This window comes from Caballeronia sp. LZ008, from assembly GCF_031451435.1.
In the GTDB taxonomy this organism is placed as follows: domain Bacteria; phylum Pseudomonadota; class Gammaproteobacteria; order Burkholderiales; family Burkholderiaceae; genus Caballeronia; species Caballeronia zhejiangensis.
In genome coordinates this window covers 114,363-156,528 of record NZ_JARUXK010000005.1, presented here as the reverse complement: position 1 = coordinate 156,528, position 42,166 = coordinate 114,363, and the positions used below count along the sequence as shown (strand labels likewise).

The window sequence follows — 42,166 nt, the reverse complement described above, 5'->3', positions numbered from 1 at the left end:
AAAAACGACCCGGACGCACATGCGACCGGGTCGTCAAATCCCGCCCTAAACGGTACACCGTTCGCTATCTAAGAAAAGACCTTAACTGAACGGCATTACGGCGCGTGGGGGCTTTTTTCAGTTCGACACGGGTCGGCTGATAGTGCACGGCTTGAATCGACCCGAAGCGCTTGCGCTGCAGGAACCACTTCGTTTCGCAGCCACGCTTCAACGCACCGTCGCCCTCGCGCAGCGCGCGAAGTGCGTTTCGCGGCACCTCTCTGTCTGACGCGTGATCGCCGCTTGCGGCTTTTGTGCGGACGAACTTAGCCATCTCCGTTGGGCAGCGTAATGCTTTTCCGCTGCGTAGTTCTCATGGCAGCCTCGGCTCAGTAGGATCCAATCCTGCTCGCTTCGGCTCGCGCGTGCGATGTCCTGTCTGGCGCGCCCCCTTCGTCCAAAATGCGACGCTTACAAAAAGGGGCAAATTAAATATATTACTCGATTATTGCACACCCGGAACTTTTTCCCGATTCAGCGGTCCAAGAGCGGACTTTTCGTTTTTATCAGTCTGATGGAGCAATGCCACAGAAGTCGTGGCATTGCTCCATCAATGCCCTCCCCTGTGCAACGTGCGTCTTTCCCGCGAGAAACGGTGGCGGCGGCAATCCTATTGACGATTTCAACCTTTAGTTTAGAATTGTGAGCAATACGGCCCAACCCTCTGCGCAGTTTGCACGGTTGGGTTTTCTCGTTAACGGGCCACAACAACATCGATGCCTATCCCGTACGCGAAGCCGCACCTGACCTACGCCCAGCAGTTGAAGCTCCTCAGGGAGCGAGGTCTTACGGTCGACGACGAGCAGCATGCTCTCTGGCACCTTGAGAATCTGGGCTACTATCGGTTAAGTGGATATTTCTACCCGTTCCGTGTTCTGCCTTCACGTGATGGTGACGGGGCCACCAACGATCAGCCGAGGCAGCGCCTGTCGGAATTCACCCCCGGATCGACATTTTCGCAGGTTGCGGACCTTTACAAGTTTGATCAATCTCTGCGGCTGCTCGCGATACAGGCGATCGAGCGACTGGAAGTAGCGCTTAGAGCGAAGATCGCCTACCAGATGGCTTCGAAGCATCCCTGCGCCTATCTCGAGCCCACGCTTCTAGACCCAAAGTTTTGTCAGATCCCAAGCTGCTTACCGGGTGAGGAGCCTCGCAAGTCAAATTTCCAGACGTGGGTCGAGCAACATGACAAGCTTATCGCTAGGTCGAAAGAAGACTTCATGAAGCACTATCGGGGCAAGTATGAACTTCCGGTGCCACTCTGGATCTCCATTGAAGTTTGGGATTTCGGTCTGCTCTCGTACTACTATTCTGGGCTTCGGCAAACTGATCGTCAGGCGCTGGCCTCGGAGCTCGGCATTCCACGAAACATCCTGCTTGGAAGCTGGCTGCGTACAATAAGCCACTTACGGAACATTGCCGCTCACCACAGCCGATTATGGAACCGCTCGCTGACTGATAATCCAAAACCTCCCGGTCGCCACGAGGTGGATCCGCTGTGGCATCTTGCAGGGCCTCAAAATGCGCATTCTCGAGATCGCGTATACGGCGCGCTGGCAGTGACCCAATACCTGCTACAAGCGCTGCGCTTCGACGACCATTGGAAAACCTCACTGAAGGCGCTCGTTGACTCGTTTCCGACCTGTCCGGGTGTCGCCACGGTCGAAGCGATGGGATTTCCCCCAAGCTGGCAGTCGCTTGATCTTTGGAAATAGCTCTTCGTTGACCGGAATCCGTCAACGTATAAGTAACCCATCGGGTCCTGCATCATTTAGGATAACCACTCTAACCGACGACCATGTCACCTATGTCAACTCTGCGGCAATATCGGTTATGTCAAGTTAGCATACCGAAGGGATGAGGCCGCCGATCGGTTAGTTTTCTGCAGAATCTCTTGTTGAATTGCAGGGAGAGAAAACCCTCTGCAAGCCTCTCTTCGACGCGCCGAAAGACGGCTACGCGCGGATGAAAGCGAGAATGTCCGCGTTAATCGTGTCGGCATTCGTCGTGTGCATACCGTGTGGATAGCCGGGATAGACCTTGAGCGTACTGTTCTTTAGCAACTTGGCCTGAAGTAGCGCTGCGTTCTTATACGGAACAACCTGATCATCGTCGCCTTGCATCACGAGCGTCGGCACCGTAATCGCCTCCAGATCCTGATGATCGGTCTCGGAGAACTCCTTGATGCCTTCGTAGTGAGCTTTGGCGCTGCCCATCATGCCCTGACGCCACCAGTTCTGAATGATGCCTTGGGAGATCTTCGCATCGGCACGGTTGTAACCGTAGAAAGGCGTATGAGGGAAGCGGCAAGGGATATATCTGGATGCAACCGTTGAGCGTGGACGACCGCCACGTCGTCCCAATGAACCACGGCTCATACGTCGACCACGATGCGTCCCTTCAGGGAGCGTTCCGCGAATCGCTGCGCGGCATCGATCGCCTGATCGAGCGTCACCGTCTGGGTGATGCGAGCCAGCTTATCCCGAGGCAATTCGGTGGCGAGACGAGCCCACGCCCGCTTTCGCACTTCCATCGGGCACATCACCGAGTCGACACCCAGGAGACTGACGCCCCGTAAAATGAAAGGCGCAACGCTGCTGGCAAAGTCCATCCCCTGCGCGAGTCCGCATGCCGCGACCGCGCCGCCGTAGCGGGTCTGAGCGCACGCATTGGCGAGTGTGTGCGATCCGATGCTGTCGATCACGCCGGCCCAACGCTCCTTTTGAAGCGGCTTGCCCTGCACGGAGAGGGTCTCGCGCTCGATCAGCGAGGAGGCGCCGAGTGCGCCGAGGAAATCACCTTCCTGTGCCTTGCCGGTGGAAGCCACCACGGTATAGCCGTTTGCGCTGAGCAGCGCGATGGCAAAGGTGCCCACGCCGCCGGTCGCGCCCGTCACCAGAATGTCGCCGTCTTCCGGCCTTACGCCCTGCCGCTGAAGCGCCATGACGCACAGCATCGCCGTATAACCGGCGGTGCCGATCGACATGCAGTCAGCGGTAGACAGAGGCGGCGGCACGCGCTGCAACCATTGCCCCGGCAGACGGGCCCGTTCGGCGAGACACCCCCAGTGCGTTTCGCCGAGTCCCCAACCGTTGATGAAGACCTGATCGCCCGACTCCCACCGGGGATCTGCGGATTCGAGCACCACGCCGGCCCCGTCGATGCCCGCGACCATTGGCCACTGACGCACAACTGGCGCGCGGTTGGCGATCGCCAGACCATCTTTGTAGTTCAGACTCGAGTGCCTAATGCGAACGAGCACATCGCCCCGCGCGAGGGGGTTGTCGTCGAGCGCTGAATCGTCGAGGGATTCGAGGTTCGCCGAAAAGCCGGTTTGCTCGTACTTGCGCAGACAGATCGCCTTGAAGGTCATTCGGTGTCTCCAGAGTCGACCACGCCGTTCAGGCGACATTGGTAAAGATGGGTTTGCGCTTTTCCAGGAAGGCCTTCACGCCTTCCACCGCATCGGCTTCGCGTTCTAGCACGCGCGCCGTGCGATGTTCGAATGCCTGTGCGCCCGGCACGCCCGAGGTTTCCGCGAGCAGCACCCCTTTCTTGATCGCGCTGACGACTGCCGGCGCATTCGAGGTAATCGCGCGCGCCAGCGACAGTGCCGCTTCGAGCGCCTGGCCGGGTGGAACCACCCGGCTCACGAAGCCGCATCGGAACGCATCAGCAGCGGACAGCGGCGCGCTCGTCAGCATCAGTTCAAGAGCGGCGGAGCGCCCCATCAACAGCGGCAACCGGCCGATCTGGCCACCTTCAGGCAACATGCCGAGTCGCGCGCCGGGCGATCCGAACGTCGCGTTCTCGCTCGCCACCCTCAGATCGCAAGACATCGCAAGGATCAGCGCGGCGGCGTAGCAATGCCCATTGACCGCGGCGATCACCGGTTTCTTCATGCTCATCGGCTTTAGCATGGGGCCTTCGTCCGTGCCGGCTGCATCCGCGCCGGTCGCCAAGTCGTTGAGGTCGTGACCGCTGGAAAAGGCGATGTCGCCGTCCCCGGTCACGATCACCGCGCGAATCGCCGGATCCGCATCGGCTTGCCCGAAGAGGGTCAGCAGGTCGTCGGACATCGAGCCTGCGAATGCGTTGCGCTTTCTTTCGTTGCTGATGGTGAGGATGCGAATCGCATCGTGTGTCGCTGCCTTGATTTCGGGCATGGCTTCTCCGGTTTCGCAGGCGGCGGCTCGCCGCGATGTCTTGAATGGGTTCGATAAAAAAACGAGAAACGGTCAGCGCCAGCACTGCTCCTTGAGGTCGTAGGCACCGATTCGAAGGTCGGCCTTCTCGCTGCGCAGCACTTTCTTCTGCACGCGCTGAGAATCGGTCAACGGCAATGAATCGCGGTACTCAACGTAACGAGGGAGTTTGAACGCCGCGAGCAGCGGCCGGCAAAACTCGACTATGAGCTCGGGCGGAACGGCCTCGGCCGTAAGGCCCGGAGCGAGCTGGATGTATGCTTTCACCTCTTCCTGGTGGTATGGATCGGGAACGGCGATGACCGCTGCGTCCTGAACCTCGGGCATGCTGCGCAAGACGCTTTCCACTTCCCGCGCGGAAATGTTCTCGCCATTGCGGCGGACCATGTCCTTCAGGCGGCCGACAATGTAGAGATAGCCGTCTTCGTCCTGGCGCGCGATGTCACCGGTTCGGAACCAGCCGTCCAGATAACATTCGGCGGTCGCGTCCTCCCGTTTGTAATAACCCTTGAAAAGCCCGCGCCCGCGCACCATCAATTCACCCCGCTCGCCAGCTTTCACTCGCTGGCCGTTTTCGTCGGCGACCTTGAGCTCGCGAAAGGGTGCCGCGATGCCGCAACTGCCCGAGCCGCTTCGCAACTCGAGCGCGTCGGCCGGCATGTACGCCGCGCCGCCAATTTCCGTCATTCCGTAGAACTCCTGTCCCCGTACATCAAAGCGCTGCTCGAAGTCCCGATGATGGGCCGGCGAGAACGCGAAGATCGTGGCGATCTTCAGTATGTTGTCGGCGTCATCGGGCGACGGCGGTTGCTTGTAAACCATGTCGAACAACGCGCAGTAGTCGCATCCGTGCGCCGATACGTCGCGCATGAACCGCTTCGCCCCGGACTTACGCGGCAGGATTGCACAGCCGCCGCTCACCATTGCATTCAAGAGAATCCGTTGCCCCACCATGTAGAAAAGGCTCGAACCGACATAAAAGCGCGACAGCGGCGTGCCGAAGAACTGCGCCGACGTATGCGCGAGGACGAGCCAGTAGTCGTGCGAAAGCATGCACGCCTTGGAAAAGCCCGTGGTACCCGACGTGTATTGCAGATTCATGAGATTGTCGCGGTGACGAGGAATCTCGCGCGGACGGCTTCCCTTTGCCGCGTTCACGAACGTGTCCCACGCCAGCGATCCCTGTGGCGCCTCGCCGTTCACGATCACGACATGCGCCGGATCGACGCGCGCAGCGGCGATTTCGTGCAAACGCGGCAGGAATTCGGCCTCGATCACAAGATACATCGCGTCGGACGTCTCCAGCGCGTAGTCGATCTCGCGCGCCGTGTACGTGGCATTGACGGGCACGATGACCGCCTGTTGACGCGCCAATGCAAGCCATGTCAGCGCGAACTCCTCACAGTTCCAAGTCATCACGGCGACGTGCGCGCCAGGCCCCACACCGAGGCGATCGAGCGCTGCGGCGACGCGGTCGACGCCGTTCAACACGTCCCGCCAGTTTCGCTTCTCGCCGCTGTCGATGAAGTGCCATGCCGGCTTGTCGCCATGCGCGGCAACGGTCTCCAGCAACTGGTCATAGATGGACTCGGGCAGCGTCGTGGATTCGACGCGGCGGCGCAGTGAAGCAGGGTCTTCCTTATCGAACTGAGCGAACATGGATGTCTTTAGCCTTTCAAGAAGGATTAGCCGGCCGGGATTTCGCGCGAGGGCTTGTGCAGCATCCACTCGGACAAGGACACGGCCAGCACTGTGACCACGATCAGCAAGGTGGCGACGGCGGCGACCACCGGGGTCAGGTCGTCGCGCACGTTCGCCCAGATACGCATCGGAAGCGTTTCGTTGCGGCCCATGATGAAGAGCGCGACCACGAGTTCGTCGAAAGAAACAAAGAACGCGAAGATCGCCGAGGTCGAGATTGACGCGCGAAGGGACGGCAACGTGACATGCCAGAACGCCCTGACGGGCCCCGCACCCATCACGCGCGCCGCGAGTGCGAGTGTTTCTCCGCGCTGACGCAAGCTGCTCGCCACGTTGACCACGACGAAGGGCATCGCCAGCATGCCGTGCGCCATGACGATGCCGACGGTCGACCCATACAGGTGAAAGCGGTTGAAGATGAGCATGACGCCGAGCGCGACGATTATGACCGGAACGACTTGCGGGCTGAGGAGCGCGCCGCCGATCAGCCGGTCCCAGCGCGTCGAGCGTCGAAGCGCAAAGGCGGCCATCGTGCCCAGTACAGTCGCGAAGAGCGAGGACCAGAATCCGATGACGACACTGCGTATCGTCGCGGCAATCCACTCGGGACTGGCGAAGAAGCCGGCAAACCATTTCAGCGTGAAACCGGTCGGCGGGAACTTTAGATAACTGGTCTCGCTCACCGACATCGGTATCACGAGGCACACCGGCAGCACGAGAAAGGCCAGCACCAGCGCGACATAGGCCGGCAGCAGCCACGTGCGCGCGGAACTCGGATGGGCGGGCGTCATTTCGTTCCTCCTTCGCTGGATAGCAAGGTAAAACGCCGCAATACGACGCTGAACGCCGCGACGATTAAGAGCCCCGCCGCAACCAAGGTCATGCCGAGGGCCGAGCCCAGTCCCCAGTCGAGCGTCTCGCTGATTTGCTGGGCGATCACGTTGGCGATCATCGCGTCCTTCGGCCCGCCGACGAGCGCCGGCGTGATGAAGAAGCCGAGCGCGAGCACGAAGGTGAGCACGCCGGCTGACACCGCGCCGCTCACGCTCAGCGGCAGAAACACGCGAATGAACGCACGCGCCGGGCTCGCGCCGAGAATGCGCGCCGCGCTGAGCAATGAGCGATTAATGGTGGACATCGAGGAGAACATGGTCAGAATAGCGATCGGCAGCAGCACCTGAATCATCGCCGCGTAAACGGCGCCGCGCGTGTACAAGAGGTGCAGCGGCGTGTCGGACAGGCCCAGTGCCGCGACCACGCTGTTGATTAGCCCCTCTCTTCCGAGCAACACTATCCAGCTGTACGTGCGGATCAGCACGCTTACCCAAAGTGGAATCGTGATGAACAGCAGCAACAGGCGCTGCTGTCGTGGCGGGCGCATGACGAGAAAGTAGGAAACGGGGTAGCCGATTAGCACGCAGGCCACCCCGACGACCAGCGACAGTCGCAGGGTGCTCATCAGGATCGTGCGGAACGCGCCGTCGGCGAGCACCGGCGCGAAATGCGCAAGCGTCCATCCGTCCTCGCCGCGCACGCTCCAGACGGCCACCTCTCCCACCGGCACGAGAAACACCGCGATGAACAGCAACGCGCCCGGCAGCAGTGGCCAGTAGCGCCACGAACCGAGGCGCCGGAGACCCGCCGGCCGCCGCGCGGGTGCCTCGTCGATGACTCTCGTCGAAGTCATGCTCGCGTCCCCCGTGCTCATTTCAGCCGCCATGCTTGCCAACGCGCCAGCACGTCCTTCTGATGGTCCGCCCAGAAATCGGCATCGAATGTGAACTGAACCGATGCGTTGGCAGTTGCCGTCGGCAATCCTTTAGCTTCATCCGCGCTTAGAATTTTGTACATATCGGCGTTGAAGCCGGAATACGGCAGGCTGCGCGCGATCTGCGCAAGGCGCTCAGGATCGTTCCAGCAGAACTTCATGAATTCCATCGCCGCTTTCGGGTTCTGCGCGCCCTTCTGCACCGAGTAATAGCTGACCATCTGCGACCCGCCATTCCACACGATTGACACGGGAACCTTGTCTTTTTGCAACTGCGCGATGCGGCCATTGAAGGCGGTGACATAGTAGGCATCGCCCGTCGCGAGCAACTGCACCGGCTGCTGGCCCGTCGTCCACCAGACTGTGATGGCGGACTTGATCTCGTCGAGCTTGCGAAAGGCGCGGTCGATGCCGCCGGGCGCCTTCAGAACTTCATAGACCTTGTCGGCCGGCACGCCGTCTGCGATGAGTGCGAACTCGAGGTTTTCCATCGGCGAGTCGCGTAGCGAACGGGGTCCCGGAAAGTTCTTTGTGTCCCAGAAATCGCTCCAGCCGTTGAACTTCTTGCCCGCCGCAACCTTGTCCGTCCGATAACCGATCGCCGTGGTGTACGCGATCGCGCCCATCGCATACGTCTTCCGCGCGATCGCCGGCAGCTTGTTGTCGGGATCCACGACCTTCCAGTCGATCGGAAGCAGCCATTTGTTGCGCTCGGCGACGGGCAACGACGCGCCCTCGGTCGGCGAGATGTCCCAGAGAACGTTGCCTGTCGTTTGCTGCACGCGCATCTGCGCGAGCGAGTCGCCCGTAGACGCATTATTGACGGTGACCCCCGTTGCTTTCGTGAACGGGTCGCCGCACGCGGTTTTGAGAAGATTGGCCCACGCCCCGCCATAGGTAGCCAGAACCATCGAATCCGCCTGTGCATACGCCGACGTGAGCGCAAGCGCCGCGATGATGCCGCACGTCGCATTCCTACGAAATGATGCCATCGACAACTCCAATATGTACCTAAAGGGCTGAATCAAAGGTCCGGAACGAGAGCGGACGCGCGGGGGGAAAAGGCGAGCGAAACTGCGTCGCCGCGGTGCAACTGCGTGGCGCTGGGACTGCGAGATTCGCGGAAATGCACTGCCATGCCGCTGCTGTGTCGCGCGCTGAAATCGATGACGTCGCCGAGAAAGATCGCCTCGTCAAGCGTGACGTCGATGCGCACCTCGTCGTCGCCGCACGAACGTCGCGCGAGGTGTTCCGGACGAACGCTCACGAAGTGAGAACCCGCCGTGCTCGACGCACGCGCGTCGGACCACGACACGCCGAGGCCGGGAATCGAGATGTATCCGGGCGCATCGACAGTCGCCGAGAACAGGTTGGTCTGCCCGATGAACTGCGCGACGAATCGGCTGCACGGGCGGTCGTACATCTCAAGCGGTGTGCCCACTTGCGCGATGCAACCGTCGCGCAACACCACGATCCGGTCGGACATGGCGAGCGCCTCGCGCTGATCATGTGTGACGTAGACGACTGTACAGCCCAGTTGATGCTGGATCGACTTGATCTCGAACTGAAGCGCCTCGCGCAACTTCAGATCCAGCGCGCCGAGCGGCTCGTCCATGAGAAGAACTGGCGGTTCGAACACGATGGCGCGCGCAATCGCCACACGCTGCTGCTGTCCGCCCGACAACTCGCGAGGCATTCGAGCGAAGTATGTGTCGAGCCGAACCGCCTGCAACGCGCGCCTCACCTTTCCATCGATGTCTTTCCGGGGCACGCCCCGCATGCGCAGAGGGAACGCAACGTTTTCGGCTACGCTCATATGAGGAAAGAGCGAATAGTTTTGGAACACCATCCCGAGATTACGACGTTCGGGCGCGAGGTCCGCGACCGATTTTCCGGCAATTCGAATATCGCCGGATGAGATCGACATGAAACCCGCGAGCGCGTTGAGCGCGGTGGTTTTGCCGGAGCCGCTACTGCCCAGAATCGTGATGAATTCGCCTGCTTCGACTGACAGCGAGAAATCGTGCAGCGCCGTCACCTCTCCATAGCGCTTGCAAACGTGGTTGAAATCGATGGTAGAGCCGGTTTTCATGTAGCAAATCCTCATTTGCAAGACCGCATGGACACAATCATCATGACGTGCGGCCGAGTACTTTGTGAGGTAAAATGACGCAAAGTTCATTTTTGAACACATCGTCATTTACGGACGGTAAGTAAAAAAATTTTGATCGTCAAGGGCTGGTTTTCCCTTGTCGTCAAGGAGGAGCGATGCCAAGGGAAGAAGTTGTGCTGCAGGCGGACGACTCTGCGCTCAAAGGAATGGTGATCGGTGAAGGCGAGCGCTTCGACGAACTGCTTAACGCGAAAAGCCGGGACCGGGCGCTGCCTAAACGCGATCGAACTCGTTGCGCCGTCATGTCATGTGTCGCGCGGCAACTGCTGGTCGACCCCGGAAGGCATCCTGCGATTGAAACAATCCTCGATGAGACCGGACTGTCGCGAGGAACGTTCTACAACTACTTTGACGACATCGACATGGCGATCGAAGCGGTGCTCGTCGGCTTTTTCAATGCGCTCTGGTCACCTCCGACAACGCGCCGAGGCAAGAACGCGGCGAAGCACAAAGACGCGGTGTATGCGGCCAACCTTTGGTATTGCCAGGCCTATGAAACCAATGCCGGATTGTTCGCGGCGTTTTCGCATGTCTCGGCGTACACGCCGTCGCTGGTTCGCATGCGCGAACAGATGAACGCCGTTTGGGTCGAGCGCGTGACTGAGGCCGTGAGCCGCGACCACGACGTCAAATTTTCTGCGTCGATGCGACGAGACTTTCGGGGCGCATTACGTTTGCTCATCGCGATGTCGATCGAGGCGCTCCGCGAACGGCATGTTCACCAGGACCAGTTGCTTACGTCGTCATTCGAAAATGCGCATGAACTTGCCGCCGGCCTCACCACGGTCTGGACGGACGTCATCGACGCCTACGTGGCGCGCGCAAAATCGAACGGCAATGGATCATGAAGAGTGCGGGCCCGGATGACTCACACCTTGATGACGTGACTCGCAACACCGAAACCTGCACATCCAATGGTAAAGATTGCAACCTCCATACCGTTTGCACTAAATGGGTAACCCATGCGCTCCAAACTTCCATCGCTTCAGGCTCTCTTTGTCTTCGAGGCTGCTGCGCGTCATCTTAGTTTCACAAAGGCAGCCGGTGAGTTGAATGTCACCCCGGTTGCCGTCAGCCGCATGGTTGCTCGGCTCGAAGACTCAATAGGCATCAAACTATTCGAGCGCGGGAAATCAGGGAACACCTTGACCGATCAAGGGATTGTGTTGCTGCGCTCTGTTGGGTCCGGATTCGACCAAATCGCCGGAACGTTGGACCAACTTAGCCGCGAACACGCGCAAGGCAAGACCGTCACCGTGTCGGTCGTGAACGGATTCGCATCGCAATGGCTGCTCCCACGCTATTCCGATTTTCGCAAGCAGTTCCCATCGGTGAGCCTTCGCCTGGAAATCGCCGCGACAACGGGCGTCGGGCCGCTTGAGGCTGCTGACCTTGGCTTGCGTAAACACGGGCGAGGTGCGGAAACAAGCCCGAGGTATTTCTGTCCGGAGGTCATTATTCCAATCTGCAGCGGGCGGTACTTCGACGAATTCGGCTCACTCAGCGAAATGAACCTGCGTCGCGGCCACAGCCTAATCCACCTTGATCCGACCACGTTTACGTGGGCAGATTTTTTTCGTATAACCGGTCTGCCCGAGCCCACTTCAATACAGCCTGTTCATTGTTCAGACGCGGGAATTTCTGTTCAGAGTGCAATGCTCGATCAAGGGATTGTTCTAGGTTGGCTGCAAGCGGTTGCGGCCCCCCTTAATCAGAAAAAGGTAATCCCAGCATCCAGATACTGTATCGCTACTGACCGGCACTACATTCTTGAATATCGAAGTGCTGCTCCCCCGACGCATGTACGAGAAGTCGGCGAGTGGTTGATCGGCGGCATGCGAGAGGAACTGGAGGCTACGCGGTCCCTTCTGGAAGGCTTGACAATCGTTCGGACTTGATTGGAGCTTGCCAACCAACGGGAATCCATCTTCGAGGCACAATTCCACCATCACCGGTCGACGCTATGCGCGTCGGTTGGCAAGAAAGCTTGTTCTGTTTTACGTGGGCCGCCAGTTTTATCTGTCACTTGCTGGTAGCTCATTTAAACATTCCCCGGCCTTCTGTTGATCGTCTTGTGGCGTGTTGAAGACGTCAGATTGACGTGGTCACGAACCGACATGGCGCCCCCGGAGACTGAGAAGCACAACGTCGAATTAGGTCGCAACCTCTCCCACATTGAAAGACTAATAGTCGGTTGACCAATTCACTTCGTGCTCTGTTGCGACGTCTTCCAAGTCTTGTCGTCCGCAGTCTCTGGCAATAATGATGGCTCCGAGTGGCGCTGTTGTGGACGAACTCAGACGCCGAGGTGCAGAAAACGTCGAACCGACGCTTTGCAGCAGAATTCGCGCGTCGGAATCTTCTCCCGGAACGATAGCCTTGATGCGCAGCAATCGATCTCCAAGGGCGCCTGCGATATTCTCGAGCCAGTCCAATGCCGCTTCCCACTCGAGGCTCTTGTGGATTTCCGCTCGGAAGACCCGAACGCGCGGATGTAGCAGCCGCCGGCGTTCGGACGGCGCGCTTGACGTGTCGCCGAAGACTACACCGCCCTTCTCCGGCGCTTCGAATGCCTGACGCGCTCGTACCGAATCAGAGAATTGGTTGACGACCCGTGCAAAAGGGTTTATCGCGGTGACTGCGCCCAGTGCTTCCTCACGTCTCGCACTCGAAACGAGGTCAATTTTCGTGAGCACGATAGTGTTGGCCGCAACAAGCTGTGCCGCAGCATCGTTGAAGTCGCCTGTCAGCAAGGCCGGGCGACTACAGTCGTACGTGGTCACTAGATGCAGCTTAAGTCGAAGATCCGCGAGTTCCTGCAACGACGAGACAATCGGGCCCGGCCGAGAGAGGCCGCTGCATTCAAGCACTATGCGAGAGAACGGCTCCTTACCGGCAATCTCGCGAGACTGAATCAAGTCTTGAATGGTGGTAACGAGGTCACTCGTCAGCGAGCAGCAGACACATCCGTTGCTGAGCGTTGCCATCGACATACCGCGGACGGATTCCGAGAGCACCGCGCCGTCTATATTGATTTCACCGGCTTCGTTCACAATTACGGCGGTATTGGAAGCATCTTCGCTCGCGAACAGGCTCTCCAGCAGTGAAGTCTTCCCGCTGCCGAGCATGCCCGAGACGATTACAAACTGAGACCCGGATTGCATATCAACCTCACTTCCTCGCCTGAGACGTCGATGAACCGGTCCAAGTACCGGCGACCATCTCCCGAACGTCCGCGAGCAACTCTTCGACGTCGTACACCATTCCGCCGCGAATGGTCTTCTGCAGACAACGCTTGAACTCCGGACCGTTCGTTTCTTCGTTCAACCGGACCGCGCCAGTGCCATACAGTAGCTTGAAGTCTGTCATTGGATCTTGGTCGTGAATCAGAATGTCTGCGCGCTTGCCGACTTCCAGCGTCCCAGCCTCGTCTTCGACACCAAGCAGTTCGGCAGCATGAGATGTCGCGGCACGCATCACCTCAAGCGGAGAGAAGCCTGCCTCTTGCAGCAGCTCAAGCTCACGGACAAAACCGAAGCCATAGACTTGATACATGAACCCGGAGTCGCTACCGGCACACACACGCCCGCCGCGGTTCTTGTATTCGTTCAGAAAGGTCATAAGGATGCTGAAGCTCTCCTTCCATTCGACTTCATTCTTCACAGACCAGCGGTAGAAGTATGCGCCGTGCCCACCGCGCTGCGGCTGGAAGTATTTCCACGTTGTCCTGTCCGTGTACTCGTCATGCCAGTCGGCGCGACGGGCGCGCATAAGGTCACGATTGCTGTCGTAGACGTTCATGGTCGGAACGAACGTGTGTCCCGCTTCCAAGAAGGCCTCGAGGACCTCATTCCACTTCGTGCTACCCGGCCGCGCTGCTTGCAGGAACGTCTGCCCGGCAGTCGCGAACCGCATGTATTCGTCGTTGTAGTTGTAGTCGTCGCCGACAGACTGGAGCGTGCGGCCGTCGAACAGCGCTTCTGGAATGCCATACGCGTGCTCTGTGCTCGTGAGGCCCCAACGAGCGGTACGCAGAGCATTCATGCGCCCGACAGAAAGCTGCGCATGATGACAACACGTCCTCAGTCCAAGCTTCTTGCTTTCGTCCAGTGCGGCTTGCATGATTGCTGGCGGTGCGCCGAAATACTTTACGCCTCGCGCGCCTTTTGCATGTGCCTTGCGCAGCCACTCCCGACCTTGCTCCGGCGTATAGATGGTCTTCAGGTAGTCATTGACCGCAGGGAAATACACATACGGATAGAGCGTCGGCGCGGCGATTTTGCCTTCGTCGGCGGCCGCGGCCTGCTGCTGCGTCCATGCAAGGCCGTTCATCGTACCGGCTTCACGGACACTCGTTACCCCGTGAGCAAGCCATAGCTTGTAGATGTAGTCCGCGGGCAACATCTCGCCGTTCTCTGCATGGAACGGTGTACCGATGTGGGCGTGGCAGTCGATGAAGCCAGGTGTGACGAACTTCCCGGTGCAGTCAATCTCGTGGTCGCCAGCTTCGGGACGACGCGCCGGGTTGATTGGTAACCCTGGAACGCCTACCGCGGCAACGAGGGTGATGCGCCCATCCTCGACGACGATGTCGGCGGGCCCCCAGGGAGGGGCACCCGTGCCATCAATGACCATCGCACCGCGCAGCACGAGCCTGTGAAAAGGCCCGACCCCGCGGTCGCGAGTCGTCGCTGCCTGTACCTGTCCCAATCCCTTCTTGGCAAAGCCAGCGACCATTTCCTCGCCAACTTCAATCTCTGCTGCGGGCGCGTTCATTTCGTCTCCATCGTTAGTGTGCCCTCGGCGGGCATTCGAATGCTTTTAGAATACTTTCGTGCCAGGCGCGACGTCGCGCTCAGGCTTCAGATAAACCACCGCACCGTCCGCATTCTCAACGCCGAGCATCAGTACTTCAGACTTGAAGCCGCCGATGCGGCGGCTCCCAAGATTGACTGCACAGACGACCATCTGGCCCACCAGTTCCTCGGCGTGGTAAAGCGCCGTGTACTGGCCGCTCGTCGCCAACTCTCCGAGCTCGCCGAAATCAATCCAGATTTTGTACGCTGGTTTGCGGGCCTCAGTATTCAGTTCGATTCGTGCGATACGGCCAGCACGCATGTCGACCATCGAGAACGCTTCGTAAGGGGTAGTCTCGTTCATGTTGTGACTGTTCAAAAAACTTTGCAATTCAGTGCGCGCGGTCAGTTGCGCTTTGAGCAATCGAAACGCCCGCTGGTCGCCGACGATACTAAGGAGTCGATGGTCAGGTATTTTGCGTTCGGAAGTTCGGACGGATGGCTAAACCTGATTACAGGAACAACTGGGCCTTCTACGTCCTCGCTGCACACACGCATTGACGGTGTCGCGTAGTCCAAAACCATCGGACGGAGTCGTCGCCCCGCAAAGAGAGGTTGCTCGCCAGCTAACGCTGCTCCTTCCAACAGGGCTTCTTCGACCTGCTCTGATATCAGGGCAGTCGCAACATCGTCGATGACCGGTCCAATGTCAGTTTCGTCCTCAAGTGGGTCGCCGACCCGAAGGGCGCTCATCTTCTCGACAAGAGCCCGGACAAATGAATCTGCGAGCGAGTCGTGCACATACAGGCAGGAGACGCGCTCCGCGCAAGGCAGCAGTGGTTGCAGAAAAGCACGGCCGATAATGGCATCGCTGGCTGCCTGAGCATCAGTTCGGGCATGAAGCACAAGAGGAAGGCGCTCACTTGTAGAGATGGTCACTGGCGCCACAGCTTCGTCGCAAGCACCTGCTACGAAAGCCGCGACGTCACGACTACCGCGAAAGCGGACTTCGGTCACGTGAGAACTCATCAGCGCCGCGCGGAACATTCCGATAGCGTCCGTCGAGGGAGCAACTAAGAAGAGCGCGTCAAGCTCGTTGTCATCCTGCCAAAGCGCTCCGACTGCCTGGGAAGCCAGCGGTGCACGGGATGACGGCTTAAGAACAAGGGCTCGCCCTGAACTCAAGACGGTCGTGGCCTCAGTGACCGTCGAGAACACCGGGTCGCACCAGTTCAGAATGGAGAATGCCGACTGTGCGGAAGTCGAATCGCGAACGAACGGTAGCTCGGGACACAGCGTGAACGCGTGAAGAGCAGAGATGGCTGCGGAGACCTCTATGCGAGCAAGACGAATCGGCTTGCCCGTCTCGAGACTGACGAGTTTCGCAAGTTCGTCACGATGCGCTTCAATCTTTACCGCCCAGACACCGAGTCGACGCTGAATGATTTGACTGCTGCGGAGCGTGCGCGCCAGGCGCGCGCCCTCAACAAAGGTCGCTTCTAGGGTGCGGCATTCGATGTCTGGCGCCTGTCCGACAAGCGCTCCATCAAAGGGACTGAAAACGTCAAAACGACGCTCGGCCCTCGGCTTCACCTCCGCCGCGTGAGCAGGTGAACCGAGTTCCAACGCGTCGTTCCGTCCTTCAGACATCGTTTAGGCCGCAGCCTTGGCGGCAGTCACCGCGCGACCGAACATCCCAAGTGCGTCCGATACGTCCTGGTCCGAAACCGTCAGGGGCGACAGGAAGCGGACCACATTGCGTTCAACGCCGCACTTGATGATGAGCAGGCCCTCTTCGCGTGCTGCGTCGAGGATGCGTTGTACGAGAGCGCTGTCCGGGGACTTCGTACTCGCGTCGGAGACAAACTCGACAGCGACCATCGCGCCGGTTTGACGGATTTCGCCCATTTCCGCGTGCTGGGCCTTCAACCCTTCGAGCCCAGCGCGGAGTTGCTCGCCGATTTTGACGCTGCGCTCGAGCAGGTTTTCTTGCTCGAAGATGTCCAGCACGGCATTCGCCGCCGCGCAGCCCAACGGGTTGCCGCCGTACGTACCACCCAATCCGCCGGGCTGCGGCGCATCAACGATTTCGGGGCAACCCACAACGCCCGAGATGGGCAGACCGCCTGCGAGACTCTTCGCCACCGTCACGAGGTCAGGCTGAATGCCCGAATGCTGGAAGCCAAACATCTTGCCGGTGCGGCCAAAGCCTGTCTGGATTTCATCGCAAATCAAGACGATGCCGTGCTTCTTCGTGAGCTCGCGCAGAGCCTGCATGAATTCGGCCGGCGCTGCCAGGAAACCACCATCGCCCTGTACGGGTTCGAGGATGATTGCCGCAACGCGGTCCGGCTGAATCTGCGTGCTGAAGATGGTCTGCAGTGCCTTCAGCGCATCGTCCGAGCTGATGCCATGGTATGCGTTGGGATACGGAGCATGGTAGACATCGGGCGCGAACGGTCCGAAGTTCTGCTTGTAGGGTGCGCTCATGCCCGTAAGGGACATGCCGAGGAGCGTGCGGCCATGGAATCCGCCGCGGAAGGCAATCACGCCAGGGCGATTCGTGTAGCCACGCGCAATCTTGATGGCATTCTCAACTGCTTCGGCGCCGGTCGTCAGAAAGACCGACTTGTAGCCCTGGCCGGGAGCGACCAGTTCCGACAGACGTGCCGCCAAGCGAATGTACGGCTCGTAGCCAACCACTTGGAAGCAGACATGCGAGAAAGATTCGAGCTGCTGCTGCACCGCTGCGACCACCGCCGGGTGGTTATGGCCAACGTTGAGCACGCCGATGCCGCCTACGAAATCGAGGTACTTGCGACCCTTGTCGTCCCACAGGTACGCACCAGCCGCACGGGTAGCGATAACGGGGTGGGCCGTTGCCACGCCGCGAGCAACGTAGGTTTCGCGCAGCGCCGCGGCGCTCTGATTTTTGTCGAGTTCCTTGTTCATCAAATCACCTCCTGAGATGGAACCCATGGTAGGAAGCCATAAACCGTGCGAACACCTACGAAAAGTAGGAATTTCGTCGATAGTTTTCGTTTTTTTTGGCCTAATTCATAGTTCTTGCACTAATCTACAAGCTCCCGTTCCTACCAAACATGGGTAGTTATGTGATTTCTGGCTGAGTTCAATGAGATACGGCTGGTTCCTGACCGGAACCGAACCGACCATTGAAAGCGCTAAGTACGCATCGGGAGCGGAGATGAACACAGTAAATTTGGCAGGAACCTACGTAGACGAGAAAGCCGCCCGACGGCGGGCCATTGTTGCCACCGTGCTGGGGAACGGCTTCGAGTGGTTTGACTTCATGGTGTACGGCTTTTTCGCCATCACCATCGCAAAGCTGTTCTTCCCGACTGGCAACGACCTCACGTCGCTGATGCTCTCGGTCGCGACGTTTGGTGTCGGCTTCCTTGTTCGCCCCTTTGGCGGCATTCTCATCGGCATCTACTCCGACCGCGCCGGCCGGAAAGCTGCGTTGTCGCTGACGATTCTTCTAATGTGCGCCGGTACGGCAATCATCGGTCTCGCCCCGACGTACTCGCAAATCGGCATGGCAGCCCCCTGCCTGATTGTCTTTGCGCGCCTGCTTCAAGGCTTTTCGGCCGGCGGCGAGATGGGCACCGCGACTGCCTTCCTGACGGAACACGCACCGAAGGGAAAGAAGGCGTATTACTCCAGCTGGATTCAGACGAGCATCGGTTTCGCCGTGTTGATGGGTGCCTGCTTCGGAACGGGTATCACGCTCGGCCTCTCCACTGCCGACATGGAGAGCTGGGGTTGGCGCATCCCGTTCCTCTCGGGCTTGCTCATCGGGCCAATCGGCTTCTTTATTCGTCGCAACCTGGATGAAACGCCGGTCTTCCTTGAGGCAGAGAAGTCGAAGACGCCGCTGAAGGAGGTTCTCCGCGATTACCCGTGGCAAGCCTTCGCAAGTTTCGCGATGGTCGTGCTCTGGACCGTTTGTATCTACGTGATTCTGTTCTACATGCCGACGTTCTCGGTGAAGGTCCTGAAGCTTCCGCAATCCGCATCGTTTATCGCGGCAATGGTCGGTGGCGGTGTCATCACTGTCTTCTCCCCGTTCACCGGCTGGTACTCGGACAAAGTGGGCCGCAAGTGGCTGCTCGGTGGTGCGTCCGCTGCGATGCTTGTTCTCGCTTGGCCCATGTTTGCGATGATTGTGAAGGCTCCGTCACTCGCGACGCTGTGCGTTTTTCAGGCTGTGTTCGGCGTGCTCATCGCGATTTATACGGGTCCTATCTTGGCCGCTCTCTCGGAAACCTTCCCAACTAAGGTGCTGTCGACTGGACTCTCGGTCGCCTACAATCTGGCCGTCATGACGTTTGGCGGCTTCGCATCGCTCATTCTGACGTGGCTCATCAGCACGACAGGTACGGCTATGGCGCCGGCGTTCTACGTCATCTTCGCCGCCGCCTTCAGCTTGCTGGGCGTGCTGTTCGGTTATCGCCAGCCCAAAGAGGTTTAACTGTTGCCGCGGTGTCACGCTGATACCGTGGCGAAACTTTTCGCCGCCATGAAGCTTGACACCGCAATTCGTGAAACTGTCTTACGTGAAGCAGAGGTCGTCGCGGGGGAGGAAAACCTCCAACGCGACATCACCTGGGTTCACATGGTCGACCACCCAGATATCGTCAACTGGGTTAAGCCTGGTGAGCTGCTGCTGACCACCGGCTACAACTGGCCGAGCGACACTGAGGCTTCGAGACGACTGGTACGCGACCTGAGTAAAGTCGGGCTGGCGGGGGTTGTGCTGGCGGTTCCTCACTTTCGCGACCACTTTCCTCAAGAAGCCATCGACGAAGCGCGAAGTGTTGGCTTTCCTCTTCTCGAGCTCCCTTGGGCTGTTCAGTTCAGCCAAGTCACGCACGAAATTCTCGCGAAAATAATCAACTTTCAGGCCGAGATAATCGAGCGCTCGGAGCAAATGCACCGTGCTTTGACTAACGCCGCGGTTACAGCGAATAGCCTGGGTGACATCGCAATCACGCTCAAAAAGCTGGTCGGTCGCGAAGTAACATTCACGAACATCTCCGGCGAGGTGCTCGGTACGTCGGCCGCAGAATCCGAAACGCAGGCGCTTGAGGAGCAGTTCCTGAGCTCGTTGTCCGACGCACCCATCGATTCCAGCAGTTCCTCGCGCCCCATCCGGGTGAAGTTCGTCATTGCAGGCCGCTCCCTTTATCGGCTCAGGCTGCCAGTTCGACTCCACGACTCGCTCGTTGCAGTGAACTGGCTCGATTTGGACGGCGCGGAGGTCGATGAACTGGACACTCGAGCAATGGAGCATGCGAGTGTGGTCGCCGCACTGCATCTAATGCATCAACAGCAGCTCGCGCAACAGGAAGACCGGCTGGGATACGCGCTCGTAGCCGGACTGCTCGACGGTGAGTTCACTTCGACGCCAAGCGCGCTCGAACGCGCGCGAGTATGTGGCTGGAGTCAAACGGGCCAATATCGCATCTGCCTTGTGCTGCTCGATGAGCCCATACCCCTGACCACGGAAGGCCTGAATCGTCGTGAGCGCTGGGTCGAGTCGCTCAAGCATCAGCTTCGGGCATCAGGGCAGCCCGAGTTGCTCGCAATATGGCTGAACCAAATCAAGTTCATCCTGCCCGCAGATGCTTCTCCTGAGACGCTGTGGGACGCGGTCAGTGACCAGCGCGCTGCGATGGCAATCAGTCGCGTGCACTCAGGTGTCGACGGGATGGCGGTAGGCTCGAAGGACGTTGATGCTCTGCTGCCGACATTGCGCCCTGGAAGACTGCATCGATTCGACGAGATTCTCTTTCCTCGAGCGCTTCTTGGCGACGCAAACGCCCGCGACATGCTCATCGAACGGCTCGTCACGCCACTTGTCTCGCGGCCTCGCGGCGAGTCTCTGTTAGAGACGCTATGCACGCTCGCAGATGAGGGCTTCCAGTTGGTCAACGCGGCACGTTCGTTGGGTATTCACATCAGCACGATGCGCTATCGCCTCGAGCGAATCGAAGAAATTCTCAACGTCACGCTCGAGGACCCCAAGATTCGATTCCAGGTCCAGGTCGCGATGGCGCTGTACCGACTCCGCGAAGATTGACGCCAGCCTTCCTACTTTAAGTAGGAAGACTTCCACTTTGTGTCGCGTTTTAATTTTGGAATGACGCGGGATTTGATGGCAAACGCGCAATTCGCGTGGAGCCGCAGTCTCGCCGCTTTTTCCGGATTGCGCGACCACATGACTTCGAACTCGTCCTCCCCACGCCCCGACCTCAACAAGCTTCTTTCACTGCAGCGCCGACTGGCTCAGACAAGCGACGCTGAAATCAGGTTCGATGCAGGGTCTCGAGCAGCCTACGCGTCAGAAGCATCGAACTACCGACAGGTGCCCATCGGCGTCGTACTGCCGCGCACAGTTGAAGACGTCGTTTCGGTGATGCGCGCCTGTCACGAGGCCGACGTGCCGGTGCTCACACGTGGTGCGGGCACCTCGATGTGCGGCCAGTCCGTGAACGTCGCGGTCATCATCGATACATCGCGACACCTCACCCGCATTGAGCAACTCGACGCCGAGCACCGGACCGCTCTGGTTCAGCCTGGCGTCATCTGTGACCAGTTGAAGACCGCCGCTGCACTCAAAGGTCTCACTTTCGGCCCGGACCCCGCCACGCATAGCCGCTGCACGATTGGTGGCATGGTGGGCAATAACTCGTGCGGCGCGCACTCGGTGATGGCCGGAAAGACTGCCGAGAACATCGAGTCGATGGAAATCCTGACCTATGACGGAGAGCGTTTTTGGGTCGGACCGACAGACGAGGCGGCATATCAAGGGCACATCGCCGCCGGGGGGCGTCGAGCCGAGATTGTTCAAGCACTTCGCAAGCTCGCCGACCGTCATGCGGATGAGATTCGCATGGGGTTCCCGAAGCTGAAGCGACGAGTCTCGGGCTACAGCCTCGACCAGCTCTTGCCAGAAAACGGCTTCAACATTGCTCGCGCGCTCGTCGGTTCGGAGGGCACATGTGTGTCGGTCTTGCGAGCAACGACAACGCTCGTGCGCAATCCGACCGCGCGAGTCGTCACCGTCTTCGGATTTCCGACCATCTTTGACGCAGCCGATTGCGTTCCCCAACTGCTGCCGCTCGAGCCCATTGCGATGGAAGGCTTGGACACAGGCATTGTCGGTGGGCTACGCGAGCGAGGGCTTGCTCTTGCTGACATCGCGGAATTGCCTGACGGCAATGCGTGGCTGATGGTCGAGTTCGGCACGGATACCCTCGAATCCGCAGTGGAGCGTGCACAAGCTGCCGCAAATCTTGCGGCGTCGTTGCCCGGCTCCCCGAATGCGCGCGTCGTATCTGACGCAGCAACGATGAAGCGACTTTGGTCGATTCGGGAAACTGGCGCATCCGCTACCTCTATCGGCGATGACCCATCCAAGCCAGACCCGGTTGTCGGCTGGGAAGATGCGGCAGTCGAGCCTCGCCTGCTAGGCGCTTACCTTCGCGAATTCGCTGCATTGGTCGAGCGGTACGGCTACACAACCAACATGTATGGCCACTTCGGCGATGGCTGTATCCATTCGCGCATCAACTTCGACCTGCGCAACAGCCAGGGTATTCACACATGGCGCGAGTTCCTACGGGAAGCAGCGCTACTCGTTGTCAAATATGAGGGGTCGCTGTCTGGGGAACATGGAGATGGACAAGCGAAAGGCGAGCTGCTTTCGCTGATGTACTCGCCCGAGCTTATGGATGCTTTCCGCGAATTCAAGACTATCTGGGACCCGAAGAACCGGATGAACCCCGGCAAACTCATTGACGCGATGCCTGTCGATGAGAACTTGCGACTGGGGCCGACCTATCGCCGAGTCGACGTTCCGAGCCACTTCTCATTCGGCAATCTTCAGACGCCAGACACTTTCGCGCGCGCGACCGAGCGTTGTATCGGCATGGGTAAATGCCGCTCGCTCGACGGTGGGACGATGTGCCCGAGCTATCGTGCGACGCGCGAGGAAAAGTACTCCACCCGCGGCCGCAGCCGCTTGCTTTTCGAGTTGCTCAAGGGCGAAGTCATCACTGACGGTTGGGACAACAAGGACGTCAAGGACTCGCTCGATAACTGTCTCGCATGCAAGGGATGCCGCAGCGACTGCCCCACGCATGTTGACTTGGCGAAGTACAAGAGCCACTTCTTGTACCAGCATTATCAGAAGGCAAAACGTCCTTTGATGGACACGATGATTGGACACATCGGCACATGGCTGCCAATCGCGACCCGCATCAGCGGCGTGGTGAACACTGCCATGAAGATGCGTCCTTTCCGCGCCGTGGCAGAAAAATTTGGCTTGGCTTCCCACGTCAAGTTTCCCGCCGTAGCGTCCACGGCTTTCAGGAACAGCGACACCTGCAAGCACCTCATACAAGACGCGCGTACTGCAAGTGCCCAGTCAAAGACGGTCCTGCTGTGGACCGACACCTTCAACAACGGATTCTCTCCGGAGGTTCTTGAAGCGTCTGTCAGAGTGCTGGAGTCATATGGCGTCACGGTCCGCCTCATGAGCAAGCAAATTTGCTGCGGGCGTCCGTACTACGACGCCGGCATGCTCGACCACGCCAAGCGCAACCTCATCGACATCATGGCGGAGTTGAAAGAGGTCATTGCCCTGAAGCTTCCGGTGATTGTGCTGGAGCCGAGTTGCCTCTCCGTGTTTCGTGATGAACTCCGCTCGCTCTTTCCGAGCGACGAGAACGCCACCGCGCTGGCCACCTCAGTCAAGACATTGGCCGAGTACCTCGAGGCGCAACGCTTCGATGTTCCGAAGCTCGACGAGAGCGTCTACGTCCATGGTCATTGCCATCAGAAGGCGTGCGGTGGAGTCCAAGCTGAGTCTCGTCTTGTCGACAAGGCCGCACAGTCCGGGGCGGTCCTGCAGACGGGCTGCTGTGGAATGGCGGGTGCCTTCGGCTATCACACGAAGACGGCAGACGTCGCGCGTTCGGTCGCCGAATCCGAGTTGGTGCCCAAGATTCAGCCGCTCGATGGAAACGCCGTCCTCGTGAGCGACGGCTTCAGTTGTCGCTCTCAGATTCGAAACACCACGGGCCGCTCTGCGATTCACCTCGCGCAGTGGCTTGATGGAAGAACCAAGAAAAGTCCGGCACAGCGCCAGGTCCAATCGCCCAAACAGGAGGAAACCGTATGAATCGTCGTCACTTCGCAAGCCTTGCCGCAGTCAGCGCTTCGGCGCTGCTCCTCTCGCGCACGAGCAACGCCGCCACGAACATCAACGGCAACGACCCCTCGGCTACGCTCGCTCAAGCCCAAACTGCTATTCGGCAAGCCACCTCGCGCGACGCGGCAATTCAGGCGTGGCTCGAGGTTGTGAAGCCACGACTTCCGTTTCTTCAGGCGACTGCTTTGGTATCGCGTCCGCGCCCCGAGGCACCGAAAGAGCTTGGTGCCGTCCGCCGGATTTACTCCACTGTTCCGAGCGCTTACCCCGTAGGTGGCTGGAAACAGCTTTCGGGTTCCGACTGGGCCCGAAAAGTCCTCGAACGCGGAGAGGTTCTCGTCGCGAACAACGACGCGGAGCTCGAACACTACTTTCCCGACCACAAGCTACTGAAGTCGCTCGGGACTGCAACGCTCGTCAACATTCCCGTAGTCGTCTGCAAGCGAACCGTCGGCGCATTCGCCTTTATGTGCGCAGAGGTCGTCCCTGAAAGCGCCATCACCGAAGAAATTCGACTGCTGACCGCACTCACCGCTCCTCTGTTTTCAGACGACCTGGTGCCGGCCGCCTGACAGCAGAAAATGCTGAGAGGAGCCTATGGCTCGAGTGGGCAAGTCGAAAAATGACTTCTCTGGGCGAAACCAAATGCTGCAGGCTCCGGATACTCTAAGGATAGGCAGACCCCTATCAAGGATTGTGAAATGTCACTCGCAACGCTCATTGATTCAGACCGCAAGCATCTCATCCATCCCGTCGCCAATTACCGCGCGCATGAGCAGCGCGGCGTGACGGTCCTCGAACGCGGTAAAGGTGCCTGGTTGTATGACGCCCAAGGCAACGAACTGCTTGATGCGTTCGCGGGTCTCTGGTGCGTCAATACAGGGTACGGCCACGAGAGTATCGTGAAGGTCGCGGCGGAGCAGATGGCAAAGCTCCCCTATGCGACGGGATACTTCCACTTCGGCTCGCAACCGGCCATCGAACTGGCCCAACGTCTTGTCGACATCACGCCCAAGAGCCTCCAACACGTCTACTTTTCGCTTGGCGGCTCCGATGCGGTCGACTCGGCCCTACGCTTCATCACGCACTATTACAACGCCATCGGTCGGCCGGGTAAGAAGCATTTCATTGCTCTGGAACGTGGCTATCACGGCTCGTCGTCCATCGGCTCTGGCTTGACAGCAATCGCCAGCTTCCATCGCAATTTCGACGTTCCGCTGCCGACCCAGCATCACATCCCGTCCCCTTATCTTTATCGCAGCGAGACGCCAGACGATGCTCAGGCGCTCATTGCGAAATCAGTCAAGTCGCTGGAGGACAAGGTTGCTGAGCTTGGCGCAGAAAACGTTGCAGCTTTCTTCTGCGAGCCAGTTCAAGGCTCGGGCGGCGTCATCGTTCCTCCGAAGGGGTGGCTCAAGGTGATGCGCGATGCATGCAAGCGGCTCGACATTTTGTTCGTCGCCGACGAGGTCATCACGGCCTTTGGCCGAACGGGTCCGATGTTCGCTTGCGAAACCGAAGGTGTTGAACCCGACCTGATGACTATCGCGAAAGGCCTGACCGCTGGCTACGCCCCCATGGGTGCAGTGCTCATGTCCGATGCGGTCTATCAAGGCATCGCTGATGGTAGCAAGCCGGGAGAAGCAATCGGCCACGGCCAAACGTACTCGGCGCATCCGGTAAGCGCCGCTATCGGACTTGAAGTTCTCCGGCTGTACACCGAAGGCGGACTCCTTGCAAATGGCCAAGCTCAGGCACCGAAATTTGCGAGCGGTCTGGACAGTCTTCTTGACCACCCGCTGGTCGGGGACTCGAGACACGCCGGTCTGCTCGGAGCAGTCGAACTGGTCGCAGACAAGACGACGCGGGCCCGATTCGACCCGGCACTTCATCTCGCTGACCGCATTTTTGACGCTGCTGCTCGCAACAAGATTATCTTCCGCGCCTTTGGCGACAACATACTCGGTTTCGCTCCGGCGCTCTGCTACACGGAAGGTGAAGTCGACATGTTGGTTCAGCGCGTCCGTAAGACGCTCGACGACGTTCTCGAAAGCGCCGACGTTCGTCGCGCAATCAAAGGTTAAGGGCTTCGGCTCATTTGCCGGAGCAACACGAAAAGTATCTATCGAAGGTATCGAGTATGGAACTGAAACTGAAACGCGAAGAACTGCTGCGCCGCCAGAACCTAATTGGTGGCGAATGGACGGACGCGGTGGACAACGCCCGCTATCCGGTGACGAATCCCGCCACGGGCGGGCTCATTGCTGAAGTCGCGAACAGCGGTAAGGCCGACGCCCGTGCTGCTACTGACGCAGCGGCGAAAGCGGGAAAAGACTGGCGTGAGCGTTTGCCCCGAGAACGGGCAGAGATTTTGAAGCGCTGGCATGCTCTAATTGTCGCGAACACTGACGACCTCGCTACGCTCATGTCGATGGAGCAAGGCAAACCGCTGGCAGAAGCTCGCGGCGAAGTCGCGTATGGGGCGTCGTATGTGGCCTGGTTCGCCGACGAAGCCACGCGCATCTACGGTGACCTCATTCCCCAGCAGCAGCGCGGCAAGCAGATGCGCGCCATCAAGGAGCCGGTCGGAATCGTTGCCGCCATCACCCCGTGGAACTTCCCGCTGGCAATGATTGCCCGCAAGATTGCCCCCGCGTTGGCTGCAGGCTGCACGGTGGTCGGGAAGCCGGCTGAGGACACGCCCCTGACGGCACTGGCGCTTGCAGCACTCGCTCAAGAGGCGGGCGTTCCTGCCGGCGTTCTCAACATGCTGAGCGCGTCGCGCGACCAGGGCATCGAAGCAGTTGGTGACTGGCTTGCCGACGACCGCGTGCGCAAAATCACGTTCACTGGTTCGACAGCGGTCGGCAAGTATCTCGCGCGCGAGTCGGCGGGCACGCTGAAAAAGCTTTCGCTCGAACTTGGAGGCAATGCGCCCTTCATCGTGTTCGACGACGCGGACCTTGATGCAGCCGTCGTCGGCTTGATGGCAGCGAAATTCCGCAATGGCGGGCAAACGTGCGTTTGCCCGAATCGCGTCTACGTTCAGTCGGGCGTGTTCGACAAGTTCGCCGAGCTGCTCGCTGCGCGAGTTGGTGCCCTGAAGGTCGCACCTGCGACGGACCCGCAAGCGCAGATTGGTCCCATGATTAACGCAAAGGCAATCGACAAGATTGACCGTCACGTCAACGACGCGGTTTCGAAGGGTGCGACCGTGCTGACTGGCGGCAAGCGTTTGACCGAGATGGGCCCGAATTACTACGCGCCGACGGTCATCGCCCATGCGACCAACGAAATGCTTGTCACCTGTGAAGAAACCTTTGGCCCGGTGGCGCCGCTGTATCGTTTCGAGTCCGAGGAAGAGGCAATTCGCCTGGCCAACGACACGCCGTTCGGACTTGCCGCGTACTTCTACACTCAAGACATGCGCCGTGCCGACCGAGTCTCGCGTCAACTTGAAGCCGGCGTCGTTGGCCTGAACGAGGGCGCGGTCGCGAGCGAGGCAGCGCCTTTCGGGGGCGTTAAGGAATCGGGCTACGGTCGTGAAGGGTCGAAGTACGGTCTCGACGATTACCTGTCCATCAAGTACATCTGTCAGGGCGGTCTCGACTAATATCGTGTCGAGCCCCAGGCCATCGTCTCACAAGGACGATGGCCTTTTTCGTTTCCGCTCAGAAAGCCTGGCGCATGCCGACACGCACGACCACCTGATTGCTTGTGCTCGACGGCGTCACGAAGGCCATCGCGGCCACCGCCTGTTTGCCAGTGGAGTCCGTTCCGATTGCGTGTTCCCACGCGGCGATTGCGTACAGCATGGTTCGCTTCGACAGGTCGTACTCAGCTCCGACGTTCACCTGACTGTACTTGGCGTTCTCTGCTTTCGTATAGTTGTAAGCTGCGCCGACAAGCACATCTGGCTTGATACGGTACGTCGCGTTCGCTTCGATGCTGTTAAACGTCGCAGTGCCTGAGAATGGTGTGGAGTTCGTTGGCACCACATCTTCAAAACGCGTGTTGGTGTAGAGCACACCGATGACTGCGTTGCCAATCGAGTAATTCAGGCCACCCCCGGCGATTTGCAAGGTATGAGCCGAAACATAGCCGCTGAAGGTCGGGTTCGTAATCGGATTGGTGAACGCTGCGCCCGCCTGCGGAGTCGCGGTAGCGTCGTAAAGCGAGGTCGCCGGATTGTTGAGGCGCAACAGCGCGGCTGATGCAGTGACAGGGCCGCCCGCATAGGTCAGGCTCAACCCTTCACCACGTCCTTGGGAGAAGTTGCCTGCGACACCGCCAAGGCTGAATAGCGCGCCGAGTTTGAAGCCAGCAAAGTCCGGCGTGTAATATTTGATGGTGTTGCTGACCGAATAGTCGCCCCACACATTATCGACGTCAGCCGCGCGCGTTGTAAGCACCCCACCAAATTTAAGAGACGAAGCCAAAGGCATCAGCGAGTCCGCGATGAGGTCGTACTGGCGACCCAGCCTGAGACTGCCGAACGGGCCGTTCAGCGCGACGTAGGCCTGCCGCCCAAAGAGGCGGCCTCCGTTACCGAGCTTGCCGGTGTTGACATCAAAGCCATTCTCTAGCACCGCGACCGCGTTCAGACCGCCGCCGAGGTCCTCGACGGTTCGGAAGCCCCATTTGCTGCTCCCGCGGCCGCCATTCACCATCTGATAGTTGTGGGAACCTGCCTGGTTGTTAGTGAACGAAAAGCTGTCGTCAACAACGCCGTAAAGCGTCACCGAACTCTGAGCGATGCAAGTCGTTGAGCCAACGAGCATTGCGGCACATAGCACTGTCTTCTTCAATTGTCCCCTCCGGACAGTATGGAATTTCCGCCCGGCAGCGAGACCGATTGAACGACGGTCGTTATAGACCTTGATTGCCGGGGCTATCGGAGGTCAGTATTCCTGCAACTATTTTTGGCACCAATCGACGATAGGTAGGAAACCGGTAGCCCAGGTTCGAATGTTTCGTATGACTGCATTTTGCAAGTCCGTCGCCGTGCGTAACGAGCTCGGTCGCGGGAGGAGTCTTTAGAAGCTCAGAGTGGAAGCGAGTTACCGGAAGGCCGGATATGGCCCGGGAAAATCGGTGCGGAGAAGCGCTACTCAGTGCAGCATGGCTGCCAACTCAGAAGCACACCATTTCTGAAATGCTGTCGTACGTCCGTAGTTCATGTGATAACCGAGGGCAACGACCGCTCGGTGGCTTAGCAGATACCCGCGTCCGTCGTTACGCTTGAGGTCTTTGTCCGCGTCGATTTCGCCAGTAGCGCCGACCTGCCAGAGTAGCTTGGCTGCCTTCTCTGGCCTGATGCCGAAGAGATGCGCAACCTGATGAAAGTCGAACCATGCGGCATGCCCGCTCAGCTTGCCTTTAATCATCCTGCTGCTGGATGCGCAGACATACTGCACCGTCGTCATCCCGGTTAGCTCCATTAGTCGTCGTCTTCCGAGAGCAGTTTATCGAGCGGTACCGCATGCTTGACGAAGGTCGACCGAATCACGATATAGCTGAAGTACTTCTCGATTCCAATATTGCGGTCGACTAGCGTCTCAATGACCTCTTGATAGTGGCCGATATTCTTGACGATGAACTTCAGCAGGTAATCGTATCCGCCGCTGACCAGGTGGCATTCGGTTATCTCTTCGAAGTCGCGAAGGTTCGCCTCAAAACGAGTGAAATCATCGCGACGATGGTCATGGAGCATGATTTCGGTGAACACCGTCACTGTGCTTGTCAGCTTTGCCAGGTTCAGATGCGCACCGTAGCCTGTGATGATTCCCGCAGCTTCCAGGCGTTTAACACGTTGCAGGCACGGACTTGCTGACAACCCGACCGCGTTGGCGAGGTTTGCGTTCGTCATATTGCCGTTCTTCTGCAACTCGGCAAGGATTTTGACATCGGTCCGGTCAAGCTTCTGTCGCATATCGTGCGTGTTCGAATCGGCTGTGTGTCAATCGAAGGCAACTATGCCATGCTCGAGCAGGTCCTCATGGTGTGCTTTCACCAACTGCGCCATGCTCGTAAATTTGTAGTCAACGGATGGTTCGACCGAGTACTTCACGTTCGCACCAGCTCCGCGCTGCTCGTAGCGACGCTGAATCCAGCATGAGCGAAGCTGCAGTTGGCTTGCAGGCTGATGGTCGTGATAGACACTATCTGCGACGTGAAGTGTATCGTCCTTTCCAATGCCCATAGAGGCAAGCGTCGAGAACAGATATTCGAAGTTGCTTCGCGAAGGCTTGTAAGAACCCACATCCTCAGCCGTCACGATTGCGTCGAAATCGACAGCGAGCTTCCTATTTGTCGCTCTGAAGCTGCGGTTATCAACGTTCGAGACGACAACCAGCTTAAAATACTTCTTCAGATACTGCAGCGTACTCGCCGAGTCTGGGAACGCTGGCCAATCTCCCACGGAGGCACCGTAGGCGACCGCTTCCTCCCAGCGATAGGGAACGCCCCATTCTTCGGCAATTCGCTTGAACACAATCTGAAGCAAGCGGTCATACGGCATGCCAGGCGTGACTGTCTGCTGATACGACTCGTGGCGCGCGTGGGCTTCGAGAATCTCATCGCGCGTGAGAGGTTCGGCAGCTCGAAGCGCAAGCTCCGACAGGCCCGACGCGATACCTGACTCCCAGTCGATGAGAGTCCCGTAGCAGTCAAATGTGAGTGCCTTGAAATCCGTCAAAGCCACAACGCCCCCTTTGATTCAATCGCCTGCTGATAAATCTTAACCTGCCTCAATGGTCTCGTCTGCCTCGACCGCGCAAATCGGCTTGCAGCGCCCCGAGGCTGACGAGACTTCATTGTCTTACTTATTCGCCAGTTCTTCCTGGTGCGCCCTCGCGAGGTCCGCCATGCTGTTGAAGCGGAAATCGATGTTAGGTTGCGTGCCCGGGTTCATCGTCGCACCGAAGCCCGGCTGCGAATGACGACGATAAATCCAGCACGACGCCAGGCCAAATTCGTTTGCAGGCTTGTGGTCATGGAAAAGGCTTTCTGCCGTGTGCAGAATTTTTTCCTTCTTGATGCCGCGGTCACCAAGCTTTTCGAGCATGTATTCGAAGTTGCGCGGCGACGGTTTGTACGAACCCACGTCTTCTGCCGTGATGATGGCGTCGAACTCGACTTTCAGCTTGGCGTTGCTGTAGGTAAAGCTCTCGTTGTCGATGTTCGACAGGATGACGAGCTTGAAATGCTTCTTCAGATATTGCAGTGCCTCGGCGCTGTCTTCGAACGCCGGCCAGTTCTGGACCGAGCGACCATAAGCGACGCATTCTTCGTGCGTGAACGCCAGACCCCATTCCTCGGCGAGACGTTTGTAGACGATGGGCAGCAGTTCTTGATAGCGCTTCGCCGGCGTGTACTTCTGTTGCGACGACTCGTGACGGGCATGCGCCTCCAGCACCTGGTCTCGCGTGAGCGGCGTCTTAGCCCGGTCCAGCAGGGTCTTCAGACCTTGGAAGATTCCGCTCTCCCAGTCAATCAAGGTGCCGTAGCAGTCGAACGTAAGGGTGTTGAAGTCGGTCAGTTTCACGGGTTACTCCTCTCATGTGTCCAGATGGAGACCACAGTTTATTGAGCACCGGCAGCAAGCAGGACTTTAATCGAGGGACCGAGCAGCAGGTTTCACCGTCCTGAGCCGCCGCGGCAGCAGCTTCTGCTGCCTTCGTCTTTCTGCCTCCAGCCCCAAGTGTTTTCCCTTACGAGGAGGTCCCGCAGAACAGCCAAGAGCATCCCGGCACGGTTGCTTCCGGCTCTCGTCGGCATCAGCGTGGACCCGGCCGGCATTCGTGCTCCTTGGCGCACAACTACAAAACGACTTCGACGTTTTCCTACTACAAGTGGGAAGACAGCCGTCGATGGATAACGCAGATTCAGTCATTTTGAAGGAGCCATGATGACTACCATCGGCGTGCTCGTGACCGTTTTCATGTGGAGCACGCTTGCGACGAGCGTGGACCTCCTGCATGGCACACCCACATTGTTCGTCAACGGCATCGCTCTAACAATCGGCGGAGTCATTGGTCTGCCGTGGCTTCGTCACTGGAGAATGCCGCTGACGTTACTGCTTGCCGGGAGCGGTTTGATGTTCGCTTATCACGTCATTTATTTTTACGCGCTGCAACTCGGCGACCCAATTGGTGTAAGCCTCGTGCACTACCTGTGGCCAATCATCATTGTGTGCATGACGGGCTGGCTGGCACCGGGAGAACACAAGCCACGGTTCCTTTATGCCAGCGCGCTGCTCGGCTTCGGAGGAGCCGTCGCCGCTTGCTGGTCGATGCAAGAGCCTTCGTCGACGCACGACGCAGCGGCCTCGGTGGGCTCGCATGTGTTCAAAGAAATCGCGGCTTACCTTCTCGCGTTACTTTCGGCTCTTGCCTGGGCTGCGTACTCGGTTCTTGGTAAGCGATTCAAATCGATTTCCAGTCTATCGGTGGGCGCCTTCTCGCTACCCGCTGGTCTAGCGTGCCTTGCGATGCACTTCCTCACGAGCGACTGGCCAAGCCTGCCAGCACAGGACTGGCTCGTACTTGTCTACATGGGGCTTGGCCCCATGGGTACGGCGTTTTATCTTTGGGATTCCGCGATGAAGAAGGGCAACACAGGTCTCACGACGGCGTTGAGCTACGCCACGCCCGTTCTTTCGACAATCTTTCTCGGTCTACATGTCGCTCAGCCATTGCCGCCCACGTTGTGGCTCGGCGTCGCGATGGTCACCGCCTCTGTCGTTATGGCACGTGCGTGGCGCCGTCCGGACCCCATAGCGACAGATGGACGAGCGCACCCGAGCACCAGCGAAGGGTAGGTGCCGCGTGCATTTAACTGCGGCTCGCTACAGTAGTAAAAAGGCTCTGTGCTCGATACAAGCTTCCTTCTAAAACCGAAGCAAAAGAGCTTCTTATCCAACGGCGTCCTATCAGCGAAGACCACAGTTGGGTCCGAAAAACGTCCGGACAGCGGCAACAAGGTCATAAAAAGGTGAAAGCGTTGCGAGGCAGAGGTAACGAACCTGTACGCTCTTGAAGCGTCATTCTCACAGCTTCGGCGAATACGCTGGCCGCGGTCGACCGTGTTTTTCCGATGGGGTATAAAAACCCGTATTCCATCGGCATCCCTTCACTGAACTCTCGAAGGACGAGATTCTCAGCTCCGGTCGAAATGGCGACTACAGGGTCTGCAAGTGCAACGCCCAAGCCTTGGGCAGCAAGTTCGCAAGCGGTGAGTCCGTTCGTAGCCTCATAGCGAATGTCTGCCTTTCGCTTTTCATTGCGGAACAGGCGCTCCAGATGTTGTCGCAGTAGCGAACGCGAATGAGTCGCGACCAACGGAATGCCTAGGATGTCCTTCAAAGAAACGACCTTTTGGGCCGCAAGCGGATGGTCAGTCGACATGGCAATGACGGCTTGAGTCCGTAGAAACGGCTCGACGTCAATCGTTGCGTTGTCGATGGGTAAGATGCTCAATCCGACGTCGAACTGCTCTTGCGTAATCCACGTCTCGATGTCAAGTCGCACTCTCGACGCTACTTCGGCCGTGAATGTCGGTAGCCTACGCTGGACTTCCACGAGTGCGGGTGACACGAGCGCATTCGTCACATGCGGAGCCACCAGGATTCTCAAATGCTCTGACGAGCCGGTTCGAATTTGCTCGGCCGACCGTGTGAGCGACTCCAGCTCCCTTATCACTCTATCGACCTCGCCATAGAATCGCCAACCTTCGGGTGTCGCACGAAGTCGCTTCCCGACCCGGTCAAACAAGCGGAAACCGACCGAGTCCTCCAATGACGCGAGCAGTCGACCAACTTGAGGCTGAGTTCGCCCAAGTCGGTCCGCGGCCAATGTCACGGAGCCACATTCGATGAATGCTCTGAAGGCCTCGAGTTCTCGTAGGTTAAGCATACGCCCTCCATATGCGCTTTTCGCACATTATGAATTGTTTTTCGCATTTGACGCATGAAATCGCCGGTCGTTAAATCGAACCCAGCGGCCCCATCGGGCCACTGACGAGAGCCCGTCTCAGGAGGCTCCTCGTGACCACCGAATCACATGCTCTCGACATGGTCAGAGAGCGGAGGAGATGGCATGTCTACCGTTGCAGCGCGCCTAGAACGGTTGCCGTTCTGCGGCTTCCACAAGAAACTTCTTTTGATGGGCGGCTTGGGCTACACGTTCGATGCCATGGATTCGTCATCGTTGGCATTCGTACTGCCAGCGATTACCAAGGCGTGGGGTCTCACGTCGTTCCAGACCGGCCTTATCGCAAGCAGCACATACACTGGCTTTTTCTTTGGGGCGATGCTCGCTGGACTCTCCGGCGACCGTTTCGGCCGCCGATTTGTGATGATGACGGCGTTGGTAATCTTCTGCATTGCTTCGCTCATCAGTTCGCAGATGGACCATTGGCAAGCCTTCTATGCGACGCGCATCTTTGCAGGTTTCGGCGCAGGCGCCGAAAGCGCAATCGTCGCCCCGTTTCTCTCGGAGTTCGTCGCTCGAAAATATCGCGGTGCTTTCACTGGAGCGCTGGCCGCCTTCTTCGCGTTCGGCTACGTTTTGTCAGCAACCCTCGGAAATTTAATAATTCCGCACTTTCATGATGGATGGCGATACGTTGTAGTCATCACGTCATTGCCCATCTTTCTGCTTATTTGGTGGCGCCGGGAACTGCCCGAATCTCCTCGCTGGCTGGAGAGCAGGGGCAAGCTCGCGGAGGCAAACGCTACGCTAGACCGCATCGAGGCCCTTGTTCGCAAAGAGGGACACTCGTTCGAACCGGTCAAGGAATCGCTTGCTCGAGCGGTTCCGCAAGTTACTGAGTCCACCTTCTTCGGCAACTTTAAAGCCATTTGGTCGCCGAAGCTGCGAAGGACAACCGCCATGTCCTGGGCGATGTGGTTCGCCATTGCCTTCAGCTACTACGCGTTCTTCACTTGGATTCCGAGTCTGCTGGTCCAGCACGGGATGACCATCACCAAGAGCTTTGGCTTCTCTCTGCTCATGTATTCAGCGCAAATTCCGGGCTACCTGTCCGCTGCGTATTGCAATGAACGCTTTGGTCGGCAAGCAACGATTGCTGGCTATATGGTTTTGGGCGGGCTGTCGGCGATTGGGATGGCACTGTCGGATGCGACGTGGCAAATCGCAGTCGCCGGGATATGTCTATCGTTTTTCATGAACGGTACGATGGGCGGCGTCTACGCCTACACTCCTGAAATCTTTCCCACACATCTGCGCGCGACCGGCGCTGGCTCGTCGTCGTCTTTTGGCCGAATCGGTGCGGTCATGGCGCCCATTCTCGTTGGTGTTATCTACCCGACATTCGGCTTCGCGGGCGTGTTCGGAATGACAACCTGCATCTTGCTCGCCGGCGCAGTGGTAGTTCTGGTGTTCGGAGTACCAACCCGCGGTTTGTCGTTGGAGGAAATTTCAACGTCGGGCAATCAAGCTCAGCCTGGCCACTCTGAATCAATACCGGTTCCATCGCGGAGCGACGCGTGATGCCTTGTGACCAACTTCTCGCTCTGATGCTTTCCATTACAGCATCACATGCGGCGCGGCAACAACCGCAGACGACATTCGAGGCGCTAGACACCGCAATGTCTGAAATGGTCGGGCGCAAATTGTTAACGGTGCTAACGGTAAATCGAAGTCGAGACACCGTCGAACGAGCCTACAGCAACCAGAGCGGCACATATGCGGCGGGAGGGACGAAGGGCATCGAATCCGCACCTCGCCTGAAACAGGTGCTTGCGACCGGGGAGGCGTTCATCGCCCGCAATCGCCACGAAATCCAAACGAACTATCCCGACGCCAGGGCAATCTTCGAAACCGGCTGCTCGAGCATCTTAAATGTCCCGGTCATATGGTCCGGGACCGTCGTGGCAACCGTCAATCTGCTCCATGACGAGGAGCACTATCAAGATGAACACATACCTATCGTTCAGGGATTGGCGCAGGCAGCAATGCCAGCCTTCCTTGAGTGCTATCTGGCACTGAGAGCCGCCTAAATCTAATAGACCCAGGACTATAACCATGTCTGACCGCGACGATAAAAATTCTGCTTGGCATGTGCCACCCACCCAGTATCTTTCCACTCGGCCAGCCGAGTTCGACCTCCCGCTTGCTCCTAGCTCACAATACATTACGATGCGCGACGGATGCCGCCTGGCAGCCGATATTTACGTTCCACAAGGCGGCCGCGCAGAGCGCTTTCCGGCCCTGCTCATTTTCACACCGTACTACAGAAGGTTTGACACGAATGGAGACGTGGCAGAAGACGCTCCCGCCGCGGCTCGCTACAGGGACTTCTTTGTGGTCCGAGGCTACGTTGTAGTGGTGGTCGACGTGCGCGGTACGGGAGCGAGCTTCGGCACCCGCGATGCATTGCGTTCACCGACGGAACGAGACGACTATAAGGAAGTCGCGCAATGGACCGTCGAGCAATCATGGTCCAATGGAACCATCGGCTCGACGGGCATTTCGTACGTTGGCGCAGCCGCTTGCTTTCTGGCAAGTACTGGACATCCCGCAGTCAAGGCTATTGCGCCACTGTTCGGCGTTTCCGACATCTATAGCGAACAGTTGTATCCGGGCGGCTTGCTCTCGAAAGTATGGACCCAAGCCTATTCCGACCTTATGGTCGCGATGGACCATGACCGGCGTGACCTCATCCGCAATTTTTCATACTATGAGGACCCTGGATTGCGAGGACCGCATCGCGTCGACGACGATGTGGATGGCAGTCTGCTGGCTGCGGCAATCAAAGAGCACCTGAGCAACTTTTCGTTAGCCGAAGCAGCACCTGAGTTCGCTTTTCGGGACGAGGGGATGCTGCATGACCCCGAGTTGACCTTGGCGGCATGCAGCCCCTATCACTACCTCGACCACATTCCGCATAATGTGCCAATCTATTCCGTGTCGGGCTGGTTCGATGGAGCTGGCTACGCTAACGGTGCGATAACGCGCTTTCTCACTCGCAGAAACCACGATGACCGTCTGCTTCTGGGCGCGTGGGACCATGGTGCTCGGACGAACGTCTCTCCTTGGCGCGAACAAGAAGCTCCACAGTTCAATCTCCTTGCAGAATTGCTTCGGTTCTTCGACACGCACCTCATGAAACTAGACACGGAGCTAGATTCAGAAGCGCCCATTCACTACTACAACGTACACGCTGAAGAGTGGAAAGCGACGAACGTGTGGCCTCCTGTGGCAGAACCATCAAGGCTTCATCTTTCATGCGGCAAAATGTTGGCCGAGGTTCCAGACGACGTCCGGATTGACGAGTTTCATGTCGACTTCGAGACAACCAGCGGGAAGCATACGCGTTATGAGCGCCTCGGCGCTGCGGGTATCGTGAACTATTATCCCGACTGGTCGGAGCGTTCGGCTTCGATGTTGCACTACGAGACCGCGGCACTATCGAAACCGATGAGCGTCGCAGGACATGCGGTCGCGACACTGCGTATGACGGTAGACCAGGGAGATGCGTCAATTTTTGTTTACCTTTCCGAAGTCGATGCGGAGGGCCAAGTCTTCTATATGACGGAAGGGTTTCTCCGGGCAATTCATCGAAAGACGTCATCCGTACCTTCGAACTACGTGACTGCCTGGCCGTTCCGGACATTTGGCAGGTCGGACGCCGCACGCCTTGAGGTCGGACGACTGACGGATTTTGTTATTCCCTTATTGCCGGTCGCATGGACCTTGAAAAAAGGAAGCAAACTACGAGTCTCGATTTCAGGCGCGGATGCAGGCCATTTCGTGCCGATGCCTTACGGCCGACCTCCGGTCTTCTCTGTTCATACCGGAGCGGATGGAAGCTTCATCGACTTGCCCATTCAAGCGGCCTGAAGGTCCGACTAGCGGGCGAGGTCAATCGCGCGCCTACTTCCGACCGACACGGTGTCGGTGGGAAGTCGCGTCTTCCCATGTGACTGCGCTAGCAACGCTCTTCGATTTGGTTTCGATGACGAACGGCGAGCGGCGGCATTCCCAGAGCGCGGTGTTGGGCTATTCTTCGGCGTACCTCCCCTGATGCGTACATTCCCGCCATGGCCCTCTCCCCCTTGCCGCCACTGCCCTGTCTCCACGCTTTCGAAGCCAGTGCACGCTACCTGAGTTTCACTAAAGCAGGTCAGGAGCTTCATCTATCGACATCCGCCATCAGTCGGCAAATTTCTCAGCTCGAAACGTTCCTCGGTCGTCGACTCTTCCTGAGAGAACACAATTCGCTGAGGCTGACGCCCGCCGGGGAAACCTACGCGGTGGACGTTCGCCGCATCTTGGAGATGTGCACAAGCGCCACATCAAGCCTCATGGCAAGGGTTGTCAAGTCTCGCCTGACGGTCTCATGCACTGCCGGCATCTCGACGCTCTGGTTGGCGCCAAGAATCGGGTCGTTTATCGACGCCAACCCGGACGTCGACCTTCGCATCATCGTGCGAGACCATTTCGGCGTAGTGTCCCCGGCCGAATACGACATTGGAATCTTCCTTCTCCGCAAACCCGACATGCCGGACACTCACACGATAAAGCTGTTCGATGAGAAGGTTTTCCCGGTCTGCTCTCCAACCTATTTCAAGGCAAAGCGTTAACACCAGCCGAGCTACTATCGCGCACGTTGCTAGTGCTCGAGGACGCGGAAAGGAGCTGGATGTCGTGGCACAGCTGGTTCGAGCGCGCAGGGTTAGAACGGCCATCGTTAAGCCAGACCATCATCGTCAACAGCTATCCAGTCATCGTGCAGCTCGCCGCGCAAGGCAGAGGCGTCGCACTCGGGTGGAAGGGTGTCATTGACCTACTTCTTGCGAATGGAACCCTCGTGAAGGCATCTGACGCTGAGGCCACCTTAGGCAGTGCGTATTTTCTGACTTGGCCATCGGAACGTGGCCAGAGCTCGGCCGCGCGCCGTTTTCAAGAGTGGGTGTTAGCTCACGCAGGAGTCGTCTGATTCCTTGTTCTCCGGAGGGTTGTTGCGTTTCGCGCAACGGCGTTTGCGAAATTAGCGTTATGTCACCAGCACGCCAAAAATTACATTGGGTGCGTGACGAATCGCAAATACTCACCTCGCTAAACGAATTCGGGGAGGTTTAGATGGCAACTGACGTGTCGAAGCAGCTTTACGTGGGCGAACCGCCAGCTCGCTCAGTGACTCGCAAGAAGGCGATTCTTGCAACAGTCATTGGCAGCGGCCTCGAATGGTTTGACTTCTCTGGCTACGCTTTCTTTGCAGCAATCATTGGCAAACTGTTTTTTCCCGCTGGCAACGAGACAACTTCTCTTTTGCTCGCGTTGGCAACCTTCGGTGTTGGCTTCGTCATGCGGCCGCTTGGAGGTATCGCATTTGGTATCTATGCGGACAAGGTAGGTCGCAAGCGCGCGCTTTCGCTTGCCATGCTGGTCATGGCGCTCGGTTCAGCCATCATCGCGTTCGCTCCGACGTACGAAACCATTGGTATCGCTGCCCCATGTCTCATCGTTATTGCGCGAATGCTGCAGGGCTTATCCGCGGGCGGCGAGATGGGTGGTGCGACGGCGTTCCTTACTGAGCATGCGCCAGCGAACCGCCGTGCCTTCTATTCCAGTTGGATTCAGACAAGTGTCGGCTTCGCCGTGGTCATCGGCAGCATCACTGGCGCGGTCATCACCTCGAGTATGTCGCCTGAATCGCTGACTTCATGGGGCTGGCGCATTCCGTTCGTTATCGGGATGCTCGTCGCGCCCGTTGGCTACTACATCCGCCTGAGAATCGAAGAAACGCCTGAGTTTGCCTCAGAGAAGCGTCACGCGAGTACGCCGTTGCGCGATGTTATTCGGGAATATCCGCGGGGCGTCTTCTCGAGTCTTTTGATGGTCGTCCTCTGGACGGTTTGCACCTACGTCATCTTGTTCTATATCCCGACGTATGTTGTGAAGTACCTTCACATGCCTCAACGCGAAGGTTTCATCTCCGGCATCGTTAGCGGCTCAGTTTTGATGGCGATGGCACCCATGTTCGGCGCGCTTTCGGACCGCGTCGGCAAGCGACCGGTAATTACGGTCGCGGCCGTTGTGATTCTCTTCGCCAGCTATCCGCTGTTTTCTCACCTCATTAAGTCGCCTACCTTCGGTACGCTGCTCACATTTCAGGTCATATTCGGCGTACTCATTGCAGCATACACCGGCCCTATCTTGGCACTCTTCACTGAGATGTTCCCGAGCCGCGTGCGCACGACGGGGCTATCTCTTGCGTATAACGGTGCCGTGACAATCTTCGGCGGATTTGCATCCTTCATCATTACTTGGCTAGCTCAAGCCACCGGCGATGCTGAGTCCGCTTCCTACTACATCATTTTCGCCGCTGTCGTAAGTTTGTTGGGAACGCGGTTGATGAAGCCATACCTGTCGTGAGGAAAAAGCAAATGAGTAAGTTAGTCCTTGAAGGCGTCGCCGTTTTTGACCCAGTCATCGGGAAGCGTCAGACGAACGTGAACCTCTGTATTGCTGACGGGAAGATAAAGGCTATAGGAGATGTTCCACCGTACTTCAGCGATGCACGGAGAATGGAGTTGCCCGGTCGCACGGTACTTCCTGGTTTCACCGACCTCCACGTCCACGTTGCCGCTGCGAATGCCAACTTGGGGGTCAGCGCTTCAATGCCCAACTTCCTCGTGGCGCTCAAGACTCTGCCCGTGCTTCGAGGCATGCTTAATCGCGGCTTCACGACGGTACGAGACGCCGGCGGCGCAGACTACGGCATGTGCGAGGCGGTGAATAGCGGTGCGCTGTGGGCCCCGCGTATCCTCTCGTCCGGAAAAGCGCTGTCTCAGACAGGAGGCCACGCAGACTTTCGCCAGCGTAATGACAAGCTGGATGATGCTTGTGGCTGCTTGGGTCGTCAGGGAGCTATTGGACGGGTAGTCGACGGAGTAGACGCCATGCGACTTGCGGTTCGTGAAGAGTTGCTCAAAGGAGCAACTCAAATCAAGGTGATGGCTTCAGGTGGTGTTGCTTCACCGAACGACCCCATCACGAACACGCAATACTCAGAGGAGGAACTTCGCGCAGCCGTACAAGAGGCGGAAGCCGCCGGCACTTATGTAATGGCGCACGCGTACACTGCGCGCGCCGTTCGACGCGCTGTCGAGTGTGGCGTCAAATGCATCGAGCACGGCAATCTAATCGATGAGGAAACCGCCCGCCTGTTGGTTGAGCGCGATGTCGCTTGTGTTCCTACCCTCGCCACTCTCGACCGACTGTCCGAGAAAGGCGCGGGACTCGGCTTCCCAATCGAGTCACTCGAAAAAATTGACGGCGCCCGTTCGGTGGGCCGGAAGGCATTAGCGCTGATGCAGCGCACGGGTGTGCGAGTCGGCTTCGGCTCTGACATGCTGGGAGACTTACACCCATTCCAGTCGGACGAGTTTGCGGTGCGGGCTGAAGTGGTCGGCAATATCGAGGCCATTCGCTCCGCGACGTGCGTTGCCGCCGAAATCACGCGGGAAACAGGTGTGCGCGGGACCGTCGCAATCGGGGCAGTCGCGGACCTCGTGGTCGTTGATGGCGACCCGGTAGAGGACATCTCCCTCCTATTAGGTCAAGGCGAGCACATCCCTGTGGTCATCAAGGGCGGTGTCGTAATGAAGGAAGCAGGTCGACTGCTCGAACCGGCTGGAAGCTGAGGCACTTGCCCAAGCCGTTGTGGTTGGGGCGGCTGTGTGCCGCCCTTACTCATCTGCTCAGATGCGTATCAACTACTGCGGCGTGATATCCCGCTGAACCCGATGGATGTGCTGCTCAACATAGAAGGCCGCGGCATCGCCGTCTCCGCAGATTATGGCTTCGTAAATTAGCCGATGTTCTGCGACGTAGAGTCGGATGCGTGACGGGTCGTAAATCCCGTCATCCTTCAGCCTCTTCCACAGCGACTGGTCCATGGTCGAGGCAATTTCTTCGGCAAGCTTCGCGAGTAACACGTCGCCGGTCATCACGGCGAGTTGCCGATGGAAAAGCCTGTCGCTGTTGTTCCACAACGCTCGCTCCTCAGGCGTCGCGACGTCGGTCAACGTCTCCATCTGCTCAAGATAGTGCTCGGCAAGTCGGTCGCGTTGCTTGTGTACTGCCGCGCGTCGCGCAATTGCCGGCTCTAAAATCAGCCGCACGTCGAGAGTAGCCGACGGACTAAAGTCCGACATCGACTCACCGGTGACCGGGTCTTCGCCCGGCGCCGTTGCAAGAATTTGGTTTGCTG

General features: G+C 58.4%; 35 protein-coding genes and 2 pseudogenes (1 of these 37 running past the window's edge). 16 read left to right on the top strand and 21 right to left on the bottom strand.

What is annotated here, in order from left to right:
- Window positions 1–64: 64 nt before the first annotated feature.
- The gene (locus tag QCE49_RS32450; RefSeq protein ID WP_309806832.1) at window positions 65–313 is read right to left on the bottom strand and encodes a type II toxin-antitoxin system ParD family antitoxin; all 249 of its coding nucleotides are present in this window, start codon (window positions 311–313) and stop codon (window positions 65–67) included.
- 442 nt (window positions 314–755) lie between these two features.
- Between QCE49_RS32450 and QCE49_RS32445 the strand changes: the two genes are divergently transcribed.
- Window positions 756–1,757 carry an Abi family protein gene (locus tag QCE49_RS32445; RefSeq protein WP_309806831.1) on the top strand — a complete coding sequence of 334 codons (1,002 nt, stop codon included), beginning with the start codon at window positions 756–758 and terminating at the stop codon, window positions 1,755–1,757.
- Window positions 1,758–1,997: 240 nt separating this feature from the next.
- Here the strand turns inward: QCE49_RS32445 and QCE49_RS32440 are convergent.
- From QCE49_RS32440 to QCE49_RS32405, 8 genes and pseudogenes are all read right to left on the bottom strand, one after another.
- Window positions 1,998–2,342, bottom strand: a pseudogene (locus QCE49_RS32440) (alpha/beta fold hydrolase); the annotation flags it as partial.
- 74 nt (window positions 2,343–2,416) lie between these two features.
- Entirely contained in the window at window positions 2,417–3,415 is a 999-nt protein-coding gene (locus QCE49_RS32435; RefSeq protein WP_309806830.1) for an MDR family oxidoreductase, read from the bottom strand.
- 28 nt (window positions 3,416–3,443) lie between these two features.
- The gene (locus QCE49_RS32430) at window positions 3,444–4,208 is read right to left on the bottom strand and encodes an enoyl-CoA hydratase/isomerase family protein (protein WP_309806829.1); all 765 of its coding nucleotides are present in this window, start codon (window positions 4,206–4,208) and stop codon (window positions 3,444–3,446) included.
- Window positions 4,209–4,280: 72 nt separating this feature from the next.
- Window positions 4,281–5,975, bottom strand: a complete 1,695-nt coding sequence (locus QCE49_RS32425) for a class I adenylate-forming enzyme family protein (RefSeq protein ID WP_309806828.1) — start codon at window positions 5,973–5,975, stop codon at window positions 4,281–4,283.
- Entirely contained in the window at window positions 5,933–6,739 is an 807-nt protein-coding gene (locus tag QCE49_RS32420) for an ABC transporter permease (RefSeq protein WP_309806827.1), read from the bottom strand. Before QCE49_RS32420 ends, QCE49_RS32425 begins: the two co-directional genes overlap by 43 nt.
- On the bottom strand, window positions 6,736–7,656 hold the full coding sequence (locus QCE49_RS32415) for an ABC transporter permease (RefSeq protein WP_309806826.1): 921 nt from the start codon (window positions 7,654–7,656) through the stop codon (window positions 6,736–6,738). Before QCE49_RS32415 ends, QCE49_RS32420 begins: the two co-directional genes overlap by 4 nt.
- On the bottom strand, window positions 7,653–8,708 hold the full coding sequence (locus QCE49_RS32410; protein ID WP_309806825.1) for an ABC transporter substrate-binding protein: 1,056 nt from the start codon (window positions 8,706–8,708) through the stop codon (window positions 7,653–7,655). The genes QCE49_RS32415 and QCE49_RS32410 overlap by 4 nt, the downstream gene beginning before the upstream one ends.
- A 32-nt stretch (window positions 8,709–8,740) precedes the next feature.
- Window positions 8,741–9,898 carry an ABC transporter ATP-binding protein gene (locus QCE49_RS32405; RefSeq protein ID WP_309806824.1) on the bottom strand — a complete coding sequence of 386 codons (1,158 nt, stop codon included), beginning with the start codon at window positions 9,896–9,898 and terminating at the stop codon, window positions 8,741–8,743.
- 86 nt (window positions 9,899–9,984) lie between these two features.
- On the opposite strand from QCE49_RS32405, the gene QCE49_RS32400 reads away from it, so the two are divergent.
- Together QCE49_RS32400 and QCE49_RS32395 are read left to right on the top strand one after the other, a co-directional pair.
- Window positions 9,985–10,737, top strand: coding sequence for a TetR/AcrR family transcriptional regulator (locus tag QCE49_RS32400; RefSeq protein ID WP_309806823.1), 753 nt, complete (start codon window positions 9,985–9,987; stop codon window positions 10,735–10,737).
- A gap of 114 nt (window positions 10,738–10,851) precedes the next feature.
- The gene (locus QCE49_RS32395; RefSeq protein WP_309806822.1) at window positions 10,852–11,787 is read left to right on the top strand and encodes a LysR family transcriptional regulator; all 936 of its coding nucleotides are present in this window, start codon (window positions 10,852–10,854) and stop codon (window positions 11,785–11,787) included.
- Between the two features lie 285 nt (window positions 11,788–12,072).
- Here QCE49_RS32395 and QCE49_RS32390 read toward each other — a convergent pair whose 3' ends face one another.
- Genes QCE49_RS32390 through gabT form a run of 5 tightly spaced genes read right to left on the bottom strand, consistent with a single transcriptional unit; the run spans window position 12,073 to window position 17,637 of the window.
- Window positions 12,073–13,053, bottom strand: a complete 981-nt coding sequence (locus QCE49_RS32390) for a GTP-binding protein (protein ID WP_309806821.1) — start codon at window positions 13,051–13,053, stop codon at window positions 12,073–12,075.
- Window positions 13,054–13,060: 7 nt separating this feature from the next.
- Complete coding sequence (locus QCE49_RS32385) at window positions 13,061–14,665, bottom strand: amidohydrolase family protein (protein WP_309806820.1); 1,605 nt, start codon at window positions 14,663–14,665, stop codon at window positions 13,061–13,063.
- Between the two features lie 45 nt (window positions 14,666–14,710).
- A complete protein-coding gene (locus tag QCE49_RS32380; protein ID WP_309806819.1) occupies window positions 14,711–15,109 on the bottom strand; it encodes a tRNA-binding protein in 399 nt (132 codons plus the stop codon).
- Window positions 15,091–16,311, bottom strand: a complete 1,221-nt coding sequence (locus QCE49_RS32375; protein ID WP_309806818.1) for an aldehyde dehydrogenase family protein — start codon at window positions 16,309–16,311, stop codon at window positions 15,091–15,093. The genes QCE49_RS32380 and QCE49_RS32375 overlap by 19 nt, the downstream gene beginning before the upstream one ends.
- Window positions 16,312–16,338: 27 nt before the next feature.
- Entirely contained in the window at window positions 16,339–17,637 is a 1,299-nt protein-coding gene (gene gabT / locus QCE49_RS32370) for a 4-aminobutyrate--2-oxoglutarate transaminase (protein ID WP_309806817.1), read from the bottom strand.
- Window positions 17,638–17,890: 253 nt separating this feature from the next.
- Here gabT and QCE49_RS32365 point away from each other — a divergent pair, with 253 nt between their 5' ends.
- From QCE49_RS32365 to QCE49_RS32340, 6 genes are all read left to right on the top strand, one after another.
- A complete protein-coding gene (locus QCE49_RS32365) occupies window positions 17,891–19,177 on the top strand; it encodes an MFS transporter (protein WP_309806816.1) in 1,287 nt (428 codons plus the stop codon).
- 27 nt (window positions 19,178–19,204) lie between these two features.
- A complete protein-coding gene (locus QCE49_RS32360; protein ID WP_309806815.1) occupies window positions 19,205–20,788 on the top strand; it encodes a PucR family transcriptional regulator ligand-binding domain-containing protein in 1,584 nt (527 codons plus the stop codon).
- A gap of 138 nt (window positions 20,789–20,926) precedes the next feature.
- Window positions 20,927–23,893: an FAD-binding and (Fe-S)-binding domain-containing protein gene (locus QCE49_RS32355; RefSeq protein ID WP_409017626.1), complete on the top strand. Its 2,967-nt coding sequence runs from the start codon at window positions 20,927–20,929 to the stop codon at window positions 23,891–23,893.
- Complete coding sequence (locus QCE49_RS32350) at window positions 23,890–24,495, top strand: hypothetical protein (RefSeq protein ID WP_309806813.1); 606 nt, start codon at window positions 23,890–23,892, stop codon at window positions 24,493–24,495. Before QCE49_RS32355 ends, QCE49_RS32350 begins: the two co-directional genes overlap by 4 nt.
- A 129-nt stretch (window positions 24,496–24,624) precedes the next feature.
- Window positions 24,625–26,007, top strand: coding sequence for an aspartate aminotransferase family protein (locus tag QCE49_RS32345; protein ID WP_309806812.1), 1,383 nt, complete (start codon window positions 24,625–24,627; stop codon window positions 26,005–26,007).
- Window positions 26,008–26,063: 56 nt separating this feature from the next.
- Window positions 26,064–27,536, top strand: a complete 1,473-nt coding sequence (locus QCE49_RS32340; protein WP_309806811.1) for an NAD-dependent succinate-semialdehyde dehydrogenase — start codon at window positions 26,064–26,066, stop codon at window positions 27,534–27,536.
- Between the two features lie 58 nt (window positions 27,537–27,594).
- On the opposite strand, the gene QCE49_RS32335 is transcribed toward QCE49_RS32340, so the two are convergent.
- The 5 genes from QCE49_RS32335 to QCE49_RS32315 all read right to left on the bottom strand — a co-directional run bounded on the left by QCE49_RS32335 (window position 27,595) and on the right by QCE49_RS32315 (window position 31,469).
- A complete protein-coding gene (locus tag QCE49_RS32335; RefSeq protein ID WP_309806810.1) occupies window positions 27,595–28,731 on the bottom strand; it encodes a porin in 1,137 nt (378 codons plus the stop codon).
- A gap of 303 nt (window positions 28,732–29,034) precedes the next feature.
- Entirely contained in the window at window positions 29,035–29,349 is a 315-nt protein-coding gene (locus QCE49_RS32330; RefSeq protein WP_309806809.1) for a hypothetical protein, read from the bottom strand.
- Between the two features lie 14 nt (window positions 29,350–29,363).
- Entirely contained in the window at window positions 29,364–29,855 is a 492-nt protein-coding gene (locus tag QCE49_RS32325) for an Lrp/AsnC family transcriptional regulator (RefSeq protein WP_309806808.1), read from the bottom strand.
- A 27-nt stretch (window positions 29,856–29,882) separates the two neighbouring features.
- A complete protein-coding gene (locus tag QCE49_RS32320) occupies window positions 29,883–30,626 on the bottom strand; it encodes a haloacid dehalogenase type II (RefSeq protein WP_309806807.1) in 744 nt (247 codons plus the stop codon).
- 117 nt (window positions 30,627–30,743) lie between these two features.
- Window positions 30,744–31,469 (bottom strand): haloacid dehalogenase type II, encoded by a 726-nt coding sequence (locus tag QCE49_RS32315; protein WP_309806806.1) that lies wholly within the window; start codon window positions 31,467–31,469, stop codon window positions 30,744–30,746.
- Window positions 31,470–31,829: 360 nt separating this feature from the next.
- On the opposite strand from QCE49_RS32315, the gene QCE49_RS32310 reads away from it, so the two are divergent.
- A complete protein-coding gene (locus tag QCE49_RS32310) occupies window positions 31,830–32,744 on the top strand; it encodes an EamA family transporter (protein ID WP_309806805.1) in 915 nt (304 codons plus the stop codon).
- Between the two features lie 163 nt (window positions 32,745–32,907).
- Here QCE49_RS32310 and QCE49_RS32305 read toward each other — a convergent pair whose 3' ends face one another.
- Window positions 32,908–33,837: a LysR family transcriptional regulator gene (locus QCE49_RS32305; protein WP_309806804.1), complete on the bottom strand. Its 930-nt coding sequence runs from the start codon at window positions 33,835–33,837 to the stop codon at window positions 32,908–32,910.
- Between the two features lie 183 nt (window positions 33,838–34,020).
- Here QCE49_RS32305 and QCE49_RS32300 point away from each other — a divergent pair, with 183 nt between their 5' ends.
- The 6 genes and pseudogenes from QCE49_RS32300 (at window position 34,021) to QCE49_RS32270 (ending at window position 41,597) form a co-directional block, all read left to right on the top strand.
- Window positions 34,021–35,436, top strand: a complete 1,416-nt coding sequence (locus QCE49_RS32300) for an MFS transporter (RefSeq protein WP_309806803.1) — start codon at window positions 34,021–34,023, stop codon at window positions 35,434–35,436.
- A complete protein-coding gene (locus QCE49_RS32295; protein ID WP_309806802.1) occupies window positions 35,436–35,945 on the top strand; it encodes a GAF domain-containing protein in 510 nt (169 codons plus the stop codon). The genes QCE49_RS32300 and QCE49_RS32295 overlap by 1 nt, the downstream gene beginning before the upstream one ends.
- A 25-nt stretch (window positions 35,946–35,970) precedes the next feature.
- The gene (locus tag QCE49_RS32290; RefSeq protein WP_309806801.1) at window positions 35,971–37,788 is read left to right on the top strand and encodes a CocE/NonD family hydrolase; all 1,818 of its coding nucleotides are present in this window, start codon (window positions 35,971–35,973) and stop codon (window positions 37,786–37,788) included.
- Window positions 37,789–37,988: 200 nt separating this feature from the next.
- Window positions 37,989–38,887 (top strand): annotated as a pseudogene (locus QCE49_RS34660) (LysR substrate-binding domain-containing protein).
- Window positions 38,888–39,030: 143 nt separating this feature from the next.
- Window positions 39,031–40,326: an MFS transporter gene (locus QCE49_RS32275; RefSeq protein ID WP_309806799.1), complete on the top strand. Its 1,296-nt coding sequence runs from the start codon at window positions 39,031–39,033 to the stop codon at window positions 40,324–40,326.
- An 11-nt stretch (window positions 40,327–40,337) separates the two neighbouring features.
- The gene (locus QCE49_RS32270; protein ID WP_309806798.1) at window positions 40,338–41,597 is read left to right on the top strand and encodes an amidohydrolase family protein; all 1,260 of its coding nucleotides are present in this window, start codon (window positions 40,338–40,340) and stop codon (window positions 41,595–41,597) included.
- A gap of 72 nt (window positions 41,598–41,669) precedes the next feature.
- Here QCE49_RS32270 and QCE49_RS32265 read toward each other — a convergent pair whose 3' ends face one another.
- Window positions 41,670–42,166: the 3' portion of a GntR family transcriptional regulator gene (locus QCE49_RS32265; protein ID WP_309806797.1), read on the bottom strand. Its footprint extends 247 nt past the window's final position; 497 of the gene's 744 nt are visible here — the last part of the coding sequence; the start codon falls outside the window, past its right edge; it ends in the stop codon at window positions 41,670–41,672.

What these genes read in the sequence shown, in the direction of transcription:
- QCE49_RS32450 (WP_309806832.1), bottom strand. Translation starts at nt 313, where the DNA reads ATGGCTAAGTTCGTCCGCACAAAAGCCGCAAGCGGCGATCACGCGTCA.
- QCE49_RS32445 (WP_309806831.1), top strand. Translation starts at nt 756, where the DNA reads ATGCCTATCCCGTACGCGAAGCCGCACCTGACCTACGCCCAGCAGTTG.
- QCE49_RS32435 (WP_309806830.1), bottom strand. Translation starts at nt 3,415, where the DNA reads ATGACCTTCAAGGCGATCTGTCTGCGCAAGTACGAGCAAACCGGCTTT.
- QCE49_RS32430 (WP_309806829.1), bottom strand. Translation starts at nt 4,208, where the DNA reads ATGCCCGAAATCAAGGCAGCGACACACGATGCGATTCGCATCCTCACC.
- QCE49_RS32420 (WP_309806827.1), bottom strand. Translation starts at nt 6,739, where the DNA reads ATGACGCCCGCCCATCCGAGTTCCGCGCGCACGTGGCTGCTGCCGGCC.
- QCE49_RS32415 (WP_309806826.1), bottom strand. Translation starts at nt 7,656, where the DNA reads ATGAGCACGGGGGACGCGAGCATGACTTCGACGAGAGTCATCGACGAG.
- QCE49_RS32410 (WP_309806825.1), bottom strand. Translation starts at nt 8,708, where the DNA reads ATGGCATCATTTCGTAGGAATGCGACGTGCGGCATCATCGCGGCGCTT.
- QCE49_RS32405 (WP_309806824.1), bottom strand. Translation starts at nt 9,898, where the DNA reads ATGAACTTTGCGTCATTTTACCTCACAAAGTACTCGGCCGCACGTCAT.
- QCE49_RS32400 (WP_309806823.1), top strand. Translation starts at nt 9,985, where the DNA reads ATGCCAAGGGAAGAAGTTGTGCTGCAGGCGGACGACTCTGCGCTCAAA.
- QCE49_RS32395 (WP_309806822.1), top strand. Translation starts at nt 10,852, where the DNA reads ATGCGCTCCAAACTTCCATCGCTTCAGGCTCTCTTTGTCTTCGAGGCT.
- QCE49_RS32390 (WP_309806821.1), bottom strand. Translation starts at nt 13,053, where the DNA reads ATGCAATCCGGGTCTCAGTTTGTAATCGTCTCGGGCATGCTCGGCAGC.
- QCE49_RS32385 (WP_309806820.1), bottom strand. Translation starts at nt 14,665, where the DNA reads ATGAACGCGCCCGCAGCAGAGATTGAAGTTGGCGAGGAAATGGTCGCT.
- gabT (WP_309806817.1), bottom strand. Translation starts at nt 17,637, where the DNA reads ATGAACAAGGAACTCGACAAAAATCAGAGCGCCGCGGCGCTGCGCGAA.
- QCE49_RS32365 (WP_309806816.1), top strand. Translation starts at nt 17,891, where the DNA reads ATGAACACAGTAAATTTGGCAGGAACCTACGTAGACGAGAAAGCCGCC.
- QCE49_RS32355 (WP_409017626.1), top strand. Translation starts at nt 20,927, where the DNA reads ATGACTTCGAACTCGTCCTCCCCACGCCCCGACCTCAACAAGCTTCTT.
- QCE49_RS32350 (WP_309806813.1), top strand. Translation starts at nt 23,890, where the DNA reads ATGAATCGTCGTCACTTCGCAAGCCTTGCCGCAGTCAGCGCTTCGGCG.
- QCE49_RS32345 (WP_309806812.1), top strand. Translation starts at nt 24,625, where the DNA reads ATGTCACTCGCAACGCTCATTGATTCAGACCGCAAGCATCTCATCCAT.
- QCE49_RS32340 (WP_309806811.1), top strand. Translation starts at nt 26,064, where the DNA reads ATGGAACTGAAACTGAAACGCGAAGAACTGCTGCGCCGCCAGAACCTA.
- QCE49_RS32330 (WP_309806809.1), bottom strand. Translation starts at nt 29,349, where the DNA reads ATGACGACGGTGCAGTATGTCTGCGCATCCAGCAGCAGGATGATTAAA.
- QCE49_RS32325 (WP_309806808.1), bottom strand. Translation starts at nt 29,855, where the DNA reads ATGCGACAGAAGCTTGACCGGACCGATGTCAAAATCCTTGCCGAGTTG.
- QCE49_RS32310 (WP_309806805.1), top strand. Translation starts at nt 31,830, where the DNA reads ATGATGACTACCATCGGCGTGCTCGTGACCGTTTTCATGTGGAGCACG.
- QCE49_RS32305 (WP_309806804.1), bottom strand. Translation starts at nt 33,837, where the DNA reads ATGCTTAACCTACGAGAACTCGAGGCCTTCAGAGCATTCATCGAATGT.
- QCE49_RS32300 (WP_309806803.1), top strand. Translation starts at nt 34,021, where the DNA reads ATGTCTACCGTTGCAGCGCGCCTAGAACGGTTGCCGTTCTGCGGCTTC.
- QCE49_RS32295 (WP_309806802.1), top strand. Translation starts at nt 35,436, where the DNA reads ATGCCTTGTGACCAACTTCTCGCTCTGATGCTTTCCATTACAGCATCA.
- QCE49_RS32290 (WP_309806801.1), top strand. Translation starts at nt 35,971, where the DNA reads ATGTCTGACCGCGACGATAAAAATTCTGCTTGGCATGTGCCACCCACC.
- QCE49_RS32275 (WP_309806799.1), top strand. Translation starts at nt 39,031, where the DNA reads ATGGCAACTGACGTGTCGAAGCAGCTTTACGTGGGCGAACCGCCAGCT.
- QCE49_RS32270 (WP_309806798.1), top strand. Translation starts at nt 40,338, where the DNA reads ATGAGTAAGTTAGTCCTTGAAGGCGTCGCCGTTTTTGACCCAGTCATC.